We start from the raw sequence: 57,671 nt of genomic DNA on the forward strand, positions 1-57,671 counted from the left end.
AGCGTGATGGAAGCCTGGGGCTCCAACCACTGTGCGGTTAGTTATGGTCACATCGGGGCCGATCTGATTACCCTGTCAAGCATATTGCGTATTCCGGTTAACATGCACAATATTGATGCCAAGCGTATTTTCCGCCCTAGTGCCTGGTCCGCATTCGGAACCAAAGACTTGGAGAGTGCAGATTACCGAGCCTGCGCTGCGTACGGTCCGCTGTATCGCTGACTTGCTGTATGATTAGGTTAATATGAAAAGGACGAAGCAGGATATCATCGAAATGTGAGTTAGCATTTCATGATTGGCTTCGTCCTTTTACGTGTTTACAGTAATTCTAGCGTCCGCCGGTGTCGGAAGCCCAAACATAATTATATTTCCATTGAATTTTGTAGCTTTACGAATCGTTGGGATTTCCCTTCCATTGACAATGGAATACGTTCTAATTTATTTTTAAATATTGTTGACAACCTATTTTTCTAATAACTATAATTTATATTGTTTTGCCTATTTCATCCGTCAGTCACTTTTAAGGGGTTCCACCTGTGCGCGAAGCTCCTTCTCAAGAAACTGTCTACAGCGCCTCATATGTTGCGCCCTTAAAACTTTATCAAGGAGACTGAGTAGAATCATGAAAGTATTAATTGTGGAAGATTCGATTTTTGTACAGAAAATGATGAGCAAGTTGATTAGCGATCATATTCCGGATTGCGAAATTCGAACGGCCACCAACGGAGAAGATGGTTTCCGTCTTTATCAGGATTACAAACCTGATTTGATAACGACAGATCTTTTGATGCCAGGACTCAATGGCCAGGATATGCTTCGTTTGATTCGAGAGAAAGATCAGAATGTCAAAATTATTATTTTGTCTGCCGATATTCAGAAGGCTACCCGTGAGGAAGTGGAGGAGCTGGGCATCTCAGGATTCCTGAATAAACCCTTAACTGCAGAAAGAGCAGGCACATTGCTCCAAATGATTCAGGCGGCCCGTCATGCTGAATGAGCTGCAGAAGGATCTGCTTACTGAACTTGTCAATGTTTACGTCGGACAAGCAGCGAACATGTTATCGGAAATTGTAGACAAACATATTGTACTTAATATCCCCGAGGTTGACTTAATCTCCATTACGGAAGTGGATCGGGAGGATCGAAGATACAACATTTTATTTGCCGAAGGTCATCTCTTTCGGTCATCTTTACAGTTCGGGTATCAATTTCAAGGCAAAGCTTTCCTGATGTTCCCTGCCGAGCAGGCAAAAGTGTTAGCTAACATGTGTCTCGGAGAATTGACAGAGAACGCGGATGCAAACGATTGTCGGCTGATGGATACGGATCTTGATGTGCTACAGGAAGTCAGCAATGTGTTGCTGAATGCCATTATCGGTGAATTCGGAAATTTCCTTGAAATGAAACTGGAGTATGTATTGCCGGATATTGAGCTGATTCATGTTACAGGTACTGACCCGCAAATCCTGCTTCAGAATGAAGTATACATATTGGTGCTACATACCTCCTTTTTGCTTGCAGATACAGATGTAAAAGGAATTATCGTGATTGCATTGAGCATGGATTCCATCTCCAGTCTGCTGGATAAGATAGATGCTCTGCTGGGAGGATAACCATGAATAATCTCATTGTACAAGCGCTGAACAAAACCAAAATGGGGATTATGATTGTCGACAGACAATTGAAAATTCTCGTGTGGAATGGCTGGTTGGAACGTTTAACAGGCATGCCCGCTGAAGACGTGCTCGGTAAAAATCTGCTCGAGATTTGCCCCAGATTCAAGGCTAATATGTATATGAATATCATACAAAATGCGCTGTATCACGGGCAGAGCAGGTTCTGCTCCAGCGCTCTACATAAATCTTTTATCCTTCCGAAGGAGGGAGGAGATGAGCGTTTTTACAGACAAAATCTACATGTTGAACCACTTTATGAAGATGATCACAGCTATGCACTGCTGCAGATTAGCGACACAACCAACACAAGCACTCGCGTGTACAAACTCAAGAACCTGATTAAAGAGCTGGAGACTGAATATACCAAAATCAAAGTTTCGGAGAAGATCAGTAAACATCTTTCTTTGCATGATTCCTTGACAGGTCTTCCTAATCGTTTAGCATTTAAGGATCGTCTTGCATGGTCCGTGAGCAACGCGCTAAGAAGTGAGTCACGCTTTGCGGTCATGTATATCGATACGGACGGGTTCAAGCAGATCAATGATACCTACGGTCATGATATAGGAGATCAAGTCTTAACGGAAGTGGCCCAACGTTTGAAGGCAAATGTTCGCAGTTCGGATTGCGTAGCAAGACTCGGAGGGGACGAATTCAGCATTATCCTGAACCAGCTTAAGGATGACAATGATGCGGAGGTCGTTGCCAAAAACCTGACGACTGCGTTTGGTGCTCCGATCCATGTGAATGCTATTGAGATCCATCTGTCTGCCAGCATTGGCATCAGTTTGTTTCCAAAGCACGGACAAGACCCGAACGAACTTTTAAAACTTGCTGATATGGCCATGTACAGAATCAAGAAAAACGGAAAGCAAGGCTACGCCTTCTTTCTTCCCGAGTTGGACCAAGTTTGGTGAGGTAATGTTAGCGAACAAGCACCTACTTCCAAACCTTATAAAATTTATGCTCAACCTCTAAAAGTTGCTATAATGGCAACTTTTTTTTGTTATGTCTTTGATTTACTGGCTTGTTAGCAGGAGTCTTTATGTAACTGACGAAGTGAAATAAAAGGTCAATGAATGGATAGATTCACGAAATAACTGACAGAGAGGATGAGAATGATTGATGCCGAAGCTAGAGATGGAGGAACTGTTTACGGTACACGTTAAAATTGAAAATTCAATCGAGCTAAAAAATTCGGATGGAGACTCCGTAGTGATGATTACATTTACAGGACAGGTCACAGGAACCTTTTTCCAAGGATTCGTTCGTGAGGGAGGCGTGGATACACAAATTATCGGAAAAGCGGGAGGACGTCACAGCTTGTCAGCCAGGTATATGTTACAGGGACAGGATTATACAGGGCAAGCATGTGAGATATACATCGAAAATAATGGGTATATCGGGGAAGTAAAGGGCGACATGCTGTTCCGCACCTCGCCTCGGATTATAACCAACAGTCAGGCTCTATCCGATCTTAACGTGGATGCGCTTATTGGTGAGGGTTATCCGGCGGAGGGCGGTGTAGATATTAAGATTTTCAAGGTGAAGTCATAAGTTACTTAAGTAGCCCATGTAACAAGGGCTACTTTTCTCATCTTTTTAATATTCTACGAATCAGCATAATCACAAGAATCAGAAAAACGATGGCAAATAACATACCTGTAAATCCTACACTGCTCATCACGTTTAAAACCTCCTAAAATAAACCATTAATATAACGTTTATAGTATAACATATTAAATTGGAAGCAACATACAATTTAAAATATTTAAAATATATATTGACTGTTCGAGCAAACAGTTTTATGATAAGGACATAAATTGACTGTTCGAGCAAACAGTATTGGAGTTGAAATGAAATGTCTAAACAACAATCGGGGAATCAAGATGAGCGCCGAAACGCCATTTTACAAGCGGCCTTTACGTTATTCGGCCAGGTAGGTTATACCAAGGCCACGATGAAAGAAATTGCGGCTAAAGCGGGCGTAGCCCAAGGACTGATCGGTTACCATTTTAATACCAAGGAAACACTTCTGGTGGAGGTTGTGCGGGAATGGATGATTAACCGGGGGATGAAGGAAGGACTGCAACAATTGGATATGACAGCACAACCCGCCGATTTGCTCCAGCAAGCGTTACAACACGTCGTTGAATTCCGTAGTACCAATCCGGAGTGGTTCACACTGCTCATTAGTCTTTGGACGGAGAGCGTGAGTAATGAAAAGTTGGCTCAGGAATTAGTGAAACTGTACCAAGAGATGAAATCGGGTATCCGACTAATCATTGATCGACTGGAACTGCCGCTGGACGAAGCCGAAAAAGAGACCTTCGCCGCCTTGATTCAAGCTGTGTTCGACGGGTTAACATTACAATCCCCTGTATTGCTATCCTCCCAGCCGCTCTCACACGAACAAGTATCTCAGGGCATCGGGTGGATGCTGAGTGGAATGAAATCTGCCGATTAATTACATCGACATCAAAGTAAATTACATGCAAAGGAGATCAAATAACATGACTAGATTATGGATTCGATTAGAAGGTTTGCTGGTGCTCGCAACAGCGACAACGATTTACTTTTACAATGATTATTCCTGGTGGCTCTTCCTGCTGTTGCTTCTCTTCCCGGATGTCTTCATGATTGGCTATGCAGCTAACAATAAACTGGGCGCAATGATCTACAATGTGGGGCATACGTACATGATTCCTATGGTATTTTTGGCGGCAGGTTACGTGTTGAAAATAGACGTGCTCATGCTGATCAGCTTCATCTGGATCGCTCACATTGGTATGGATCGCATGTTTGGCTTTGGTTTGAAGTATGAAACGGAGTTTAAGGATACTCATCTCCAGCGTGTATAATCTCATAAGGATTCTTTGATAGCTTGGTAGTTTCACTTTTAAAATGAACCACAAAAAAGGCTGTACCCAAATCATCGAGATGTTAGGGTACAGCCCTTTTTTAATGAAACACGAACAGCTTCGGCACACGCAGCACACCTCACACTGAACGGTTAAAGAAAATCACATCCATAATATGGATGCTCCAATCATCGGTGTCACGACCATACTCACTTTCAGCCAGATTGCTGGCACCCGTTTCGTGAATTTCGCTCCAACGTATGAACCGGACATTGTACCGATTACAACCAGCAATAACAACTGCAAGTCCAGATAACCGATCCTCATATATCCTGCTCCGCCAGCTAAAGCTATGGGAATGATGACTAACATCGTTGTTCCGGCAGCATATCTCATAGGCATGTTCAACAAAAGCATAAGTCCTAATTGGATAAAGGGCGTGGAGCCGATACCGAATAGTCCGGATAACATTCCTGTAACGACTCCAATCAGTAACGCATATACCCAGTAACGCAGACCTTCTCCGAGTATGACAGTCTGTATCTCAGAACCAGCAGGGCGCCGCGAAACAAGAATCAAGCGAAGCCACAGCGCGAGTCCTGATGCAAAAAGCATAAAAGAAGTCAGCATACCAAGCCGATCCTCCGGAATATAAGATGACCATCCTGAGCTGATCCAGGCTCCTGCTGCCCCGGCTAGACCTACGATCAAACCGGTTTTGAGCATTGCATTACCCTCCCGGTAATGACTGATTGAACCCGAGAGCGAGGAGAAGAACATCGCAGCAAGCGCCGTCCCGAGAGCAACATGAATAGGATATCCGAACGCAACCGTCAGGATCGAGATAATAAAGCCGGAGCCGCCTGCGCCAACAAAACCAAGAAGCAGACCTAGCAGAAACATAACAAAAACAATATTTAACATTAACATTAGACTTCTCCAAACTCGTATTCCGCCGAAAACCATGTCAGACGTTTTCTTGACGAATAGTGATATGAATTCGATTATATCATGCATGATCAGGGCTCTCTACTTGAGAGAAGTTATACGAGCAACAAAAAGGGGGGAGGACGCGTCTAACCCTTCATGAACTATTGAATTAAACAGGGAGTGAAATGCAGTGCGTTTAACGTATAAAACCATTATGGCCGCAGCTTTCGGTTCCATGCTGATCTGGGCGGGAAGTGCCAATGCGGAAACCAGCTTTGTCGACCTCCAGCATACGCAATGGGCCAAGGACGGTATTCAGTATATGGCCGAAAGAGGCACAGTCGCAGGTTATGGCAATGGCAAGTTCCAGCCGCAGACATCCGTAACCCGAGGACAGGCCATTACCTTCTTGGTGCGTGAGCTTTATCCGGATCAGCTTAAAGAGCCGGTGGAAAAGTTGAAATATACCGATGTGCCGATAAATCATCCTTTTTACCGTGAGATTGCCATCGCTGAGCATCATGGGCTGGCCGGCGGGTTTCCAGATGGCTCCTTTCGACCCAATATACCGATTAGTCGGGCCGAAACAGCAGCTTTTTTGACGCGTGCATATCCGCTTGAACAAGGGACTCTGACCGCTCAATGGAGCGATACGACGAAACATTGGGGTGCGGCGCCGATCCAGATTATGAGTTCAAACGGACTCGTTGGAGGTTATCCCGATGGGAAGTACCAACCGGATCGGACGGTAACACGAGCGGAATATGCCGTATTTATGGCGCGTGTCATTCAATTCGAACGTGAGACGGCGATTCAGGCAAAGGATTGGGACAAGCTCATTTCATATATGACGGTTAGCGAGCAGGTAGGCCAGATGCTTATGCCTGATATCAGGCAATGGAACGGCAAAGCGACAACGACTGTAAACGAAGGCTTGAAACGTAATCTCCAAGATCAGCATGTGGGCGGACTTATCCTTTTTGAAAAAAATATCGTAGATGCACAGCAGGTTACAACGTTTACGCATCAAATCCAAAACCAGACTGGCGATATTCCGCTGTTTCTCGGCATCGATCAGGAGGGAGGGGTGATTCGCCGCATTCCGGGCGGCACCAATCTCCCTGGACAAATGGCGCTAGGCGCAACGGGTGATCTGGCACTAGCAGAAGCAGCCGGACGACTGACCGGAGAAGAGTTAAAAGCGCTTGGTATCCAGGTTAATTTTGCGCCTGTGCTTGATGTGAACAGCAATCCGGACAATCCCATTATCGGTATGCGATCCTTTAGCTCGAATGCGGAGCTGGTCACCCGGCTCGGCCTGGCCATGATCAAGGGACTGCATCAGTCGAATGTTGTTGCAGGCGTGAAGCATTTTCCAGGGCATGGGGATACATCCGTTGACTCTCACTTGGGATTGCCAGTGCTTACACAGGGACGTGAGCGACTTGACGCGGTGGAGTTGAAACCGTTCAAGGCGGCAATTAACGAAGGTGTCGATATGATCATGACGGCACATATTGCCTTTCCGGCGATAGATAACGAGCAAGTAACCTCACGCAAGGACGGTACACCGGTTCCGCTTCCAGCTACACTGTCTCGTAAGGTGTTAACCGGCTTGCTTCGTGAAGAGTTGCAGTATAAAGGTCTGATTATTTCCGATGCTTTCACGATGAAGGGGATTAGCGAGCATTTTGGTGAAACGGAAGCCGTTAGACGTGCCGTTGCCGCAGGTGTAGACATCATTCTAATGCCACAAGATGTGTCCACTGCACACGAGGCACTCATTCAGGCTGTGAATAACGGCACACTTTCCAGGGAACGGGTGCATGAGTCGGTAAAACGTATTTTGTCAGTGAAATCTAAATATCATCTGTTTGAGTCCGGTCCATCCCTGACACAAAAGTTAAGCAAATTGAAAAGCATTATTGGGACCGATGCTCACCTTCAGGTGGAGCGTAGCATTGCGGAGCGGGCAGTTACTGCGTTGGCTGGGGCGGAAGGCAACAGCGTAGAGACAATTCGAGCCAGTGATCGAGTCGCCATTGTGGCATCCGATGCCGATCAGGCTGAGCAGCTACAACAACAGCTCAAGCAAATCTCAGGTAAAACTTCCATTGAAACGATGACGGTTGTCTTGAACTCGAATAATATGAAAACGGTGCTTCAGACCGTAAACAAGGCTGACTATGTTCTTATGGCTTCGTATCAATTCCGTAACGTGGCGAGTCAGTTCCGTTGGGATGAGATCCAGTTATTCATCAACGAACTGAACCAGCGCCAGGTACGCTATACGTTGCTCTCTCTTGGCAATCCGTATGAAATGCTTCATTTGCATAATGTACGCTCAGCCCTTGCTGTGTATGGTAAACAGGAGCCCAACACGCTTGCTGCTATCAAGGTACTGCTTGGACAACTTGAAGCAAAAGGCAAACTTCCAATCGATTCCGGACAGTCGGGCGAATAAACCGAATCGGATCACATTAGGAAAGATCAGGTTTCAAGTTTGCATGATGTTTGTACACACCGATACGAAATGAAAAATGAAGTTTTGCGTTGTACTCATCCTCAATACGTCGAAAAACCTTGCTGTCTAATTAGAATTAGATCGCAAGGTTTTTCGCGTTTTAAAGCGTGGGTAATACTTAGTTATTCATACGCTTGTTTTATTCATATCTTTGTTCTCGCAGACGCCATTTCCTAAGCTTGATCCAACTATTCCGAACCACGAACGATTGGATTCTCCAAGTCCACATGGCCCATTAGGCTCTCGCTTTCTTTCCCATCTACCAGCAACTGAATGCTCTGGATTTCTTGAAACTGAAACATGGTTTGTTTCAACGTATCTAGGAATAGAAGTTCGCCGCCAGAACCGAGTCTGGCTTCGTCAGGAATGTGAATGTTTAACGTAAGTCCGCCGTCGGCTTTGTGAAATTCAAGTGATTCAAGTCCGATATCACTCCATAACGAGATATAATCCGGATCATCCGAACGTTGCATTGCATCAAACGCTTGTGTATATTTCTCGTTACTGTCGGAAAATTCAATTTCGGCTTTATTGGTTTTGACTTGCGTGAGTTCCGAGTCCACATAGCCCACTTCAATTTCCTGTGTCTCTTTTTTCTCAGCATCGGGTGCGGAGGGGGAAGAGCCGTTAGATGGAGTCGGGTTAGGTGCGGATTCCGCATTTCCAGGGTCTGTAGCCGGTTTATTGCCGCAACCGGCAAGTATGAGCAATACAGCGGTAAGGTAGAGCAGGAGCATAATATTTGCCTTTTTTTTCATCAAAGCACATCCTTATCTTCACATTCAATTCTCTATTACATCAACTGTTCATTGCGATTGGTGTAAAAACTCCTTGATTCCATCCACGATAGCGTGAGCTGCTTTATTCTGCACACTGTCGGAAAGCATTGCTTGTTCTTCAACGAGATTACTTAGAAATCCAATTTCAAGCAATACAGCGGGCATCGTTGTATTGCGAAGTACTTCCAAATTGCCGTTCTTGACCTTGCGATCCTTAAAACCCAACGCTTCTATGAGATGTCTGTGTACGATATCTGCCAGTTCTTTACTGCTGCTTCGTTTGTAATAGTACGTCTCAGTGCCGGTAGTCTGTGGCGAGGCTTTCACACTGTTTCCATGGATGGATACAAACACATCCGCGTTTAACGTGTTAGCCAGCTGTACCCGCTCTGGGCGAGTGGGGTAAACGTCAGTCTCACGTGTCATTACAACTTCAATATCGGGCTCCTGCAACAGAAGAGCTTGAACTTTGAGAGCTAGCGGCAACGTGAAATCTTTTTCTTGTGTATTGGAGATGCCGATGGTGCCCGGGTCTTTGCCACCATGCCCGGGATCAATGACAACTATGCTTTTACCACCGTCATTGCCGACAGGGCTAACTGGAATGCCAATCGCGGCGGTCATAGCCAAATCGACGATCAGCTTACCACTTATATATTGAGAACTGACCTGCACATCGCTTAGATTATTCATCTCAATAACAACTCTGACTTGAGCCGGATCATTTTTGAATAGGGCATATCGAACCTCGGTTACATTTGCAATACCGCTGACATCAAGCTTACCCATCGTGCCTTGCTGCAAAGTTGAACCGATATCTCCAAAGGTCGTATTCGGCAGATCAACCACGATACGATCGGGATTGGATAGTCGGGTGATCTGTGGCGTAACTAGTGTATCAACAGATACAACAAGCTGTTGATTCGCAAAACTGATGTCATTCACTTTGTTCCACCCGGCGTTGTCTACGTCAGGAACAGCCGGAGCAGGAGTTGGATCAACAAGAGGAGGAACTTCAGTGCTCGTCAGGCCGACAATCTTCTCTTTATTATTCCAGCTTACCGCCAGTCCCATTTCTTCACTGACAAAACGAAGGGGAACAACGACCGTATTTTTGATTAGTTTCGGTGCCGTGTTCAGTGTTACTTTTTCATTCTGAACCCGAGCTTCTTTTTTACCTACGTTGAGAGAAAGGACCTTGGCATTTTGTTCAATGCTCACATTCTGACTCTTCTGATCCCATTTCACGTTGAATTTCAAATTCTCAGCAACGACACGAATGGGAATCATCACATTGTTGTTCAAATTGACAACTTCGACATCTGAAGGTAGCACAAGCTCCTGACCATCCAAAATAATTTTGGTTTGCGGGGTGGCTGTGGCAGCATGTCCCGAATGGGGCAGAGCAATCAGTAAAAATAAACTGAACAAGAGTGCACATACAATTTTTTTCATTTCACACCTCAATTTAATTATGCTTGTGACAATATTCTACATTTATGCGAATTGTTCCTGCCACCTAATTTATTATTTTATAATAAACTACATCCTATTTTGATGTAGCAAAGGAAGACGTTAAGACCAGGCCCTGACTGGAATTACGAGTTAACTAAAGATTTATTAGGATTCGGATATTAATTAATTTGGATGAAAATGACATTGACAGTTAACCATTTTTCCAAAATAATAGAATGTAATTGAATACTGGTACCTTTAATTCAGTCCAGAGAGGCTGGCAAGGGCAGCGGATTTTGTAATCACGCGAGAATCAGAGCATTTCCTGCAGAGGGATGTTCTGTGTCTTCGCGCGGGTTATGATGCACAAAGAGGCTACTTGTCAGCGTAAAAGCGTGACAAGTGGCCTCTTTTTCTGCTTTTTTTATGGTATCAGAACACTTTAATTTGGGGGTATTCTGATGAGCAAACAAGATCAAGAATTTTCATGGCAAGAGGTGCCGAAGGCACAGCGCAATCATTTCTGGAAGACGTTATCCGTCATGCTTGGATTCACGTTTTTCTCTGCCAGTATGCTGGCTGGTGGCACACTCGGTGTCAGTCTCACCTTTATGGAATTTATGGCGATCGTGCTGACAGGTAATCTGGTACTTGGCATCTACACCGGAGCGCTGGCGCATATCGCCGCCAAGACGGGATTGTCCACGCATTTGCTCGCGAAATATTCGTTTGGTGAAAAAGGTTCTTATCTGCCCTCGTTCCTGCTGGGCTTCACACAGGTTGGGTGGTTCGGGGTTGGCGTGGCGATGTTCGCCATTCCAGTTGCCAAAGCGATGGACTGGAACGTGTACCTGTTGATCCTTGTATTTGGTCTGGCGATGACTGCATCCGCGATCTTCGGTATGAAATCTCTTGTTATTCTTGGTTATATCGCTGTTCCGGCTATTGCCATTCTCGGAGGATATTCCATGTTTGAGGGAGCTACCTCATTAGGCGGTCTGCAAGGACTGCTGGATTACACGCCAACACAGACGCTTACCGCTGCTGCGGCTCTGACCATCTGTATCGGTTCTTTCATAAGCGGCGGGACGCTTACGCCAGACTTTGCACGTTTCTCCCGGACGTCGCGGCAGGCGGTTACGGCGACGGTGATTGCATTTTTCCTCGGTAACTCGCTCATGTTTTTGTTCGGGGCAGTCGGTGCGATGGCGTACAATCTCGCTGACATATCCGAAGTTATGTTCCTGCAAGGATTGCTCATTCCTGCAATTATCGTACTGGGCCTCAACATCTGGACAACCAATGACAATGCTTTATATGCTTCGGGTCTTGGTTTTGCCAACATTACGAAGATATCGAAAAAGTTCTTTGTTATTGTGAACGGGATCATCGGGACCATATTCGCGATGTGGATGTACAACAACTTCGTAGGTTTCCTGAACGTGCTCGGCGCAGCCATTCCTTCCATCGGGGCCATCATCATTGCCGACTATTTTATTGTGAAACGCAGATCATATGCGCCTTTTGCCGACATGAATTTCAAAAAAGTAAACTGGGTTGCTATGGTTGCATGGGCTATCGGCGTAGCATTTGCACAGCTGGCTCCCGGTGTAACACCGCTCAATGCGCTGATCGGTACAGCCGTAGCGTATGTAGTCCTCATGACCATTGTGTCCATCACATCATCCAAAGAAAAGGGGAAAACACATGATTATACAGAACGCAAAATTGCGGGGTAAAGAAGGCCTCTGGAATATCGTCGTTAGAGACGGGAAGTTTGAGCAGATTACGCAAGATCCACAGCCAGCTTCGGGTACAAGTGAAGAGACACTGGATGCTGGCGGAGCACTGGTGCTACCACCATTCATTGAACCGCATATTCACCTGGATACAACACTGACAGCAGGGGAACCGGAGTGGAATTTGAGCGGTACGTTGTTCGAAGGTATCCAGCGCTGGTCGGAGCGTAAAGCATTTCTGACCCATGAGGATGTGAAAACACGTTCCAAAACAGCTTTGAAATGGCAGATGGCCCAGGGCATTCAGCATGTGAGAACACATGTGGACGTTACAGATCCAAGCCTGATCGCCGTTAAAGCGATGCTTGAAGTGAAGGAAGAACTGGCACCGTACATCGACATTCAACTGGTTGCTTTTCCGCAAGAAGGTATTCATTCGTATCCTAACGGCGCAGCATTGCTGGAAGAATCTCTGAAAATGGGCGTTGACGTTGTAGGTGGCATCCCGCACTTCGAGTTTACTCGTGAGTATGGCGTTGATTCCATGAGAGTGGCCTTTGACCTGGCTGAAAAATACGACCGTCTCATCGATATTCACTGTGATGAAATTGATGATGAACAATCCCGTTTCATCGAAGTTGTTGCCAAGGAAGCGTATGAACGCGGGCTGGGCTCACGCACGACGGCAAGTCATACAACAGCGATGGGATCTTACAACGATGCGTACACATACAAGCTGTTCCGTCTGTTGAAGATGGCCAATCTGAACTTTGTGTCCAATCCGCTGGTGAACATCCACCTGCAGGGACGTTTTGACACGTATCCGAAGAGAAGAGGACTGACTCGGGTGAAGGAGCTGCAGGAAGCGGGTCTGAACGTCTGCTTCGGACATGATGATATCTTCGATCCATGGTATCCGCTCGGTACGGGCAATATGATGCAAGTACTGCACATGGGCATTCATGCTTCACAGTTGCTGGGATACGACCAGATTGTGAATTCCATCGACCTGATTACGAAAAATAGCGCCAAAACACTGCACATTGAAGATCGTTACGGTGTTGAAGAAGGCAAGCCGGCTAACTTCATCATTATGGAAGCGGAGAATGAATACGAAGCGGTGCGCAAACAGGCAGCGGTTCTGTACTCCTTCAGAAAAGGACGTAAAATCGCGGAAACAAAACCCCGCGATACATCCATTATTCTGGATGGTAGCGTAGAAAAGGTTACTTTCAATAAATAGTAATAGGGCGAACTTTCCGTTCCTTGATACAGGATCAAACCATCTATAGTCTGTGTGGTGTTGACTCTGTATCAAGGTTTTTCTTTTTCGGGATACAACATTAGGAAATGGATATGGTGAGATGCGATGAGAACATATCGAAAAATAAATAGGATATATTGTAATAATATGAATTTACTTCAATTAAATCATCGTTTATACTAGATTCAATCCGACAAAGTGCTAGAAACAGCAGAAAAGAAAAGTTTAATCTATATTTTTATGTAAGCGCTTTTATCGGAAATGGTGTGGCTCAGTGAGAGGAGGCGTAGCGAAATACAGCAGTAAGGATGCCGATTGAATCAGAATAAGTATGATGTTAACCAATTCACTGGAGGTGTGTTCATGTTTAAATCCAAGCTTGTTAAAGCCGCAATGTCTGTTGCTCTTTTAGGTTCGTTATTTTCTATCCCGCCGTTGCCTTCCGCCAGTGCGGCCGATGCGAGTTGTCCCAACGGTTATGTAGGGCTGACTTTTGACGACGGTCCTTCCAACAATACGAATAATATTCTTAACGCATTGAAACAGTCCGGACTGCGCGCGACCATGTTTAATACGGGACAAAACGCCCAAAATAACCAGGCTTTGGTTCGTGCCCAAGTATCCGCCGGGATGTGGATTGGCAACCACTCCTATACTCACGCAGATATGACGAAGCTGAATACTTCTCAGATGGCATCTGAGATTACACGTACACAGCAGACGATTCGTTCAATTACAGGCTCGTCGCCTTCGCTATTCAGGCCGCCATATGGTGCCACCAACGCAACGGTGAAATCGGTCATTAGCCAGAACGGTTTGAGAGAAGTATTGTGGAATGTCGATTCTCAGGATTGGAACGGGGCAAGTACTTCCCAGATCGTCGCAGCAGTCAATCGCATGGCAAGCGGTGACGTCATTTTGATGCATGATCAGTACCAGACAACACTTCAGGCTATTCCTCAGATTGCTCAAAATCTGAAAAATCGCGGCTTGTGTGCCGGCATGATCTCTCCATCCACCGGGCGAGCGGTTGCACCGGACGGGGGAACGAACAATCCGCCAGCAACGACGGTAAGAATCGAAACAGAGAATATGACGAAAAGCGGACAGTATACCGGCAACATCAGCTCTCCGTTCAACGGTGTTGTTCTCTACGCCAATAATGACGCTGTGCGCACGACACATAATTTTTCAAGCGGAACGCATTCATTCGCTTTGCGAGGTGCGTCGAACAATGCCAATATGGCCAGAGTGGATCTGAAAATCGGCGGACAGACGAAAGGCACGTTTTATTTTGGGGGTAGCAGTCCTGCCGTGTATACCCTAAATAATATCAGTCATGGCACTGGAAATCAGGTAATTGAGCTGATCGTAACAGCAGATGACGGTACATGGGACGCATATCTCGATTATTTGGAAATAAGTTAGTTTGTGAATCAACTAATTTAAAGCAAAGTATTTTAACGTTAATGTTACTATGAAATGGGCTATTTCAATGACACGCACTTGGTAGTGTGCCGTCAGCGAAATAGCCTTTTTTGCATGTTTTGCAAATGAAGATAAAAAAAGTGAAAACAAAATGTGACCAAATGTCGTCCGTAAGAGTGTTTAGGGTATAAAGGAGGGCACAACAACCATGCAGCAAACCATATCCCAACCAAGTGATGAAGTCACGAACATCTATGATACATACGCGGATACGCTATTCCGGATTGCAATGGTTCACCTCGGCAAGCGGGAAGACGCGGAAGAAGCTACTCAGGACACATTCATTAAATGGATGGAAAAAGCGCCTGTGTTCAACGATGCGGAACATCAAAAAGCATGGTTGATTCGGGTGATTACCAATCATTGCAAATCCCTGCTCCGTAAAGGCTGGCGTAAACGGGAAGTCAAGCTGGAAGCCGTGGAACCCGTCATGATGGATAATCCTGAAGATCAGGCTTTGATTGAACTGGTGTTGTCTCTGCCCGTGAAATATAGATCGGTAGTTCATCTCTATTATTACGAAGACTATGGTATCCGCGACATTAGCAAGATTTTAGAGATTAGTGAATCAGCTGCGAAGATGAGATTGCAACGGGGGAGACAACTTTTAAAACTGGAGCTTGAGGGGGAGGAACAGCTATGAACGAACAACAATTCAAACAACGATATAAGAAAGCGGTGGATCAGATGAAGCCAGATGACCAGATGAAAAAAAGAATCGAACAAAAGGTGAATTTCCAGCGTCAGTCAACGAAACGTCCTCGTAAATCGCTGTATATCGCAGCGAGTGTTGTGGTTGCAGCAGGCATCGGACTGTCAGCACCAACGGTATGGCAACAATGGGGTGGAACGACTGCACCTGCAAAAGAGACTGCGTTAAATAACGGAGAGGTTAACCCAGTTAAGGTTACCAAAGGAGAGACTGCGATCAAAACTGAAGACTCAAACATTGTGCCCGTAGAGATTCCGAAAATGGAGTTACCCAGTGATGATAAGAATGTTAAAGCAAGTATGATCGGATTAGTTGTTTATCAGGGCAACGTCTACACCGAATCTGCGACAACAGTGGATGCTGCAGATGCCTTGTCGCTTCGCGGAGAGGAACTGGGCAAAACGACTGGTGGCATCCATGAGCGAAGTGGTAAGGATGACTACAAAGAGCTAGCCTCGACGATTGGTACAGCAGATATTTACACCGTAAAAGGATATGATTCCGATTTTCGGATTATGTCTTATACGGAAATAGACGGTCAGATTTATGCGCAATTTTTTGATAAAACCAATGGGATATCAGTCAGCGGGCTATCGGATCTCCTCGGTAAACTTAACATGAAGGATCATGTGACTGCGGCACAGTGGGAGAGCTTTGATAGCTGGAATAACGGGCTCCAGCAGCTTCAGCAGCTTCCGGTAGACGGCTCCCTCAAGAGCTTTACTGAGGCACTGTCTTTAGCGGCTCCGGTTGCAGCCAGTCCTGAACTGGATGAACGTCTCTATGGCAAAGAAGATCGTAAAATGATTTATTTGACTCTTGAGGATAAAACAAAGGTTAAACTTGTCCTGTTCGGAGAGGAAGGCATGGTACGTTACGGCTTTGCGCCTGTATTTTTTAAAGTAGAGCAGGGTGCATTCCAGCAATTTTGGAACAGTCTTAAGTAACTAAATGATCTGTTTTTGGTGAGCAGAATGAACTATTGGGTAAGTAGAACGAAGCTACAATATACAAAGAGAACAGCCATCTGGCTGCTCTTTTTTTGGATGCATAAATGGTCGAATAGTCAAAAAAAGGTTCGCAATGAAGACCTAGAAGGTCATGGACTTTTCATTTAGCAACCTCATGAACTGATGTAGCGCACGACTGACATATCGATTTTCACCCCGTACAAATGTGGTGGTAGTCGGTGTGAGTACATCGGATAGATTATGCAGTGTGTAGGCTTCAGGCTTGTTGTGTACAACGCTGCAAGGCATGATCGTAACAGCGATTCCGGAGTCTACACAACTGAGTAGGTTTTCCATTGTACTGACTTCAATCAATTTTTTGGCTGAAAGTCCTTCTTCGGCCAAAAACTTTTCTGTAATCTCACGATACGGGCACCCTTGCGGAAAGACAACCCACGAAAGCCGACAAAACGATTCCAGAAGCGTATCCGTTCGTTTCGAGATGATGTGAACCGTATCCTGCATCTCATATTCGACCTTTAATCCTTCCTTCACGCAGGCTCCGCTAATGAAAGCACCATCCAGTTCAGAAGACTGAATTTTCTGCCTTAGTACCTTGGGGGAGGTGGCGTTCACCAGCGAAATGGATACGTCTGGATACTTCATCTGATACTCATTCAAAATCTCGATGAAACGACGTGAAGCAGCGGTTTCGACGATTCCGATTCTCAACGTACCCGAAGGTTCCTCCGGATCTGCCATCTCTTGTTGCAAATCATGTAGCAGACCTCGAATCCGTGACGCATAAGCAAGGAACTGCGTTCCTTTTTCCGTAGGTATCACCCCTTTGGAAGAGCGATTAAACAATTGTACCTGGTATTCTTCCTCCAATTTTTTGATCCGTGTCGTGACATTGGACTGGGCGTAGTTTAGTTCCTTGGCTGCTTGTGAAATTTTGCCCGAGCGTCCAACGGCCAGCATAATATCAATATCAGATAGTTCCATGACAGCCTCCCGAACAGCAATTTTTTAGGCGAAAAAAGAACGATTGTTCTTCGTTATTCCTTTAAGGAAAGGTATCACTCTCAGTGATGGACCTATATATTCTAATCATTTTACGATATGTCTGATCCGTTCTACAATAGCTTTAATTCAAACAGAGAAGAGGAAATGACATGTCTGAATCCAATTTATATATGTTTCAACCCGTAACGATCAACCAATGGAAGCTTCGCAATCGTATCGTCATGGCACCACTGACCAGGGGGTTTGCACGGGATCAGGACGGGACGGTAACTGATGAGATGGTTGCTTATTACGAACAACGAGCTAAAGATGGCGTGGGTTTAATCATTACGGAAGGGATTAATCCAATGCTTTCAGGCAAAGGGACATACGGGGTACCTGGATTATATACGGAGGCACAGATCGCTTCATGGAAAAAGGTAACAGAGGCTGTTCATCGACACGGCGGTACGATCATCGCACAATTATGGCATGTAGGACGCCTCTCGCATTCCGACTTGATCGGAAGGAAGCCCCAGGCGCCTTCACCCATCCAAGCGGAGGGAAAGGTGCATAAGCTTCACAAGCCCTATGAATGCCCTCAAGCCATGACTCCGTTGGAGATCGGGGATGTCATCTATCGTTTTCAGATGGCTGCACGCAATGCTGTTTTGTCAGGGTTTGACGGAGTTGAGCTCCATGCAGCGCATGGGTATCTGATTGATCAATTCATCAATGAGCGTACGAACAAACGAACAGACCAATATGGTGGCGGTCTTCAGGAGAGACTCCGTTTTTTGAGAGAGGTTATTGAGGCGGTAAAAAAAGAAATCAGCGTGGAACGCATAAGCATCCGGTTTTCCGAAAAAAAGGATGACGATCCTTCTTATTCATGGGCCTCTAGAGTCGGGACTCTCCACGCCTATCTGGAGCTGTTTCGTGAAACGGGCATCACCATTCTGCACCCTTCAACCGAAAGTTTTGCAAGTGTCTGGTTAAACGGACTCAACTTCCATCAGGCCATTCGGACACAATGGGAACACATCATGATCGGCGTAGGAAATCTTAGTCTGGATACAGCAGAAGAGGCAGTTATGGACAGTGTAATTGATCTGGCAGCTTTTGGCCGACCATTCATTGCCAACCCCGATCTGGTACACAAGTGGAAGTCGGGAATTCCGCTAACAGAGTACAATGGCACCAGACAATTATCCGTTTTAATATGAATCCGTAGCTTGCTGCATATTTTTTTGACCCCATAACACCATCGATTCGATTAAAGGAACCAATTCTTTGCCGGATGGCGTGAGTGAATATTCGACTCTTGGCGGAATTTCGTTATATTGCTCCCGATGCACGATTCCGTATTGAATTAAATCTTTCAAGCAATTTGTTAACATCGTTGGTGTTATGCCGGGGAGCCTTCTTTTTAATTCGTTATATCGAATACTGTCATCTTCACTCAGAATGGCCAGGATCGGCAGATTCCACTTGCCGCCAATTACCTGAAAAGCATAGGTTGCCGGGCAGAGTTGATCAAAATTAAAATCATATTTCACACAAAAACCTCCAAGCCAAAGTTGTTGTTCCGGTCCAATAGTATACTTTTTGATACTTAGTCAGAAAAAGAATCGTACTTGTTCTGTAGATTGTAGATATTATAATCATACTAACACAAAGTTAATTCAATAGATAAGATCAAAAAGGGCGGGATAATGATGAATAATGAATCCATGATGTGTGATTTGGAAACGGGCGTATGCGGTGTGACAGATGAAGAAGAGTTGCAAGTAATTAATCTTAAACAGGAAGAGAAGAAAATAACACTTTATTATGCTACAGACCCCATTTGCTCACACTGCTGGGCACTGGAACCTGTGTTGAATCGTTTTATAGAAGAGTACGGTCATTATTTTAATGTGGAGACCAAAATGGGTGGTTTATTAGCGAGCTGGGAAGGATTCTCTGATGGGGCAAACGGCATTCAGAAACCTGCGGATGTGGCAGGCCACTGGAGAGAAGTAGGCGAGCACTCACGGATGCCGATTGACGGTTCTGTATGGCTTGAGAACCCGATCCAGTCATCCTATCCGCCTTCCCGTGTGTATAAAGTCATTGAGCGAATGTATCCCGGGAAAGAACAAGCCTATCTAAGAGTTGCGCGTGAAGCCGTATTTGCGATGAATCAAAATATTGGGGAAGATGGCGTACTCCTTGAGCTTGTGAATGGGCTAGGGCTGAATGGAAAAGAAATCGTAGACAGTGCTGCTCAGCAATCTGCACAAGACTTGTTGGAAGAAGACATTGAGATGACTGCCCGTCTAGGCGTTCGAGGTTTTCCATCCATTATTATTGTCAACAAGGAGCAGCAAGGCATCAAAGTGGTTGGAGCTCGCCCTCTGGAAACCTACGTTCAAGCACTGCAACAGATTCTGGGTGAAGCGCCGAAGCCCAAGAAGATTGCTACATTGTCTAACAAAATCAAAGAAGGACATCTGCTGTTCTCCAAAGAAATTGAAGTGTTGTATGATGTGGAAAAGGATGAGGTAGAGTCATTCATACAATCCGAATTAGAAGATGGTACCTATCAGGTAAGGCATATCTTAAATGAAATGGCTGTCCAGCGGGTTTAATTGATTCAGGAAAAAGATAGAAATAAAATTAGTACATTTATCCATTCGTTATTGCAAAATCTTCGGGGGCTGTATTCTAAAAAAGTCACATTAATACATGTGAATATGAGTTGATAATATATGAAGTGTATCTCTGATCTGAATCCACATCGTGAAGTAAATGGTTTTTGTTAGTTCACTTGGTCCGATCTGATATTGAAGTAAAGCAGCTACCTTGGATGGTAGCTGCTTTTTTAAATGATATGTTTTATGCGGTAAACTTCTTAAAACAGATTCTTAAAATAAACAAGATGATCCGTCCATTCCTCATGTTCGTAGATAAAACCTTTGCGAACACATTCGAATTCCAAACCTGCACTTTCAGCAAGCTTGATCGAGGGAACATTGTCCAGGTTGATGTGTGCTTCCATACGGTGGAATTTCAATGAGTCAGCTGCAATACGAAGTACTTCGCTTACTGCTTCTTTGCCGTAACCTTTTTTCCAGTGCTGATTGTGAATCGTGTACCCAAAGCTCGCCCACTGAAAAGGTTCTCTCGCCAAGGTGGCAATATCGATCATGCCAAGATGTGTACCATCTTCTTTTCGGAAAACCCCGAAGATATATACTTTATCGTTAAACGCCAGTTCCTGATGTCTTGCAACCAGACGCTCGAACCATTCTAATGTGCATTCGCTCATATCCATTTTTCCAGGATCGTGTCGATGTTGGGAGGGAAAACGGCTCTCGAATCCGTGAAGCCAGTTCTCGTAATCTTTATCTTGTAGTGGGCGGATCACGAGTCTTTCGGTCTCTGACATATAATCAAATTTATTTTTCATATTACTCAATAGAACATCTCCTTACACTATGTATCGTTATTAATCGTTATGAATTGCATGTCTCTCTGTTGGAGGACAGAAGTAACTCTAGTGTAACACAGATTATTTCTAATATTGGTTGGATAATCTCCCAAGGATTCAAACTCAATCAATGAGCAATCACCTCATATCATTATCACTCAATATCACGGCTAAGCTGAATAATGCAATAGCCCTAAAGGGTGATTGTGCCTATTTTCACGAAGTTGTCAGAAAGAGTTGAGCCTTTCTTGAACGTTTATGAACAAGGGGGTATCAGCAATTGAATTGCTTAAAATTAAGGATATAATAATTTTGATTATTAAGTCTAAGCCAATGATTACGGCGTAGCTGGATCAGAGGAGAAGAGACATCCAACCTTGGATAGCGTTTAACGTCGTTTGCAGGATTAAATGCACGGGACATGTGGCAACCTATCCTTGTATTTTGGTTTGTGATTTTTTTCTCATAAGTTGTTGGGCTAGTTTGCCTATAGCGAATTTGCGATTCACTTGAAAGCTAACAACTAACTAATTTACACAAAAACGGAGAGGACAGAAAAAACCTGAAAAAGCGGAGCTAAAAGCTTTCTGAAAGAAAGCTGCATCGGAAGCATACGCTTCGCCTTTATCACCGGATTTTCCCTTTGAAAAGGGAATCAAAAAATCTGGGGATAACAGCGATTGTAAGGTTATTCTGTCATCGGAGTGGATGTGTAAAACAGAAGAAGCAATGAATGGAATTTGAGAGGAGGCAATACAAAATGGCAGTCGATACTGTGTTATGGAGCAGACTCGTAACGGGTCTGACACTTGGATTTCACGTTATTTTTGCAACACTTGGTGTAGGTATACCTCTGATGATTGCGATTGCTGAATTTATCGGTATTCGGAAGAAAGACCCCCACTACATACTTATGGCGAAAAGATGGTCACGAGGTTTTGTCATTTCGGTGGCTGTGGGGGTGGTGACAGGTACAGCGATATCGCTACAGCTGGCCCTGGTGTGGCCGAATTTTATGAAGCTGGCTGGTAATGTCATTGCATTGCCGCTATTTATGGAAGTGTTTGCTTTCTTTTTTGAAGCCATATTCCTGGGCATTTATCTCTATACATGGGATCGGTTCAAAAACCCGTATATTCACTGGCTACTTACAATTCCGGTTGTTGCCGGGGCAGGCATGTCTGCCGTTTTCATCACAACCGTGAACGGATTCATGAACCAGCCGGAAGGATTTGTGATGCAGGCTGGCCAATTTACAGCGGTCAATCCCGTGCAAGCCATGCTGAATACAGCAACGTTCTCTAAAGTGTTCCATGTCTTAAGCTCGGCTTATCTGACAGGAGCAGCTTTGCTCGCCGGGATCGCGGCTCTGGCGATGTTGAAGAGAGGTGCATCTGCATACCACAGAAAAGGCTTAAATCTCATGATGGCTGTGGTTTTGGTATTCAGCTTGCTTAATACACTCGCCGGAGACGTATCTGCTAAGTTTTTGGCTGAACACCAACCGGAGAAGTTGGCAGCAGCAGAATGGCATTTCGAGACAGAGAGCGGCGCGGATTTGATCCTGCTCGGCTGGCTGAATGCAGAACATGAGATTATAGGCGCGTTACATCTGCCCAAGTTGCTCAGCTTTCTGGCCTTTGGAGACTTCAATGCAGAAGTCACCGGGCTGAACGAATTTCCGCCCGATGAACAACCGCCACTGCTAGTGCATTATCTATTCGATTTGATGGCCGGCATCGGATTTGCTCTACTGGCCATCTCCAGCCTATATTTTCTGTTTGTGTTATGGAAGAAGCGTAATCCGCTGAACAAGTGGATGCTTGGTCTCGTTGCACTGAGCGCGCCGCTTGCTTTCCTCGCTGTGGAGATGGGCTGGTTCTATGCCGAAATCGGGCGACAGCCATGGATTATTCGGGGGTACATGCGTGTCGAAGAAGCCGCCACATCTTCTCCGAGTGTGCGAATTTTATTTTTTGTTTTCTTGCTTTTGTATATCGTGCTTGGCGTGATCTGTGTTCTCGTGTTGAAACGATTGTTCAATAATAATCCTGCCGAGGTTGAAATGGAACGGTGGTTGCAGGCCAAACAAGATAAGACGGCAACAGTTGCGGAGAAAGGAGAGGCATCCCCATGAGTTATGAGTTAATTGGTATTTCAGTACTCTGGCTGTTCCTGTACGGTTATTTGATTGTTGCATCAATCGATTTCGGGGCTGGATTTTTTGCCTTCTATGCACGGCTGACCAAACAGGATCATCTAATCAATCGATTAATTTCTCGCTATCTATCGCCCGTATGGGAGATTACGAATGTATTTTTTGTTTTTTTCTATATTGGTATCGTTGGATTTTTCCCGGATACGGCCTCATATTATGGCGCAGCTTTGATTGTTCCCGGAAGTATCGCCGTTATACTTTTAGCCATTCGTGGCTCGTTCTATGCTTTTGAAAATTACGGTTCCAAGAACAACATCGTGTACCTTTTTCTATATGGGGCAACGGGTTTGTTGATTCCGGCATCTCTCTCCGTAGCCCTGACCTTGTCCGAAGGTGGTTTCATCCTGAAGCAGGGAGAGACGGTTTCGCTAGATTACTGGGCTTTGTTCACTAATCCGTTATCCTGGAGCATCGTTGGGCTGGCCATTGTCTCTGTATTATTTATCAGTGGAACCTTTCTGACCTTCTACGCCTCACGGGCCGAAGATCAGGGTGCATTGAAGCTCATGCGGAATTATTCATTATTTTGGAGCACTCCTACGATTATTCTGGCGCTGACTGCATTTATATATTTGGGTCAGCACAATGAACGCCATTTTCAAAATATGATGGATCTCTGGTGGCTGCTCGCTTTATCCGTCGCTTTCTTCATGGTTGCCATGTGGCTGCTGTATAACGAACGCCGCTACGGACTTGCTTTTATTTGCGTCATGCTCCAGTTTTTCTGTGCCTTTTTTGCATACGGTATCGGTCAGTATCCATACATCCTTGATCCGTACATCACGATTCAGAGCAGTGCCACCCCGCCGGCTATGGGTTTCGCACTGGTTGTCGTCTTTATCGGGGGACTATGCCTGCTCATTCCATCTCTGATTCTGGTGTTCAAACTATTCCTGTTTGATGCGGATTATGTCAAAGGCAACAAATAAAAAGGAGGATCGCCCTGTGAAAAGGCAAAGGAAAGAGCGAACCAAACAGCAAGGAAAGCAATCTAGTCGGCAAAAATCGATTCTGATCCAACAGCAGATGTCTTTACTTCGAAAAAGCAGACTTCTCCTTATGGCCTTTTCACTGGCCCTTGGTGCAGCGATCATAAGCCAGGCTGTATTTATGGCAGAAGCCGTACAGCGTATTTTTGTAGAAAAGGCACCCCTATCATCGATCATGCCGCTTCTCGGGTTATTACTCACCGTTATGGCTCTACGTACGCTGTTAACATACGGTAACGGGAAAGTTGGTTTGCATATGGCTACACGGGCCAAAACCAATATGCGTGCCAAGGTGCTGCGGAATCTGACTCAAGCCTCCATGTTCTCTTCATTGCAGGGACAGACGGGAGGCAAGGTCAGCGTTGCCCTGGACGCCGTCGATGAGGCGGACAGCTATTTCAGTCAGTACATGCCACGTATGATGGAAGCATCGATTATTCCGATTGTAATTCTGGTTGTTGCCTTCACACTACATGCCAACACAGGCTGGATTCTGTTGTGTACAGCACCGTTTATTCCATTGTTCATGATTCTCGTTGGCTTGCAGACCAAAAATAAATCCGAGGAAAAGTATGCACAGCTGGCGGAGTTTTCCGGTACGTTCCTCGATTCGCTTCAAGGTCTGGTGACATTGAAAATATTCGGACGGGTGAATCGCCAGCAACAGGAGATCGAACGCAGCAGTCTGGGTTATCGGGATAGCACGATGAGCATTTTGAAGATTGCTTTTACGAATACGTTTATGCTTGAAGCGATTGTCATGTTGAGTATCGGTATCGTTGCGTTAGAGCTTGCCATTCAGCTACTCGTGTATAAATCGATGACTTTTCATACCGCTTTTCTGTTGTTGTTGCTCGTTCCGGAGTTCTACAGTCTGTTAAAAAATACAGGTACTGCCTTTCACAGCGGTCGAACAAGCATGGGCGCTATCCGTAAGGTGGAGCAAATGCTTGGGGACAGTGAACAACGAAGTGAAAATTCACAGACCAAGGAAGATGTCGCGAAGACGTCACCTCTACAATTTTTGGCCGGGCCGTCGTCATCGAAGCCAGATATGGCGCCACTCATTGAATTAGAAAATGTCCGGTTTCACTATGCCCCGGGTTCCTTTGTACTTGAAGCAGGACATGTATCTGTAAAACCAGGAGAAAAGATCGCGATTGTTGGTCCAAGCGGCTCAGGTAAAACAACGTTATTGAACCTGATCTCCGGTTTGTTACGTACGACCTCGGGAGAAGTTTGGATTAACGGAAGACCGCTTGTACAAATAAACGAGGCCGACTGGTTTAAACAGATCAGTTATATTACACAGCATCCCTATATTTTTGCAGGCACATTGGCTGAGAATATAGCTATAGGTGCAGGAGGCGATGAACCCCGTGCAGATATCGAAAAAGCGGCCGATCGCGCAGGACTCACATCCCTTATTGCCCAACTGGATAAAGGATTGGATACCCCTGTTGGGGAAGGAGGACGTGGGCTTTCAGGGGGAGAAAAACAACGCTTAGCTCTGGCTCGCGCTTTTTTGAAGAAACCTGCCCTCATTTTGTTTGATGAACCTACAGTTGGACTCGACCTGCGTACAGAACAGATTCTGCAACGTTCTATCGCAGCATTGTCAGAGCAGGCCACGATCATTACGGTGGCACACCGATTGTATACGATTCAGCAAGCGGACCAGATTTGGTTCATGTCGGGTGGTGTACTTGCAGATTCGGGAACACATCAGGAGTTGTTAGAACGAGTGCCTGTATATGCCGAGATGGTACAAATTCAGAGAACAGGAGGGATCGCATGAAAGAGTTAGCTGTTCTGTCCAAAGCGATGATGCAGGAACGTAAAGACATTTTGCTTTCTATATTATGCGGATTTATTGCCGGTACCGCAGGTGTAGCCCTTTTCTCCGCAAGTGGGTACCTCATCTCGCAGACGGTATTTGCACCGCCGCTGTATACCTTGATTGTTCTAACGTCGATGGTCAAACTTCTCGGATTCGTGCGCGCGGCTAGCCGTTATGGGGAGAGACTTGCTTCTCACCGGGCAACCTTTTCCATCCTCAGCCGTTTACGAACCTCATTTTTTGCCAAGCTTATTCCGGTTACGCCTGGAATTTTGAACAAAAACCGAAGTGGGGATCTACTGGCACGTATTGTAGGGGATGTAGAGAGTTTGCAACATTATTTTCTGCGTGTGGCTTATCCGCCTATTATGGTGGTGATGGTGTTCCTGAGCACCGTCCTGTTTACAGCCGTTTTTTCATTCTGGATTGCGTCTTTACTCATCGTTGGTATGCTGATTACCGCCTTTGTTGTTCCAAACCTGGTGCTGATCGGTCAGCGTAAAATCAACGAACATGTGCGCGAGCAACGGGCAAAACTATCTACGGAGGTAACCGAAGTGTTGTATGCTTTCCGTGATTTGAAAGTATATGGGCAATTGGCAGGGCGGGAAGAGCAGCTTCGGCAGGAATCTGCTGAACTCGCAACGCAACAACAAAGAGCTGCTACACAATTGGTGCTGGGACAATCCATGCATGTTTTTGTCACCTATTTAGTCACATGGGGTGTCCTGGTAATCAGTGCTTTTCTCATTGCGGACGGAGTCTTTGCCGGGGTTTATCTTGCGATGTTGATTCTGGCAACACAAACGATGTTTGAAGAATCCGCAGCAATGACTGTACTGCCCGCGTACAGGTTGGACAGCGAGCATGCCGCGAAACGTTTGGCTGAGACTGTGCCTGAACCGCAGACCAAAGGACATAATGGTCAAGTTCATTCACCTAAAACCCATTTATCACAGGAGGTCGATGCAGAAGCAGAGGCGCTAACCATTGAACTGTCCCATGTTTCATTTCAATATGAAGGGGAATGGAGATCTGCGCTAGATGACGTCTCACTCTACCTTGCACCTGGGTCCAAAACGGCGATTGTTGGACCGAGCGGCTCTGGAAAATCTACGATTTTGGATTTAATTCTCAAGTTACGGACACCTGCTACTGGCAAAATAAAATTCAATGGCATCTCTGTGAATGAGTTGAATGAAACAGGCATATGGCAAAATACCCGTGCCACGTTGCAACAGAGCCACTTTTTCCGGGGAACGATTCGGGATAATCTGCTACTCAGTGGTGAGTCTCACTCCGATGAATATGTGCATGATATACTCCATCAAGTTCAACTGTTCAACACATCTTTGGACGACACCGTATACGAAAAAGGAGAAAACCTGTCTGATGGGGAGAAGCAACGGCTGGCTCTGGCCCGCGCTATGTTACGCAAGGGAAGGTTATGGTTGCTGGACGAACCAACCTCTTCGCTGGACTACGCTACGGAAGCACGCGTGTTACAGAATTTGCTGACACAAGCGGCAGAGGACACGCTATTACTCGTCTGTCACCGTTTGACAGGACTTGAACGGATGGATCAGATTGTGGTCATGGATCAAGGCCGGATTGTAGAAACAGGCTCGTTCGAGGAATTGATGGAGCGTAAAGGTTATTTTTACGAGATGAAGAAGATTGAACTGCAGATGATTGGAGAGCATGGAGCTTAACTCTATGAAGCACTTATGAAGCAAAGCCGCATATAAGCGGCTTTTTTGCGTTAGATTCAGAACAGACGAACGGCGGAATCGTTATATTGCTCCAAAGTATTATAAATAAGACGATCGACCTGCGAAGCGTTGCTTGAAAGCAACATTCATGTCATACATATATACTAAGGGTAACTAGTCCAATCATGTGAGGAGGTTCGGTTGAGGTGAGAAAAATAACGCAGTTTCCGCTCGTATGGATGTTTACAGGTGTTATTCTTGTGGGCCTATCCGGGTTCATGACCCAAAAGTTGTTCGTTGATTCGCAAGGCATTCTGTCGATTCTACTGGCACTTGCAGGAGGTGTCGTCTCCATTGCGATCTACTGGTTTGTAATGAAATTCATGGAAGGGCGCAGGGTACAAGAATTGCAACTTCGACATGCAGGAATTGAATTAATCTTAGGCTCAGGAGTCGGTCTGATCTTGATTGGTTTTTCTGTCGGGATCATCACGTTGCTTGGCGGATACAGCTTTACATGGTCAGCGACGAACGCGGTTGGTTCTATTTTGGCTTTGGCGATCGGTGCGGCCATTGTGGAGGAATTGATCTTTCGCGGCTTGTTCCTGCAAGCGATTGAAAAGCGACTTGGAAGCTGGTTCGCTTTGGCTATAACTTCGCTTTTTTTCGGTTTGGCTCATCTGCCCAATCCCGGAGCAACACTCTGGAGTTCAGTTGCTATTGTCATTGAGGCAGGCATTTTGCTCGGAGCGGGATTTCTGTGGCGGCGTAATCTGTGGTTTGTCATGGGACTTCATTTTGCATGGAATGCACTGGAGGGAATGCTGGGCATACCGGTGTCGGGCATAGCGACTCAAGGCTTTTTTGATGTACAGCTAACCGGATCACCATGGTTGACAGGGGGAAGCTTCGGACTGGAGGCATCCATTGTACCCATCATCGTCAGTTTACTGATTGCCATTCCTATGCTGATGAGCGCGCATCACAAAGGAAATATGAAGTTCAAAAGATAGGCAAGCATACCGCACTTTTTTTTCGGGACTTTAGCAAGATACGTACTGATCATAAAGGGCAAACCGTTAAATGGTTTTCCCTTCTTTTTGATGTTTCCGTACATTCATATATTCCAGACATACATAAAGGATCATAAGAAATTGAAAATCAATCTTGACCTTAGGTATGACCTAAGGTTTAAGCTAACTATCGATAAGACAACAAACGTGGAGCTATCTTCATCGTGTTTATTTCTTTCAATCACCTAAAATTATACAAAAAGACCTGGTACTTCTGGTATAATAGTAATTTAAATAAAGGTAACTTGATGATCCATTGTATAAGTAATCCATCAGGAAAGGAATGAAGGCCGCGAGTGAGTAGGTGGGAAATTGTTTCTTATGTTGCTATATTTGTTTACACGCTTGTGATGTTGTTGAATGACCAATCGATTTTGTTAGTGTTAGGTACAGTGCTGGTCGCTGGACTCATGGTGTTTAGTATTTTCGTCATTTATCCTATGGTCTGGGAAACCCGTATGGATCGATTAGAGGTTTTTTTACGAAGAAGGCAACATGCACCTTATATTTATATTAATTATGCGACAGCTAACAGGTTGGACGATGAAGTTGAGCTCACGATGGAAAAGCTAATGAGCAATACATCGGCCAGCAAGTCGACGAAAGCCAACTATCAGGCAGCATACGGTGCGTATCGCAAGGATCTGTTTACCGTGAGAAAAGCGGTACGCGAGATGCGTAATTCGGTTTATCGTACATACTATGAAACGTTTGTCCTCATCGAAGAAGGACAGACTGAACGAGCCAGAGAGCATTTAGGTTCCATCAAAAGAGAGTGGATGCGATTGGCCCTTCTGGCCGAAATTGAGCGTAAGCTGAATCATTACAAGGAAGCCGAGGAGCTTGCTGCGCAAGCCGTACAAGCTAGTAAAGGAGTTAATCGATACGCGATGACGAAAGAATATGAAAGATATTACTCTAAAGAACAGCAGGCACAATGATAGAAGCTGCTTTCAAGGAGAGAGTAAATTCACATCACAGTGTCGAGGGACAAGAACATGTTCCCATTGAAGTCGCTATTATAGCGGCTTTTTTATTTATCGGTACAAGTCCATGTCCCGAGCCAAGGACTTGTACCGATTGCTGAAATAGAAAGCGGCGAATTTAGCTATATCATGCAGATAGATGTGAATCCCGTGCTTTGGATGCAGAAAAGTCGATTTGGCTACAAGAACGGAGGGTCATATCTACGTGATCGGCTAATTTTGTTTAACTAGCGGGCAGGTTAAAAGATATTCCATTCAAGGCAACTCTCTGTCCGAGATTGTAAAGTGTGTGTAATGTCAGAGAATTTAGTTGATAATCATTATCATTCGTGTTATATTGTTCACCAGTAAACAAAATTTAATTAATTATCTCAAAAACCCACACTATTAATGCGATATTTTTGTTTACAAGTAAATAAGGAGAGAGTAAAGGATGACTTCAAAAGATCAAACAAAACAGTTGCTTTATGATCAGTTTATCCGTTTTTTACATGTATATGAGAACTACAAGGATACGGAAATCGAGCATTTTTTAAGTGTTGCACAGCGAGAAAGCATCGAGAAAATTCCTCAGCATTTGACCGCGGTTCATATGATTGATTGCATAGGCAAACATGAACCTATTAATAACACGGGTATTGCCGAGGCGATGAATTTGTCCAAAGCAAGCATCACCAAAATTGGAAATAAACTGCTGGAGGAAGGATTCGTCAAACGTACAAAAATGAATGACAACAAGAAAGAGAGTTATTTCCGGTTGTCACCGCAAGGCAAAAAGATCTTCGAACTGCATGAACGTCTGCATGTACAAGAAACTGAACGCTTCTATCGTACTCTCGACAAATATTCAGAGACAGAGCTAAAAGTAATCCATCAATTTCTTCAAGACAGCAGTATAAATATTGAATCCAGATCGAACGAAGGAGAGTGAAGCATTTGAGTCTGGCGGAATTGATCAGGGCGCGCAGGAGCATTCGTAAATATAACTCTACGCCGGTGGACCATGATTTAGTTGTTGAATTACTACGCAAGGCTAATCGTCTTCAACCATTTGCTGAAGCTGGCTCGTGGCGTGTGGTCTATGCCGGAACTCCAGAAGCACGCAAACGGTTGGTAGACTGCATGCTTGAGCAGATGTCACAAAGCAGGTTCGGCAAACTGATTCCTGGGAAACTTCTGGATATTTTCAAAAAGAGATTTACCGATATTCCTGCGCACGTCATTGTTATGTCGACTGTAGGACCGGATCGGCTGACTAATGACCGCAATTATGCGGCCGCCTGCGGGATGATGCAGAGCTTCCAACTGATAGGTTGGGAACATGGATTAGGAATGCTATGGGATACAGAGTCCATGATGCTGCATGAAGGTTTTTTCAAAGGAATTGGCTTGCACGAGGATGAAAGATTTGTTGGCATTCTTCATATAGGATATTACGATAAAGCGCCAAAAAGTCGGAAAAGAACGCCAGCCGAGCAGAAGTGGACCGTCTTGCGAGGACAGTCTACCTAAGAGGAGGATGTAAAAATGAAATTGTCAGAGCTGGAAGGAGACATGCACACTCCAAGTGAATTTTTGGATCGGCCGGTATCGCAGGAGCTAATCCTTGAATTGCTCAATCATGCCGTATGGGCGCCAAATGATGAGCTGCGAGAGCCGTGGCGATTTATATTTGCTGATAACCGGTATGGGGACTTCATGCAGGGATTGCAGGAGCAGGCCCCTGCGTACCTTCTGGTTTTAATGAAGGAAGAGGCGGATCAACATAAGCGGGAAGAAGACTTTGCAGCTGTCTGTTGCCTAATTCAAAATTTCCGTTTTCTGGCTCATGAGCAGGGTCTAGGTGTACGCTGTACCTTGCATGACTGGATGTACGACCCGAGTCGTACTGAAATGTTTGGTGTACTGAGTAACGAGCGCATTGTTGCGGTTCTAGAATTGGGATACGGTGCAAGTCAGCCGAAAGAGAATACTGAGTTACCAGAGGATGAGCTTCATTTTGAACTTCTCTAGGATGGAGAGTTTTCCTGATAAATGCTTTGTACAGCAAGAGCAAAAAAGAAATATTTACTTTTTTCGATTATATCGACAAAGAGGAGTGAATGAATTGAAAGATAAAGAAAGATTGTTTAACGAGGTATCGGAGGTTCTATATAAACTTCGCCCTTTCTTACAACGTGATGGTGGAGATGCAGAATTGATAGATGTTGAGGACGGCATTGCTAGACTTAAATTTCTAGGTGCTTGTAATGGTTGTCCAAGTTCAACCATCACCTTAAAAGCGGGAATAGAACGTGCAATACTCGAAGAAATTGATGAGATTTATGAAGTTGTGCAAGTTTTCTAAACTCTAAAGTATTGACTACTTCTATGGATACGATCAATAGATCATAAATATGATGGAAGGGAATGGGTTACTCATGACAACATCACTACAGATAAATGATTTTAAAGCAACAATTGAAGGTAAAGAAATCCTGAAAGGGATCAACCTGCAAATGAAAGGTGGAGAAATCCACGCAATCATGGGGCCAAATGGAACAGGTAAATCTACATTGGCTTCCGCATTGATGGGACATCCTAAATATGAAGTAACCGGCGGAACGGTAACATTAGACGGTGAAGACCTGTTGGAGATGGCAGTGGATGAGCGTGCGCGTGCTGGTCTGTTCTTGGCTATGCAGTATCCAAGTGAAATCGCGGGCGTAACCAACTCCGACTTTCTGCGTAGCGCGATCAACGCACGCCGCGGCGAAGGCAACGAGATCTCCCTGATCAAGTTTATTCGTCAAATGGAAGGGAAAATGAAAGAGCTGGACATGAATCCCGAATTTGCACATCGTTACCTGAACGAAGGTTTCTCCGGCGGTGAGAAAAAACGTAACGAGATTCTGCAAATGATGTTGCTTGATCCAAAAATCGTTGTGCTGGACGAAATTGACTCCGGTCTCGATATTGATGCTTTGAAAATCGTTGCTAACGGCGTTAACGCAATGAAGAGCGAGGATCGCGGTTTCTTGATCATCACGCACTACCAGCGCTTGCTTAACTACATTACTCCGGATTATGTACACGTCATGATGCAAGGTCGTATCGTAAAATCCGGAGGGCCTGAACTAGCTCACCGTCTGGAAGCTGAAGGTTATGACTGGGTTAAAGAAGAACTGGGAATTACAGACGAAACTGTAGGTCAAGAAGCGTAAAGACAAAACGGAGGAGGATAATAAATGACTACACAAACCATTCTTCCGGTTGAATCTGAAGCGCTTCGCGCCTTGTCGGAGAGTAACCAAGAACCCGGCTGGCTGACTGAGCAGCGTCTTGGAGCATTAAAGCTTGCAGGCGAGCTCGCGCTTCCCAAACTGGAAAAGCAAAAAATCGAACGCTGGAATGTCAGCGAATATGGAACATATCAGACTAGCAAGGCCTTGGTTTCCCTGAAAGATGCTCCTGAGAGCATCAAAAAACTGGTACAAGATCAAAATGAAGGCGGTTTGGTCATTCAGCGAAATTCCTGCAACATATACGCAAAACTATCGGAAGAGCTTGCTTCCAAAGGGGTTATTTTTACGGACCTCGCTACTGCGGCTCGTGAACACGAAAACTTGGTTAAATCGTACCTGAATACGGCTGTCAGAGCCGATGAGCATTCGATTGCTGCTCTTCATGCAGCGCTTTGGAATGGAGGAGTATTCCTTTATGTTCCTAAAAACGTGGAAATCGAAGTGCCGCTGCAAGCCGTTCTGCTGACAGATGATGCGTCTGCCACATTTGCGCCACACGTGCTTGTTATTGCTGATACAAACAGCTCAGTTACTTACGTGGATAACTATGTTTCTAGCGAACTTTCTGCACCTGTATTCCATAATGGTGTGGTTGAAGTCATTGCGAAAGCTGGGGCGAAAGTGCATTACGCGACAGTCCATCAGATGGATACTCTAGTGACGGACGTATCGTTCCGCCGCGCTGTTCTGGAGAATGATGCAACCATCGAATGGATCGTTGGCGAGATGAATGATGGGGATACAGCGAGCAACACGATGAGCGTGCTCAAAGGTAACGGTTCAAAATCCGATTCCAAAGTAATCGCGGTAGGTTCCGGTTCTCAAAAAATGAATTATACCACTGAAGCTTGTCACTTCGGTAAAAATACACCCTCTCAAATGATCACTCGCGCAGTTATGCGTGAAGAAGCATCGGCAATTATTAACGGAATTACGAAGATCGAAAAAGGCGCAACCAAGGCAGACGGACAACAAACAGAGAAAGTGTTGATGTTGAGCCCGAAAGCACGGGGGGACGCTAACCCGATTCTTCTGATTGATGAGGATGATGTAACGGCAGGTCATGCAGCTTCGGTAGGGCAAGTGAATCCAGAGCAGGTTCATTACTTGATGTCCCGCGGAATTAACCGTACAGATGCGGAACGCCTGATTATCATCGGTTTCCTAGCTCCGGTGGTGTCGGATATTCCTTTGGATGCATTGCGCAACCAATTACAATCCTTGATCGAACGGAAGCTGGGTCAATGAACGGATTCCTTCACAAGGGGACTTAGGAGGTAGAACAAGATGGCTAAAAAAGCACCAGAAATGGAAGAGTACAAATATGGTTTTCGCGACGAGCACAAGTCCATCTTTCAAACCGGGAAAGGTCTGACGGCGGAAGTCGTAACCGAAATTTCCCGAATCAAGAACGAACCGGAGTGGATGTTGGAGTTTCGTCTGAAATCTCTGAAACAATTCGAAAAGATGGCAATGCCAAAATGGGGCGGCGATCTCGATGAGCTGGATTTCAATGACATTCAATACTATGTTCGACCTTCGGAGAAACAAGGGAAAACATGGGAAGAGGTTCCTTCCGAAATCAAGGAAACATTCGACAAGCTGGGTATTCCTGAAGCAGAGCAAAAGTTCCTGGCGGGGGTATCGGCTCAGTATGAGTCCGAGGTTGTATACCACAATATGCAAAAGGAACTGGAGGACCAAGGCGTAATCTTTATGGATACCGACACCGCGCTCAGAGAGCATCCGGAAATTTTACGCGAATATTTCGCAACCATCATTCCACCAGCAGACAACAAATTTGCTGCATTGAACAGTGCGGTATGGTCCGGAGGAAGCTTCATCTACGTTCCAAAAGGCGTAAAATGCGAAGTGCCTTTGCAAGCTTATTTCCGGATTAACTCCGAAAATATGGGACAATTCGAGCGTACGCTGATTATTGCAGACGAAGACAGCTTTGTTCACTATGTAGAGGGCTGTACGGCTCCGATCTACAGTACAAACTCCCTGCACAGTGCGGTGGTTGAGATCATCTGTAAGAAAAATGCCCGCGTTCGTTATACTACGATCCAAAACTGGGCTCCAAACATTTATAACCTCGTTACTAAACGGGCGGTTGCTGAAGAGAATGCAACGATGGAATGGGTCGATGGCAACATCGGTTCCAAACTGACGATGAAATATCCAGCGGTTGTGCTGAAAGGCCGTGGAGCGAAAGGTTCCGTTCTGTCCATCGCTGTTGCAGGTAAAAACCAGCATCAGGATGCAGGCGCAAAAATGATTCACCTTGCTCCGGATACAACATCGACAATCGTATCCAAATCTATCAGTAAGCATGGAGGTAAAGTAACGTACCGTGGTTTGGCTTCCTTCGGACGCCAGGCAGAGGGCGCGAAATCCAACATCAAATGTGATACGCTCATCCTCGACAATGAGTCCACTTCCGATACGATCCCATATAACGAAATCATGAACGATAACATTGTATTGGAGCACGAAGCAACGGTATCTAAAGTATCCGAGGATCAACTCTTTTACTTGATGAGCCGTGGACTGACCGAGGCCGAAGCAACTCAAATGATTATCATGGGCTTCATAGAGCCGTTCACAAAGGAATTACCAATGGAATACGCGGTAGAGATGAACAGATTGATCAAATTCGAGATGGAAGGCAGTATCGGTTAAATAAGCCATTGACTGGTTTTAAAGGGACAAGCAATGACCCAGAGCATCTCAATCAAATGTCGTCAATGGGGGAGTAGAAATTGACAGACAGCAAGGACGATGTCAGCATCGTCTTTTTTGCGTTTGTATTGTGCAGTAGTTATTTCTCTAAGATTTTGGGGCTTTACCCTAACGTATACGTTAGGGTTTATAATGTTTTCAGGAAGGGGAGGTAAGCATGATCCTGATTGGAGAATTAGCGAAAAAAACAAATATCAGCAAGAGAACACTTCATTACTATGAACAAATTGAATTGTTACAACCCACAGTTATTACGGAAAATGGGTATCGCTACTATGATGAAACTGCTATTCTTCGCCTGCAAAAAATTCTTCTGTTGAAGTCCATCGGCTATACCTTAGAACAGATTAAAGAACTGTTTCAGAACCAGGAAAATCAGGGAGAAGATGAAAACTGGATCATTTCTTTAAACGAACAAATAGAACTGATTGAACAGAAAAAAGAAGAGTTAAGCCGGATGCAATATTATCTCAGATCAACGATTCATACATTGCAGATGAACGGAATGAACAATCTGGAAAAGTTATTGCAGATTATAGCCAAAATGAAAGATCGCCCACTCACTGAAGGGATAATTCGCCCCGAATTCAGCGATCATTTACAGTTAACATCAAGGGAAATGGATGTACTTAATCAACTGCCTATACTCGGGAGTAACGATCCGCGAATGGAGGAACTTTTAACTATTTTCCAACGTGTACGATCCTTGATGCCTTCATCTCCTTATTCTGAAGAGGTTCAAGTCATTGCGAGGCAATTGTATGAAACAGCATTGGAGCTGTTTGATCATGATGAAAAACTACTGGGCAAGTATTGGGAACTTATCAATCCAGGAGATGCGTCTGAGCCTGTGGTGATGGGCATGGATGATGAGTTCATGTCCTATGTTGACGAGATGATCGGCTATTTTCTAAAACAAAGAGTGGACAATGCTGATGAAGGAGATTAAACAAAACAGGATTCAAGGTAAACATATGTGTCTTCTATTTTTGCTCTCCGGTTTACTCATGTTATTTACAGCTTGTGGAATGACAGGGGATACAGTAAATGAACTGGATCGTGAAGATTCAAGTCAAAACACAGCACATAGCTCGGATGGAATCGTCGTTGAGGTGCTTGTTGAAAGTGATGTTAATTCGGTATCTGATCTGGGGGTAGAGATTAATGGGCGAAAAAATCCGGAGAGTGTGTATTGGGATACAGTTGAAGTTCCATACAAAGAGAGATTTGTGATTCCAAAAGATACGTTTATTCCTTTACTCTCCACTCATGTCAGGGCAGAAGCAAATGACGGTGCCAGTTGGGTAAGCTGTTCCATTTGGTATGATGGAGAGTTAGTTGCATCTCACAAGTCCCGAGGGAGCGGTGCGAAGGCTGTATGTGAGAAGAAGTTCCAGCTGGGTCCGGGATAACTTCACGACAGGGAGCGAGGAACATAATGACATTGACGGCACTGTTATCTACCCTTGTACTACTGGCATTAATTGATTCAACAAGTGTGGGTACTCTTTTGATTCCGATCTGGTTGCTGATGACACCCGGGCGTGTTCGAGCGGGTCGGTTTTTGATCTACGTATTCACAGTGTCTGGTTGTTACTTTGTTATAGGGCTCAGCATCATGTTTGGAGCGGATTCATTGCTGCACGAATATGCACCCCTAATGGAATCTCAGCCCTTCCTGTTAGGACAACTGGCGATAGGTATATTGTTAATGATCATAAGCCAGCTCATGGATACCAAAAAATCTCGGGCTCGGGCTGCGGAACGTGCAGAAAGTGGGGAAGGTACTATTTTAAAATGGAGAGCTCGTGTTACAGGAGAAACGGTTTCCAGCAGAACCTCTATTACTATACTTATCGGGCTTGCCCTGACCGCGGTCGCGCTTGAACTGGCAACCATGTTGCCCTATCTAGCTGCCATAGGCTTGTTAGTTAGCGAAGGCCCCCCCTGGCCTATGTCGGGGATTCTGTTACTGGGATATTGCTTTGTTATGATATTACCTTCGCTCATTTTGCTGGCAGGGAGACTGCTCGCTTACCCTGTTTTAAAACAACCTCTAGCTAAAATGGATAAGTGGCTGGTGAACAATGCACAGAATGCTACGGCCTGGATTGTCGGTATCGTTGGTTTTTTGCTGACGGTTAATGCGGTTTATGATTTAGGCTGGTTTCAGTGAGAAGTGGGTATGAGCCGTGTTGACAGTACCCGTATCTTGCTCTTTTCGGCACAAGCATGTGTTATTCGCACAGGCAAGTCGTCCACCCATCGCGTAGACTAAAGTAGATCAAGTCGAGTGAGGTGAATTCCATGGCTAAGACCAATGAAATACACGTGAAGGCAAAACGATTCAAGGATCGTCCGGTCTGCGTGACTCTTTACAATGGTGAGACGTACATCGGGTACATCTCTGGCGTGAGCAACGAGGGTGTAGAGCTGACCGGGGGCGGGAAATTAGCACAAACTTCAACAACCACGGCACAGGCAACGGGGACGGCACGAAGTCGTGTTCGCCAAATGAACGCCAAGTCAACCAACTCAAAGAGGTCTGTATCTTCTTCGAGCCGGAAAAAGGTGAATTGTTCCCGCAAATCCTCCGTGCGATCCCAGGTAACATCACGTAGATCCTCCCGTCAGGCACATGTATCATCCTTCATGCCGATGATGGGCTCTTTATTAGGTGGACTGGGCGGGGCAGGATCATTTGGAGGCATGCTCGGAGGCGGCATGCGTTTGTTCGGTATGATTCAACGTTTTGTGCCTGTCGTCAAAATGGGCTACGGCATGATTAAACAAATCCAGCCGTTTATGGGAGCTGTGCAAGGTTTGATGTCACCAGCAAGTCAGGCATCCCAGGCCGAGGGTGAAGCTGAAGCGGAAACCCCAAGGGGGTAGAGTAGTGAGGAGAACTTGTGGATGTGCTAAGAAAGAGTGGAGAAAAGATTAGTGAGCACTCTTAAGTCGCTATTATAGCGGCTTTTTTATCATTTAAGTTTTTCGGAATAGGATAAGGATTCAATGGGGCTCCAATACTTACTCCATTTCTATAATTAAGAGTTGGAAACAACAGAGCAGTTGAGAGCTTATCGAGCCAAAAGCGCTAACGATCACCAGGAACCTTATTTGGCCGAATATTGAGCTTTGAAAATTCTAACGATCCTGAGAGAGCTTATTTTGCTGAAAACACAAGATTTCACCTTGAAAACAGCCGAATTGTCTAAAATAGCGTCTGCTGTGATCGTTAGAAAAAATCATGAGCTAAAAAGAGCAACATAAGCTCCGCTGAGATCGTTGGAATATAGTTACATACTTGGCGCCATTCAAGCACCTCAATATCCCATTACCATACGTCCGTCAGTAAAGGCAAAAGTTAAAGCTAAATCCAAGATTAAAGCCCAGAGCGGGTATGCTCTGGGCTTTTTAATCTTGCGCGATTTGCAGGATTACGCTTGTTTTGTTTTCAAACGGATTACGTTCCAGGACGCTTTGTTCAGCACAGCTTGTACTTTACCTTGGTCCACGGTTGTATGTCCGCCGTTGTGAGGCAACACGTTACGTGGGTTTTCTTTGGTATTGCTTGCTTTGAGGTCATTGTTTTCCAGAACAATGTGTTCTACGAATGTTGTTTCCCCGAAGGAGCGCAGGTCCACATTCAGCTCCATGGCCTCATCGAGATGTCTGTTCACCGCAAAGATGGTGATGGTGCCATTTTCTTCATCATGTACACTGATGGATTCGAGATAAGGTACATCCGTGAAGTCTTTGGAATCGTACTTCGGTGAAGATGTGATGGAACGCAATACTGTGCCCCGTCCGAAGTTGGAAGCGTGCAGGAACGGGAAATACGTCGTTTGTAACCAGATTGCGCCGTTATTTTCCGTCATGATTGGTGCAATCGTGTTAATCAGCTGCGCAAGGCAAGCCATTTTTACACGGTCAGCATGTTTGAGAATGGTGATCAGGTAACAACCTACAGCCAGCGCATCTTCATGCGTGTACACATCTTCGAACTCTGGAGGAGCAATCTGCCAGCGTTCTTCCATACGGCTTGTACCAATCGATTTCCACACATTCCATTCATCCAGGGAGAGCATCAATTTCTTTTTGCTCCGTTTTTTGGCTTGTACAAAATCACAGATCGAAGCCACACTATCAATAAATTGATCCAGATCCAGCGAGGTTGCAAGGAAATCATACGTGTTGTCTTTGTTGTTATTGTAATACTGATGCAGAGACAAGTAGTCTACGTTTTCATAAGTGAGATCCAGTACGGTTGCTTCCCAATCTGCAAATGTCTTCATGTCGCGGCTGGAGCTTCCGCATGCAACGAGTTCGATCTCCGGATCAACCCATTTCATCGCTTTGGCTGTTTCATTGGCAATACGGCCATATTCATATGCGGTCATGGCACCAATCTGCCAAGGACCGTCCATTTCATTACCGAGGCACCATGTTTTGAATTTATGTGGATCTTTATATCCGTGAGAGATACGCAGATCGCTCCAGTATGTGCCGGAAGGGTGGTTGCAATATTCAACCAGATTTCGGGCTGCATCGATACCGCGAGTTCCCAAGTTAACAGCCATCATCACTTCCGTACCTGCCAGCTTGGCCCAATCTGCAAATTCGTTCGTACCTACCGCATTGGTTTCAATCGTCCACCAAGCCAGCTCCAGTCTGCGTTTACGGTCAGCTACTGGACCAACGCCATCTTCCCAGTTGTAACCGGATACGAAATTGCCGCCCGGATAACGAACGATGGGTACATTCAGCGCTTTAATCGCTTCAATCGCATCCTGACGGAAGCCTTGTGCATCCGCGGTTGGATGGCCTGGATCATAAATACCGCCATACACGGCACGTCCCAGATGTTCTATAAATGAACCGTAAACACGCGGGTCTACTTCAGCAATCTGAAAGTCTTTATCGATCAGCATTTTGGATTTAAGCATAGTGAAAACCTCCATAAGATTAATTTTATAGTGCATGTGATTGATTTTGTAATACATATCATCGTTTGTAATATCATATGTTGTCACTAATCTATATTGAATTCGCCTAAAAGCAAAATCAATACATTGATTTGTTATCTAATATGTATCATAATGCAGATATACAGAGCAAGTTCATTTTACACAGTTCGCTAAATAGCGAATTCTAAGATGTGAGAAATGAGATACCCAATGTACAAGTTGATATACAAGCTGAATATACAAAAGGAAGTGAAGTCGATGATGCTTGGAACAGATGCATCTTCATTGCTTGTCTACGAGGCGCTGGCAAGTGAACCTCGTTTAAATATTGTACGTTTGTTACTGGAGAATAGGGAAATGCATATCAATGCGCTCGCCCAAGAGCTCTATCTGAGCAAAGCCATTGTCAGTACACATGTTAGCAAACTGCAGAAGGCTGGTATCGTAGGTAGCCGCATGAAACGAGAGAACGGGGGGACCTACAAATATTGTTTTATTGTAAAAGAGTTCATGACGATTAATTTATCACCGTCAGAGCCTGTTGATGCATCGTATTATGAAGTGTCTATACCCGTTGGTCATTATACGGATTACGAGGCATGGCCAACCTGCGGGCTGGCGACGACAACTCAGATGATCGGCCAATACGACACACCCGCTTGTTTTATGGACCCTGATCGGGTTAACGCGGCAATTTTGTGGATGGCACGAGGTTTTCTTGAATATAAGATTCCTAATTATCTTCACAAGGATCAGTATCTTCGCGAGATTGAACTTTCACTCGAACTTAGCTCGGAAGCGCCCAAGGTCAATGAAAACTGGCCATCCGATATTCGTTTTACGCTTAACGGCAATGATCTCGGTACATGGACAAGTCCTGGCGATTTCGGAGACCGAAAGGGCAAGCATACTCCGCTATGGTGGAAACTGGATGTCAATCAATACGGCGTGTTAAAAGTGCTACGCATCAACGAGGAAGGTACGTTTATAGACGGTCAATCAATTTCGGATGTCACAATCTCGGATTTGGATCTCCGAGCAGCTCCTTATTGGACGTTTGGCTTAAAACCCGAGGAGAGCGCAGCAGGTCGAGGTGGTCTGACCCTATTTGGGAAAGGGTTTGGCAACTATGATCAGGACATTCTGATTCGGTATTATTATGACAATAATGCTCTAGATAACAACACTTCAGAAGAATAGAATGTGCAATTTGGAATTAAACTACTATAAGGCGAGTGCAAAAGCCAACTTAAATGAAGCATGTACCCATTCCAGCGTTATGGTATTGACAACGATTACATGGCTGGTATAGAATACAGCTAAATAAGGAGTGTCACTGATTCGATCAGGCACCACCACAGTCTGGATCTCACAAGTTTATTTTCTTGTGTACCTGGCCATGGTGGTGCTTTTTGCATATATGGGGGTGAAAACATCATGAGGTTCAAGAAATCGTTAAACAACAATATCGCCCTGGCGGAGGATGCCGAAGGCTGTGAAGTCATTGTCATCGGAACGGGTGTAGGCTTCAAAAAAGTAAAGGGACAGCCGATCGAGCAAAGCCAGATTCAGAAAACGTTCCGGATCGGCTCGAATGATAAATATCAGCGAGTCGAACAATTTCTCAGCGATATCCCTCTGCAAGTCATTGATATCACGGATCAGATTATAGAAGAGGGCAGGGAGATCATTGGGAAAAAGCTGAATGATTCTATCCTATTAACGCTTGCGGATCATATCCATTTTGCTCTGGATCGTTACAGAAAAGGTGTGGACATGCAGAATCCGCTTCACTGGGATATTCGCCATCTGTATCCTGCAGAATACCGCGCTGGTGAGGTGGCGGTACGAAAGATCAATGAAGCTTTTCTGGTCGCACTGCCTGCGGGTGAAGCCAGCTCCATTGCCCTTCATTTTGTAAATTCACAATTTGATTCGGGTAGCATGAACCAGACGATCAAGATTACACAGATGATCAATGACATTCTCGGGATCATGACCGATCATTTTGGCAGGGCGCTGAATCAGGAGTCTGCTGATTTCTCCAGGTTCATCACCCATCTGAGATACTTCATCGTTCGGCAAATGAACCGGGAAGTGCTCTCATTCAAGGATCAGCAGTTTTTATATGATGTTTTGTCGGAACGATATCCAGACAGCTTCCAATGCGCACTCAAAATCAAGGAGACGATGGAACAGCAACGCGGATTTGTAATTACTCCCGATGAGATGGTATACCTCATGATTCACATCGAAAGAGTAACATCCCGTACCGACACGGGTTGACCTCAGCACAACTGTTAGAAGATATACCATCACCATATTAGTTGAATATGGAGTGTTACTGATACGATCAGGCACCACCAAATGTTTCCGATTCCGCTGCTGTAGCGGAGCGGGCTTACATTTGGTTTTTTTTTCGCCAAAAAAGGAGGAAGCAACATGAATCACCGGGAGTTGTCCAAAGAGATCATCCGATTAACAGGAGGGCAGGAAAATATTACGCAAGCCTGGCATTGCATCACTCGATTGCGCTTTAATGTTCGTGAAGAAAAGAAAGTGCAGCTTGAACAGATTCGCGCACTGGATGGTGTTCTTGGGGCACAGTTCCAAAACGATCAGTTCCAGGTTGTGATTGGCAACAAAGTTGCAGCTGTGTATGAAGAGCTGGAGGAGCAATTGAAACAAGCTGGTGCAACGGAGACAAAAGCAGAACCGCCGCGTTCAAGAGGTCTTAATGCCGTATTGGACACGATCTCCGGTATTTTTACCCCGATTCTTCCAGCCATTGTAGGTACCGGGATGCTGAAGGGGATTCTCGCATTACTTGTTACCCTGGGAGCTCTACATGAGACTAGCGGTGAGTATCAGATTTTGGCGTCCATAGCCAATGCGGCCTTTTATTTCTTGCCTTTCCTGCTCGCTGTATCGTCTGCACGGAAGTTTAAAGTCAATGAATATATCGCCTTGACCCTTGCAGGCACATTGTTATATCCAACCATTTTGAATGCTTACCTGGAAAATCATCTGGAGCCGATTCGTTTTCTATCTCTGCCAGTGTCGATTGTGAATTATACCCAGTCCGTGATCCCGATCATTCTTGGGGTATGGCTCCTTAGTTATGTACATCGCTGGGTGGATCGGTTCATTCCTGGTCCGGTTAAAGTGATATTCACTTCAATGATCGTGCTAGTTATTACCGTTCCGATTCTGTTAATCGCCATCGGGCCGCTTGGCAATTACATCGGCATCTATCTGGAAATCGGTACATCCTGGCTCTTTGCTCACTCGGGCCCATTAACAGGAATCGTGCTGGGCGGACTTATGCCAGTGATTGTTATGACAGGTATGCATTATGCATTTTTCCCGGGAACATTACAGAATTTGAGCAAACTCGGTTATGACGTGCTGTTACTGCCGCTTAACCTTGTAGCCAATATGAGTCAAGCTGGTGCCGTAATGGCGGTATTCCTCAAAACTAGAAACAAATCAATGAAATCGATTGCTTTATCCAGCGGGATATCTGCTTTTCTGGGCATCACAGAGCCTGCAATCTATGGAGTAACGTTGAAACTGAAAAAACCGTTCTACGCTTCGATCATTGGTGGAGCAGCCGGCGGTGGATTTATTACAGCGGTAGGGCTAAAATGTTTTGGTTTTGCCGTTCCGGGTCTGCTGTCATTGCCTTTATACATTGGTCCAAACGGGGGTATGGCGAATTTCTGGTACGCGCTCATCGGTGTGGGCATCAGCTTCGTAGTTTCGTTTACAGTGACCTTATTGCTTAAGTGGGATGAACCGATTACGCAGCAAACTGCTGTGCCAAGTTCCCCCGAGCAGGGAAGCGTAGCCCAGTTAATAGAAGAAAAAGCAACTATAGCTCCAACAACAGCATCGGAATCAGCAGAACGATCAGGAACAACAAATCGGTCTAAACAAGAACCTGCACCACCGCCTGTAACCGTTCATTCGATTGAGGAAAAGAAAGGTGAGATATTCAGTCCGCTTACCGGCGAACTGGTTGCACTCAAAGAATTGCCTGATCCTACGTTTGCCGAGGAAATGACGGGAAAAGGAATTGCAATTTATCCGCAGGAAGGGCGTGTAACGGCACCATTTGACGGAACGGTCACAATGATCGCAAAAAGCAAACATGCCATCATGCTGTCTTCCTCCAGCGGAATCGACATTCTCATTCATGTCGGACTTAACACGGTGTCCCTGAAAGGTGAGTTTTTTGAAGAGAAGGTTGTTATCGGACAACGAGTGAACAAGGGAGATTTACTGCTGGAGTTCGATATCGAGAGCATTCAAGCTGCCGGCATTAATCTGATCACCCCGGTCATTGTAGCCAACACGCCAGACTATCTTGACATAGTACCCGTTCAGGTGAAGGGGGTGATTCCAATGAATGAATTACTGCTGCTCACCGTTCGCTAAAAGCTTATTACAAAACGAATGAAGGCATTCTATTTTAACCGAGTTATAAAATTTAACGATATATTTACACAAAAACGGAGAGGACAGAAATAACCTGAAAAAGCAACGCGATCGCCTTTATCACCATATTTCTCAACTAAAAAATAATTCAAAAAAATCTGGGGATAACAGCGATTGGAAGGTTAATCTGTCATTGAAGTGACATGTGTAAATAATAAAAAGGAGAGAAACCATCATGACACAAACGACAAAACTTACATTCCCTAAAGGATTCCTATGGGGAGGGGCTACCGCAGCCAATCAGCTGGAGGGCGCATTTGACGCAGACGGCAAAGGACTTTCCACCTCTGATATGGCACCTTATGTGCCGCATGAGGAGCGAAATGGTAAAGATTTTACCTTTGACGTTAATTCCTTAGAACTGGAACAATATTTGAGTGGTAACACCGATGTGTATTTCCCGAAACGTAATGGCGTAGATTTCTACCACCGTTACAAAGAAGATATCGCCTTGTTTGCCGAAATGGGCTTTAAGGTTTTCCGTCTTTCCATCGCTTGGCCGCGAATTTTCCCGACAGGAGAAGAAACGGTTCCCAACGAAGCGGGGCTTGCTTTCTATGATAAAGTGTTTGACGAACTGCTGAAATACGGCATTGAGCCACTGGTTACGATTTCACACTATGAAATGCCCATTGAGTTAACACGCAAATACAATGGCTGGGAAAGCCGTGAGATGATTGATCTGTACTTAAAATTTGCTAACACATTGTTTGACCGTTACAAAGACAAAGTGAAATACTGGATCACGTTTAATGAGATGAATATGATGTTGACCAGCTTGTATACAGGTGGCGGCATTTTGGAAGATAAAATCAAAGGCACACCGGAACAGGTAGCCTATCAAGCGACACACCATCAGTTTGTGGCAAGTGCACTTGCTGTGAAAAGCGGTAAAGAGAAAATGCCTAATGCTCAGATTGGCTGCATGATCTGTCGATTGGAAACCTACGCTGCATCCAGCAAACCGGAAGATGTGCTGCAGACGATGAAGGAAGATCAGATGAACCTGTTCTATCCGGAAGTTCAGGCGCGTGGGGAGTACCCGTCCTACATGCAAAGATATTTTGAAGAGCAAGGCATTGAACTGGTGAAGGAACCTGAAGATGATGCGATTATCCGTGACAACACAGTGGACTTTATTGCATTCAGTTATTATATGACGTATATCGGAAAATACGACCCGAATGACAACAGCAACTCCGGTATGCTGGTAAGTCAGATCAAAAACCCGCATCTGAAAGCCACTGAATGGGGATGGCCAATCGATCCAATCGGTCTTCGCATCGCGCTGAACCGGTTGTATGACCGCTATCGTATGCCGCTCTTTATTGTAGAGAACGGACTCGGCGCTACCGATAAGCTCGAAGAAGACGGATCAGTGCATGACCCGTATCGCATCGATTACCTGCGCAGCCATATCGAGCAGATGAAGGAAGCTGTAGCTGACGGAGTGGAACTGATGGGCTTCACCAGCTGGGGACCCATTGATATCATTAGCTGCTCCACGTCGGAGATGGGTAAACGTTATGGCTTTATCTATGTCGATCAAGACAATGCAGGTCATGGTTCCCTGGATAGAACCCGTAAAGATTCATTCCACTGGTACAAACAAGTGATTGAGTCCAATGGAGAGATACTTTAAACGTTCGAAATCCGAATGTATACCCTTAACCTAGTAAACGAATAGATACGGATTCATTTAAATGTTGTCATCTCAAAGCAAAAGAAGGAGGGCCTATAACAGGCTACTCCTTTTTTATTATCTGCTTGTTCATACATTAATCATAGATCACATTTTTACCTTCATCACTTAACTTTTTCAGAGATGAAGTCATATGATCAATTTCTTCATCCGTGTGTCGTTCCCATGAACCTAATTCAGCGACAATCTTTAGCGGGGATTTGGATCGATAGGAGCGGGTCGGGTTTCCAGGGAATCTTTTATCCGTTACGTTAGGGTCATTCTCAAAATCTCCTAATGGTTCTATGACGTAAATTCTTTCCTTTGCACTCGATCTGGCAAGTTCAGCACCCCATTTAGCAGCGTTTAAGGTTCCGGTGAAGTAGATGTGATTCGACTTTTTGTCTTGATAATTGGATAAATATTGGGGCTCCAATACATCGCCAATCTTTAGTTCTGCTTTGGTACCGTGAAAAAAAGGACCCGGATCTAGGACTATTTTATTGTCATCCATATGGACACACCTCAACTTTTTAGATTTGTATTTAGGAGTATAGTGCAGGCACTGGTAAAAAAACAGTCTGTTATCCAATGTTTTAAAACGTTATAATTAGAGTAGAGAGAAGAGGATCGGGCAGATCAGACCATGAATTGTTATATTGAAATTCGTAAGCCGCTAACGTAGCGGCTTTTTTGTTTTTAATATGAAGCGGTAGAAGCTGGTTACTACTTCATGTTCAAGTAGCTTCTTTATTCAAACTTGAACATCGAACGATTGGATACATAATACGAGGTAATAAAGTCACGGAATTTCGCGAGGGATGGCGAGAGCTTACGATGTTTTAGCCATGACAAGCTGATTGGATAGACCGCGGCTACATCAGCAATGGAGACATAGTGCAATCCAAGATTACGGCAGACGGAGATTGGCAGTAATGCCACACCTCGATCCAGCCTAATAATCTCAACTAATGTATGGGAATCTACCTCAAATGCCAGATGCGGATAAAAACCAGCTTTTTCACATAACATGGTGGTAAAACGGCGATATTCTTCGTTATTCGCGAGCGCGAGAAAAGGTTCGTCGGCAACGACATCTAATGTAATTTGTTTTTCTCTACCGTAAACGTGGGTGGAAGGAAGGACAAGCACAATCTGCTCCTCAACCAGCACCACGCTTTCAATCTCCTCATCCAGAATGGGGTGGCCCGTGATGCCCAGATCAATATCTCCTTTTTTCAGCTGCGTAATAATTTCGACACGACTTGCAATCCCTTGATGAAGCTGAGCGCTTGGACATACTTCGATATATTCACTAATTAGCCCCGATAGAAACCTCGAATTCGAGATCGCAATACGGATTAACTTGGACAGCTCGTCATCTTTTTCGTGGATGGCCAGCTTTGCATTTTCCAGTTCGATAAAAATCCGATTGACGTGCTTCAGCAAAATTTTTCCCGCCGCGTTCAATTCAATATTTCTGCCTTTTCGGTGAAAGAGAGAAGTACCCATTTCGTCCTCCAGCCGTTTGATCGTAAGACTTAACGAAGGCTGAGCGATATTTAATTGAGCAGCGGCTTTGGAGATATGCTCCGTATAGGCGACGGTTTGAAAATATTTCAATTGGAGAAGTTCCATTTATATTGCACTCCTTATTTATTTCAATAAATATCTATAGTACTTATTATGTATTATATTAAATTTAAAGAAAGATGTAGACTTTATTTATAGCAAATAAGTAAATAAACAAACAGCGCAATGACATAACCAATCAATCATTAATGTAAGGGCAGGTGTCTTTTTTATGAAAATCGATGTGCAAAATATTGCTAAAAACCTGAACACGCCTTTAACAGCCCCGGCATACCCAATGCCACCTTATAAATTCGTGAATCGCGAGTATCTAAACATTATCTACCGAACGGATGAGCAAGCTTTACGCGCAGCTGTTCCTGAGCCATTGCAAATCACCGAACCCTTGGTGAAATTCGAAGTGATGTGGATGCCGGATGTTTCCGGACTTGGCGCATATACGGAAGCTGGACAGGTCATTCCCGTGCAGTTCAATGGGGAAGACGGGGATTATGTGCATTCGATGTACGTGGATAACTTCCCCGCCATTGCAAGCGGCCGAGAGTTAACGGCTTATCCGAAAAAGCTCGGTGCCCCCAAACTGTACACGGACTCCGATACCCTCGTGGGCACGCTGGACTATGGATCACTGCGCGTAGCCACAGCAACGATGGGTTTCAAACATGTGGAGATGGACAAAGAGCTTGCCAAAAAAGAAATCTGCCGTCCCAACTTTATGATCAAAATCGCCACGGATTATACCGGTAACCTTCGCATCTGTGATCTGATCCGTACGCAAATTACCGATATCGAGGTAAAGGAAGCCTGGACAGGCCCGGCGCGGCTTCAGCTGTTCGAGCATGCACTTGCGCCTCTGGCAGATTTACCGGTGCTTGAAGTGGTGTCCGCTTCCCACATCCTGACGAACTTAACTTTGAATGCAGCACAGCCTGTATATAACTATCTGGAACAAAAATAAGGAGGCAACACTTATGAGAATTGCGATTGTAGGTGCAGGTTCACTAGGAACTATCGTTGGTGCTTATCTGGCAGATGGCGGAATGGACGTGGAGTTAATTGATGCGTATCAGGAGCATGTTGACACACTGAATCAGACAGGAGCGAAAGTCACCGGAACGACCGAATTTCAGGCCAAAGTAAAAGCAATCACCCCTGAACAAAAGTCAGGGCAATATGATCTTGTGCTATTGTTAACGAAACAACTGTTCAATGAATCCGTGCTGAAAGAATTGCTTCCATACCTGCATGAAGATAGCATCGTATGCTCCCTCCAGAACGGGATTCCTGAAGACAGCGTGGCATCTATTGTCGGGGCACATCGAGTTATCGCTGGTTCCGTTGAATTTGGCGCTACGTTCATGGGACCTGGCGTATCCAGCCTGACCACGGCGTATCCTCAATTCAAACAGTACGCATTCCAGATCGGGGAATTGAACGGAGAGACGACCGAGCGAATTCAGCGTGTAAAAGAAGTGCTGGATCTGGTTGGCGGTACACATATCTCGGATAACCTGGTAGGAACCAAATGGTCAAAACTTTTAATTAACAACGCCTTTAGCGGATTGTCCGCCGCACTGAATGGTACGTATGGAGATATTCTGGATCATGAAGCAGCCATTCGAAGTGCAGTTCATATTATTGACGAAACGATCAAGGTCGGACATGGGAACGGTGTTTCTTTTGTCACCATGAACGGATTTGATATGGCCTCACTGGAACTACAGAGCGAAAAGGAGATTCCTGCACGTATTCAAACGCTGCGCCAGGTGATGGAACCTTCCAGACTGCTTAAAGCAAGCATGCTGCAGGATTTGGAGAAACAACGTAAAACGGAAATCCACTACATTAACGGTGTAGTTTCGGATAAGGCAAAAGGTACGGGGATTGCAACACCGTATAACGATATGGTGGTTCAGCTGGTCGAAGCCGCAGAAGAAGCACGGAACATACCAGAGTTTGCAACCAATATTCATGCTTTTGAACAGCTTTTGAATGTGTCACAGGTCTAAAGCTGAAGCTTGTTGAAATCTCAAATTCATAATACAAAACGCAAATAAAGAAGCCTTTCCTTCCACATGAGACAAATTGTAAACATGAGAAGAAAGGCTTCTTCTTATTTTCAAACTCTAACTTTGCGATCGTTGCTCCCTCTGTCTAATCTTGCTCCACGAATTCAAGCTATCCTTTGTCCTCATTGCCCGCATAATGCAACAGCATATCGACCAACTGCTTTGTCATCTGATCATCCAATTGATGAAGTTCATGTGAGCGGTGTGTAAACATCTTCTGTAACATGCCCATCATCACCGTAAATATGAACTGCGCCAGCTTAAGCGGAGGAGTAGCATTACGGATGCTACCGTCGGCAACTCCTGAGTTCAATGCTTCAAGCAGGAAGTGGTTCTCTTTACCGTTTTGGATAAACCGTTCATAGGTATCTTTCAGTTCTTGCTGAAAATGGACTACCTCATAATTGATATCGAATAGTTGAATAAAACGAATATGGTCGGGATTCATCCTGGCAAAAGAAACCCATGCGTTCAGCATCGCAGCAAGCTGTTCACGGCCACTGCCACTTGGGCCTGCAGCCTGTTTCACATGATCCGTCATCGATTCAACCAACTGCATCTGAATGGTGAGCAGCAGCTCATCGATCGATTGAAAATGTTTATAGAAGGTCACCCGGCTTAGATTCGCCTCGGCACAAATGTCTTTGATTTTCACTTGGAGCAGACCGTGTTTTAGAAAAAGGTGCTTACCCGCTTCGATCAGTTCATCCCGATTCTGATTTTTTAACTGCTGATGCCAATTCTCATTCGCTTGCATATCGGTTTCCTTTCCTGGAACGTTGTGCGCTCATTGTAAGTGATAACGCTGCTAGTAACATAAAAGCACCAAAAATATACGGAAAGTTTACGTTTTTGTCAAACAATATACCTGCGACAAGCGGGCCGAAGACGGTACCTAAGCTGGAATACGTTGTATTCAGGCCAGATGCATAACCTTGTCGATCTCCGGCACTTTTGGATATCAGGGAGCTGACGGTTGGTCGCAGGAATGCATTAAATGCAAAATAAAGCGCCGATGCAAATAAAAGAAATACCAGATTAACCTTGATTAACATGAGCAAAAGGGCAATCGGGGTCATGATTAAGGACAGACGGATGAGCTTGATTTCGCCTAACCGTTTCACAAAAAAGTCCAGCAGCCAAATCTGCACTACGATACCTATAATCGCTCCCATGGTGATGATAATGGAGATCGTTGAAGCATTAAAACCGTACTTATACTCTGCAAACAGCGAGAAGACCGTCTCGTAACTCATCAAACCAAAGGTCATAACCAGAATAATCAACAAGTATCCGAAATAGGGAACCTTGAACGAACTCCAGATTTGTGTGCCGATGTTGAACCCTTTTTTCTTCTCCGTAGAGATCGTTCTTTTTTCAGGTGGAAGAGTCTCGGGCAAAAGCAGGGTAAGCAGTGCCGCAACCAGACCCAGGCCGGAAGCGACGAAATAAGGCATACGCACACCCATCTCGGCAATAAAACCGCCAAGACCTGGCCCAAGCACCATACCAAGGTTCATCGACGCACCGAAATAACCCATACCCTTGGCACGCGTCTCAGGAGTCGTAATATCAGCAACATAAGCCAGATTGGCTGGAACCATCAGACCTAAACTGATTCCCCCGATGAAACGAGCAATGTAGAGCAGAGGCAGAGATGTGGATACGGCAAAAATAAGATCAGACACAACGACCAGAAACATGCCGGCCATAATCAGCTTTTTACGTCCAAAGCGGTCAGCCCATTGTCCTCCGATGGGCGAAAATAGAAATTGAGCTGCGCCAAAGGCCGCTACCAAAAATCCGGCAACGGTCCCCCCTGCATGAAACAGCTTGAGATACTCCGGTAAGATCGGAATCAGCATCCCTTGTCCGAGCAAAGCAATAAACAGATTTAACATCAGAATGAACATCGGAAAGCGGGTAGATTGTGTCATCGAACTCATACGTTTACATTTCTCCTTATCCATCACTTACAGATTTGTATGGTTAACACATCGTTAACCTTTACTCAATGTAAACCATTATAGTGTGTTATAATCTTAGTTGTAAATACATTTTTGATGGAAAAAGGGTGAGACGTATTGATTGATCACAACAATCAGGAAGAGTATCGGGACCCGAGGAATTATGATCTGGAATTTGGCGGCGAGACGGACAAATACGAATTTTTTCTCGAACTGGCGAGGAAACATCCAGGGCATGTGCTGGAATTGGCTTGTGGTACAGGACTAGCCACTCTTTATTTAGCCGAAAGAGGAGTTCGAATTAGCGGTGTAGATATCGTAGAGCCTATGCTCGCGTACGCGAGGGTCAAAGCGAAGGATCTGCCGGTTGATTTTATCGAAGCGGATGCACGTACGTTTGAATCCGATCAGCGCTTTTCCATGATTTTTTTGACGGGAAATGCATTTCAGGCTTTTCTGAGCAACGAGGATCAGCACGCGTTGTTGCAAACGGCGTATAATCATTTGGAGCCTGGTGGCATATTCGCATTTGAAATGCGCAATCCGGAAGGTAATGATTTATCGGATGAGAAAGAAGAGCACTGGGGCACATTCATCGATGTGGATGGCGTGACCGTCAACGTATCTGGTAGCCAGATGTATGATGACGAGAATCAGATTATGCACTGGACGACCATCCGTGACTGGGGGCATCGTCAAACCACGTCACGCATTGCTTGTCGATTCACAGATGTACAGACATTGCAGCAGTTGCTGGAAAAACAAGGGTTCACCATAGAGAGACAGTATGCGAACTGGGATCAAATACCGTTTCAACCTTCAAGCCCAATGGTAATTAGTGTATGTAAGAAAGGCTAAGCATGCATTAAAATGATTGAAATGAAGGGTTGAAATTACATAAGTAGAAAGGGGAATATTGATATGACAACAACGTCTAGAACTTGTAACGATTGCGGAGGTACATCCTTTGTGGAGGCAACCGACTTTATTAATTTGCGGCCTTTGGATAAAAAAATGTCACTTGGTTCTGAACGTGTATATACGATCTGTCTGAACTGTGGTGAAGTTGTTTCCATTAAGGTGAAGAATCCGGAGAAGTTAATGAAATAAAGTAGTTCTCGGGAGTGATTACAAAAGGAATTCCAGCACCGTTAGCACGTCACGTCTTAACCGTTGTATCATTTTTCATCACAGGCAACCGATATATCGGTTGTCTTTTTTTATTTTGCATGCCAGCACAGAATACCTTCATACAACAAACGGGAAACGACTCCCTCCTTGTATTTCAAATGTTACATTTAGTAGAATGATGAAGCACATACACTTGGGTTTAAGAGGTAACGCTAGAATAGGGGTGCAGTAATGAATCGCATTTTGCTTGTTGAAGATGATGAAAATTTTGTATTTGGAATAGAATATACGTTAACCAATGAAGGGTATGAGGTCACTCATGCGGGAACCTTGAAGGAAGCTCGCAATGCTCTTGCACAGAACGAGATCGAACTTATTTTGCTGGACATTAATTTGCCTGACGGAACGGGATATGAATTATGCAAGGAGATTCGTGCGGAATCACAGGTACCGATCATTTTTCTCACCGCGCTGGATGAAGAGATGAATGTGGTCGCGGGACTTGATCTGGGTGCGGATGATTATATGACCAAGCCGATTCGTACCAAGGAGCTGCTTTCCAGAATCAAGGCTGTTTTACGGCGTCATTCCCGCCCTGAACAGCATTCGAACATTTGGAAATCCGAAGAGTTTGAAGTGCGCGTGCTGGAAGGTGTTGTTTTCAAAAATAAAAAGGAAGTTTCGCTGACAACGCTGGAGTTCAGGCTACTTCTCATGTTAATGTCCCATCCCAAACAAATATGCAGCAGGACATCGATCCTGGAGAAGTTATGGGATGTCTCAGGTGAATTCATTGATGATAATACGCTGTCCGTACATATACGCAGATTAAGGGAAAAGGTGGAGGAAACGCCAGCCGTTCCTCAGTATATTGTTACGATTCGTGGGGTTGGGTACAAATGGAACGCCGAAACGACAGGAGCATACCGCTGATGAACGAAGTCATCCGTAATCCGGAGTGGAAATCTGTTTTCATCAAATTCATCCTTGTTCAATTAGGTTTGACTGCAATCATTTACGTTGCGATGAATCTGCAGATCCAAAGCATCAACGAAACGGTTGTGAACCAGCATGCGGCCTTTGTCGGACAAGTGTTAAGTAAACAGCCACAGCTCGAAGATCAGCTCATTCAACATATTACTCAAGTTTCAGACCAACAGGATATTACGTTAGGGAAACAAATCTTGTCTCAATACGGGTATACAGAGCATATGAGCATTCAGGATCAGCCTGTCCTGTCGGGAACAGCATTACCCGGGAATACGGCGTTGATCTTTTTTTTGTGCGGTATTCCGGTTTTGATGCTTATATTTTGGGAGTACCGCAAGCTGTTTTCCAGAATTCGCCGTGTTACACATGCAGCGGAGCAGGTGGTGGAGGGTCAATTCAATACCTCACTGCCTGAGAGTAAAGAAGGAGATTTTAGTGCGCTTGGCCATAGCTTTAACATGATGGCAGGCAGACTAAGTCATAGTGTAGGTCAGCTGAAGCATGAGAAAACATTTTTAAGCCATCTGCTTACGGATATATCACATCAACTCAAAACACCGCTCGCATCCCTGCTTGTGTTTAATGAAAATATGCGGGATGACCCACATATGAAAGAAGAAATCCGAACCACTTTTCTGGAACGAAGCAGACAGCAGATTGAACGCATGGAATGGCTGATTATCAGCCTGTTGAAGCTGGCGAGAGTGGAAGCTGGAGCTATCGTTTTTCAACTGCAAAGCATTAGACCCAAAGACATTATTGAATCCACTGTACAGACCTTGCAACCTTTGGCGGAGCAGAAGAAACAGACGATTATCGTTCAAGGCGGCGAGGGCATGCTGCTGCATGCAGATGAGGAATGGTTAACCGAGGCGGTTATTAATCTGACGAAAAATGCACTGGAGCACTCTCCCGTATCAGGCAATGTGTACATTACGATGGAGGACGAGGGCTTGTTTCACTCGATTATCATCCGGGATGAAGGGGAAGGGATCAGGCCGGAACAGATTCCCCATGTATTCACGCGATTTTACCTGGGGAGGAGTAATGCTAAACCCCACAGTACCGGGGTGGGTCTGTCTCTGACAAAGTCCATTATTGAAGGTTTGGGTGGAACGATCTCGGTATCAAGCGAACCTGGAGAGGGAGCCGAATTCCGAATTACTTTCATGAAAACAGTGTATTGAGAGGAAGCTTACAATAACGTAAGCTTCCTCTTCACTTTAACGTAAGCTTCCGAGCCTATAATAACCTATATGAATACAACAATTGTTCACAGCTCATGAAGGAGGCACATGCTTTGGAAATTTTAAAAACACATGATTTATGTAAAACATACGGAAGTAACGACGCGAAGGTCGACGCACTGAAAGATATTAACTTAACGGTTCAACAAGGTGAATTTGTCGCTATCGTTGGTGCCAGCGGTTCGGGGAAAAGTTCGTTATTGCATCTGCTTGGAGGCGTGGATCGCCCAACCAGTGGACAAGTCCATATTGATGGGACAGATTTATACGCTATGAACGAAGCGAATTTAGCAATCTTCAGAAGACGAAAGATCGGATTCATTTTCCAGGCCTATAACCTGATTCCGGTCCTAAGCGCAGAGGAAAATATTAAACTGCCTATGCTGCTCGACCATCGTCAAGCCGATGAAGACTATGCAGACGAACTAATGAACGTACTCGGGCTAAAAGACAGAAAACATCATCTCCCTAACCAGCTGTCGGGTGGACAGCAGCAGCGCACAGCCATTGGACGAGCGTTGATTAACAAACCTTCGATCATTCTGGCTGACGAACCGACGGGGAATCTGGATAGCAAAAACAGCAAGGAAATTGTAGATTTGCTCACTTATTCGGTTCGAAAATACAACCAAACCTTGATTATGATTACACATGATTCCGATGTAGCCCGGAGAGCAGATCGCATTGTGAACATTAAAGACGGGGTTCTTTTTGACCAGCAATCTGGGGGCGAGCACCATGCGTAAATACACAGGGCTCACAGAGAAATATTTGCTTGGTCAGAAAAAAAGATCCATTCTCACCATTGTTGGTATCATTCTATCGGTAACGCTTCTTACGGCTGTCGGCACACTTGCGATGAGTTATCAGGACAAACTGGTACGTCAGACCATTCAAGATTACGGGGATTATGAGGTGTCCTTCAATGGGATTCCAGGCAAAGACGTACCCCGTATCGTGAATCAGGCTGCCATAGGCAGTGCAGGAGTCATTCATCGTATTGGTTATGCGACCATAAGTCCTACGAGTGAAAAGGAGCAAAACGAAAACCCGTTTGCTGCGCCATATCGTTATTTAAATGTAAAAGGCTACGATTCGCAAGCGATGGCCAAGCTTCAGGTTCAGTTAGAGAGTGGACGTCTGCCTCAAAAGCCTAATGAAATCATCCTGTCATCCTGGAGTCTGAATAATTTCACATCAAAACCAGCGATTGGTGATAAGATTACGCTTAACCTGGGAGATCGGCTCGAAGCTTCCACAGGAAAAGTGAAGAGTGCGAAATCCATTGGTGATTATGGGTGGGATCTGGACGAGAAATTCAAACCGCGCATGAAACAGCAATATACCGTTGTCGGGGTAATGAAACCAGCCAAAAATGTAACGTGGTCATCCACCTTTATCTATTCAGCGATTACGTATGACGATCATCAAAAAATCGATCCATCTCAGACTTTTTTTATCTATGCCACGATGAAATCAATGGACAACATAAAGGATAAAACGGAAGCCATCCTGTCGTCCTTGGGTTGGGAAAGTGTAGATCAGGGTTCAGCTCACGAGTTGAACCGGGAATCGGTAATTAAAGATATTCGGATCGAATATAACAATGAATTGCTCGAATTGTTTGGCAAAAGTACCTTTACCAATGTTAACCAAAGTTCAATGTATGCATTTGCAGCCCTTGTTCTAATCATTATGGGATGCACAAGCGCAGTGATTTACAATACGTTTCATATTTCAGTGCTTGAACGCATCTCTCAGTTTGGCATGCTGCGCTGTATCGGTGCAACACCCGCCCAGATTCGCAAGATTGTATTTAAG

At 44.9% G+C, this 57,671-nt stretch carries 55 protein-coding genes (2 of these 55 cut by a window edge); 44 read left to right on the forward strand and 11 right to left on the reverse strand.

All coding sequences use genetic code 11. The features are described 5' to 3' along the window. From FS818_RS06845 to FS818_RS06875, 7 genes are all read left to right on the forward strand, one after another. Window positions 1-222 carry the final stretch of an L-fucose isomerase gene (locus FS818_RS06845; protein WP_145330792.1) on the forward strand. Its footprint begins 1,569 nt before the window's first position, so 222 of the gene's 1,791 nt are visible here — the last part of the coding sequence; its start codon lies beyond the left edge, outside the window; the stop codon is at window positions 220-222. Window positions 223-622: 400 nt separating this feature from the next. Next, complete coding sequence (locus FS818_RS06850) at window positions 623-997, forward strand: response regulator transcription factor (protein ID WP_145330794.1); 375 nt, start codon at window positions 623-625, stop codon at window positions 995-997. Then, complete coding sequence (locus FS818_RS06855; protein ID WP_145330796.1) at window positions 987-1,613, forward strand: chemotaxis protein CheC; 627 nt, start codon at window positions 987-989, stop codon at window positions 1,611-1,613. The genes FS818_RS06850 and FS818_RS06855 overlap by 11 nt, the downstream gene beginning before the upstream one ends. Before the next feature lie 2 nt (window positions 1,614-1,615). Continuing rightward, entirely contained in the window at window positions 1,616-2,590 is a 975-nt protein-coding gene (locus FS818_RS06860; protein WP_145330798.1) for a sensor domain-containing diguanylate cyclase, read from the forward strand. A gap of 208 nt (window positions 2,591-2,798) precedes the next feature. Continuing rightward, a complete protein-coding gene (locus tag FS818_RS06865; RefSeq protein ID WP_145330800.1) occupies window positions 2,799-3,230 on the forward strand; it encodes a DUF3237 family protein in 432 nt (143 codons plus the stop codon). Between the two features lie 304 nt (window positions 3,231-3,534). Then, the gene (locus tag FS818_RS06870; protein WP_145330802.1) at window positions 3,535-4,140 is read left to right on the forward strand and encodes a TetR/AcrR family transcriptional regulator; all 606 of its coding nucleotides are present in this window, start codon (window positions 3,535-3,537) and stop codon (window positions 4,138-4,140) included. Window positions 4,141-4,186: 46 nt separating this feature from the next. Next, window positions 4,187-4,534 carry a DUF4260 domain-containing protein gene (locus tag FS818_RS06875; RefSeq protein ID WP_145330804.1) on the forward strand — a complete coding sequence of 116 codons (348 nt, stop codon included), beginning with the start codon at window positions 4,187-4,189 and terminating at the stop codon, window positions 4,532-4,534. 162 nt (window positions 4,535-4,696) lie between these two features. Here FS818_RS06875 and FS818_RS06880 read toward each other — a convergent pair whose 3' ends face one another. Next, window positions 4,697-5,464, reverse strand: coding sequence for a sulfite exporter TauE/SafE family protein (locus FS818_RS06880; protein ID WP_145330806.1), 768 nt, complete (start codon window positions 5,462-5,464; stop codon window positions 4,697-4,699). A gap of 190 nt (window positions 5,465-5,654) precedes the next feature. On the opposite strand from FS818_RS06880, the gene FS818_RS06885 reads away from it, so the two are divergent. Then, entirely contained in the window at window positions 5,655-7,928 is a 2,274-nt protein-coding gene (locus tag FS818_RS06885) for a glycoside hydrolase family 3 N-terminal domain-containing protein (protein WP_145330808.1), read from the forward strand. Window positions 7,929-8,176: 248 nt separating this feature from the next. Here the strand turns inward: FS818_RS06885 and FS818_RS06890 are convergent, their stop codons facing one another. Together FS818_RS06890 and FS818_RS06895 are read right to left on the reverse strand one after the other, a co-directional pair. Next, window positions 8,177-8,746 carry a GerMN domain-containing protein gene (locus FS818_RS06890; protein ID WP_145330810.1) on the reverse strand — a complete coding sequence of 190 codons (570 nt, stop codon included), beginning with the start codon at window positions 8,744-8,746 and terminating at the stop codon, window positions 8,177-8,179. Window positions 8,747-8,794: 48 nt separating this feature from the next. After that, window positions 8,795-10,222 (reverse strand): N-acetylmuramoyl-L-alanine amidase family protein, encoded by a 1,428-nt coding sequence (locus FS818_RS06895; RefSeq protein WP_145330812.1) that lies wholly within the window; start codon window positions 10,220-10,222, stop codon window positions 8,795-8,797. Window positions 10,223-10,683: 461 nt separating this feature from the next. Between FS818_RS06895 and codB the strand changes: the two genes are divergently transcribed. From codB to FS818_RS06920, 5 genes are all read left to right on the forward strand, one after another. Then, complete coding sequence (codB, locus tag FS818_RS06900) at window positions 10,684-11,961, forward strand: cytosine permease (protein ID WP_145330814.1); 1,278 nt, start codon at window positions 10,684-10,686, stop codon at window positions 11,959-11,961. Next, a complete protein-coding gene (locus FS818_RS06905) occupies window positions 11,930-13,204 on the forward strand; it encodes a cytosine deaminase (RefSeq protein WP_145330816.1) in 1,275 nt (424 codons plus the stop codon). The genes codB and FS818_RS06905 overlap by 32 nt, the downstream gene beginning before the upstream one ends. A 384-nt stretch (window positions 13,205-13,588) precedes the next feature. After that, window positions 13,589-14,653, forward strand: coding sequence for a polysaccharide deacetylase family protein (locus tag FS818_RS06910; RefSeq protein WP_145330818.1), 1,065 nt, complete (start codon window positions 13,589-13,591; stop codon window positions 14,651-14,653). Window positions 14,654-14,861: 208 nt separating this feature from the next. Continuing rightward, a complete protein-coding gene (locus tag FS818_RS06915) occupies window positions 14,862-15,356 on the forward strand; it encodes an RNA polymerase sigma factor (protein ID WP_145330820.1) in 495 nt (164 codons plus the stop codon). Then, window positions 15,353-16,372 (forward strand): hypothetical protein, encoded by a 1,020-nt coding sequence (locus FS818_RS06920; protein ID WP_145330822.1) that lies wholly within the window; start codon window positions 15,353-15,355, stop codon window positions 16,370-16,372. Before FS818_RS06915 ends, FS818_RS06920 begins: the two co-directional genes overlap by 4 nt. A gap of 144 nt (window positions 16,373-16,516) precedes the next feature. Here the strand turns inward: FS818_RS06920 and FS818_RS06925 are convergent, their stop codons facing one another. Further along, window positions 16,517-17,380 carry a LysR family transcriptional regulator gene (locus tag FS818_RS06925; RefSeq protein ID WP_145330824.1) on the reverse strand — a complete coding sequence of 288 codons (864 nt, stop codon included), beginning with the start codon at window positions 17,378-17,380 and terminating at the stop codon, window positions 16,517-16,519. Window positions 17,381-17,550: 170 nt separating this feature from the next. Between FS818_RS06925 and FS818_RS06930 the strand changes: the two genes are divergently transcribed. Continuing rightward, a complete protein-coding gene (locus FS818_RS06930) occupies window positions 17,551-18,606 on the forward strand; it encodes an alkene reductase (protein ID WP_260989800.1) in 1,056 nt (351 codons plus the stop codon). Here the strand turns inward: FS818_RS06930 and FS818_RS06935 are convergent. Beyond that, complete coding sequence (locus FS818_RS06935) at window positions 18,598-18,939, reverse strand: winged helix-turn-helix transcriptional regulator (protein WP_145330826.1); 342 nt, start codon at window positions 18,937-18,939, stop codon at window positions 18,598-18,600. The genes FS818_RS06930 and FS818_RS06935 overlap by 9 nt on opposite strands. 159 nt (window positions 18,940-19,098) lie before the next feature. Between FS818_RS06935 and FS818_RS06940 the strand changes: the two genes are divergently transcribed. After that, complete coding sequence (locus FS818_RS06940; protein ID WP_145330828.1) at window positions 19,099-20,013, forward strand: DsbA family oxidoreductase; 915 nt, start codon at window positions 19,099-19,101, stop codon at window positions 20,011-20,013. 263 nt (window positions 20,014-20,276) lie between these two features. On the opposite strand, the gene FS818_RS06945 is transcribed toward FS818_RS06940, so the two are convergent. Beyond that, window positions 20,277-20,834 carry a GNAT family N-acetyltransferase gene (locus FS818_RS06945; RefSeq protein WP_145332790.1) on the reverse strand — a complete coding sequence of 186 codons (558 nt, stop codon included), beginning with the start codon at window positions 20,832-20,834 and terminating at the stop codon, window positions 20,277-20,279. Between the two features lie 781 nt (window positions 20,835-21,615). Between FS818_RS06945 and FS818_RS06950 the strand changes: the two genes are divergently transcribed. The 17 genes from FS818_RS06950 (at window position 21,616) to FS818_RS07030 (ending at window position 38,594) form a co-directional block, all read left to right on the forward strand. Further along, on the forward strand, window positions 21,616-22,992 hold the full coding sequence (locus FS818_RS06950) for a cytochrome ubiquinol oxidase subunit I (RefSeq protein WP_145330829.1): 1,377 nt from the start codon (window positions 21,616-21,618) through the stop codon (window positions 22,990-22,992). Continuing rightward, window positions 22,989-24,002, forward strand: coding sequence for a cytochrome d ubiquinol oxidase subunit II (locus tag FS818_RS06955; protein WP_145330831.1), 1,014 nt, complete (start codon window positions 22,989-22,991; stop codon window positions 24,000-24,002). The genes FS818_RS06950 and FS818_RS06955 overlap by 4 nt, the downstream gene beginning before the upstream one ends. Window positions 24,003-24,099: 97 nt before the next feature. Then, window positions 24,100-25,860 carry a thiol reductant ABC exporter subunit CydD gene (gene cydD, locus FS818_RS06960; protein WP_260989865.1) on the forward strand — a complete coding sequence of 587 codons (1,761 nt, stop codon included), beginning with the start codon at window positions 24,100-24,102 and terminating at the stop codon, window positions 25,858-25,860. Further along, window positions 25,857-27,614 carry a thiol reductant ABC exporter subunit CydC gene (gene cydC, locus FS818_RS06965; protein WP_145330836.1) on the forward strand — a complete coding sequence of 586 codons (1,758 nt, stop codon included), beginning with the start codon at window positions 25,857-25,859 and terminating at the stop codon, window positions 27,612-27,614. The genes cydD and cydC overlap by 4 nt, the downstream gene beginning before the upstream one ends. 206 nt (window positions 27,615-27,820) lie before the next feature. Next, window positions 27,821-28,627 carry a CPBP family intramembrane glutamic endopeptidase gene (locus FS818_RS06970; protein WP_260989801.1) on the forward strand — a complete coding sequence of 269 codons (807 nt, stop codon included), beginning with the start codon at window positions 27,821-27,823 and terminating at the stop codon, window positions 28,625-28,627. A 356-nt stretch (window positions 28,628-28,983) separates the two neighbouring features. After that, window positions 28,984-29,628, forward strand: coding sequence for a hypothetical protein (locus FS818_RS06975; protein WP_145330838.1), 645 nt, complete (start codon window positions 28,984-28,986; stop codon window positions 29,626-29,628). 478 nt (window positions 29,629-30,106) lie between these two features. Next, window positions 30,107-30,604: a MarR family transcriptional regulator gene (locus tag FS818_RS06980; RefSeq protein ID WP_145330840.1), complete on the forward strand. Its 498-nt coding sequence runs from the start codon at window positions 30,107-30,109 to the stop codon at window positions 30,602-30,604. After that, window positions 30,601-31,185, forward strand: a complete 585-nt coding sequence (locus tag FS818_RS06985) for a nitroreductase family protein (RefSeq protein WP_260989802.1) — start codon at window positions 30,601-30,603, stop codon at window positions 31,183-31,185. The genes FS818_RS06980 and FS818_RS06985 overlap by 4 nt, the downstream gene beginning before the upstream one ends. 15 nt (window positions 31,186-31,200) lie before the next feature. After that, complete coding sequence (locus tag FS818_RS06990) at window positions 31,201-31,686, forward strand: nitroreductase family protein (protein ID WP_145330843.1); 486 nt, start codon at window positions 31,201-31,203, stop codon at window positions 31,684-31,686. Between the two features lie 94 nt (window positions 31,687-31,780). After that, complete coding sequence (locus tag FS818_RS06995) at window positions 31,781-32,020, forward strand: NifU family protein (protein ID WP_397351722.1); 240 nt, start codon at window positions 31,781-31,783, stop codon at window positions 32,018-32,020. A 73-nt stretch (window positions 32,021-32,093) separates the two neighbouring features. Continuing rightward, window positions 32,094-32,876 (forward strand): Fe-S cluster assembly ATPase SufC, encoded by a 783-nt coding sequence (gene sufC, locus FS818_RS07000; protein WP_145330845.1) that lies wholly within the window; start codon window positions 32,094-32,096, stop codon window positions 32,874-32,876. A 24-nt stretch (window positions 32,877-32,900) separates the two neighbouring features. Next, the gene (gene sufD, locus FS818_RS07005; RefSeq protein ID WP_145330847.1) at window positions 32,901-34,205 is read left to right on the forward strand and encodes a Fe-S cluster assembly protein SufD; all 1,305 of its coding nucleotides are present in this window, start codon (window positions 32,901-32,903) and stop codon (window positions 34,203-34,205) included. A 39-nt stretch (window positions 34,206-34,244) separates the two neighbouring features. Further along, on the forward strand, window positions 34,245-35,642 hold the full coding sequence (gene sufB / locus FS818_RS07010; protein ID WP_145330849.1) for a Fe-S cluster assembly protein SufB: 1,398 nt from the start codon (window positions 34,245-34,247) through the stop codon (window positions 35,640-35,642). 217 nt (window positions 35,643-35,859) lie between these two features. Next, complete coding sequence (locus FS818_RS07015) at window positions 35,860-36,651, forward strand: MerR family transcriptional regulator (RefSeq protein WP_145330851.1); 792 nt, start codon at window positions 35,860-35,862, stop codon at window positions 36,649-36,651. Beyond that, window positions 36,638-37,114: a hypothetical protein gene (locus FS818_RS07020; RefSeq protein WP_186375424.1), complete on the forward strand. Its 477-nt coding sequence runs from the start codon at window positions 36,638-36,640 to the stop codon at window positions 37,112-37,114. The genes FS818_RS07015 and FS818_RS07020 overlap by 14 nt, the downstream gene beginning before the upstream one ends. 26 nt (window positions 37,115-37,140) lie before the next feature. Further along, window positions 37,141-37,878: a GAP family protein gene (locus tag FS818_RS07025; RefSeq protein WP_145330855.1), complete on the forward strand. Its 738-nt coding sequence runs from the start codon at window positions 37,141-37,143 to the stop codon at window positions 37,876-37,878. A gap of 131 nt (window positions 37,879-38,009) precedes the next feature. Next, on the forward strand, window positions 38,010-38,594 hold the full coding sequence (locus FS818_RS07030; protein WP_145330857.1) for a hypothetical protein: 585 nt from the start codon (window positions 38,010-38,012) through the stop codon (window positions 38,592-38,594). Window positions 38,595-39,142: 548 nt separating this feature from the next. Here the strand turns inward: FS818_RS07030 and arfA are convergent. After that, entirely contained in the window at window positions 39,143-40,651 is a 1,509-nt protein-coding gene (arfA, locus tag FS818_RS07035) for an arabinosylfuranosidase ArfA (protein ID WP_123066555.1), read from the reverse strand. 279 nt (window positions 40,652-40,930) lie between these two features. On the opposite strand from arfA, the gene FS818_RS07040 reads away from it, so the two are divergent. The 4 genes from FS818_RS07040 (at window position 40,931) to FS818_RS07055 (ending at window position 46,814) form a co-directional block, all read left to right on the forward strand. Then, the gene (locus FS818_RS07040) at window positions 40,931-41,872 is read left to right on the forward strand and encodes an ArsR/SmtB family transcription factor (protein ID WP_145332794.1); all 942 of its coding nucleotides are present in this window, start codon (window positions 40,931-40,933) and stop codon (window positions 41,870-41,872) included. A gap of 237 nt (window positions 41,873-42,109) precedes the next feature. Further along, complete coding sequence (licT, locus tag FS818_RS07045; RefSeq protein ID WP_145330859.1) at window positions 42,110-42,958, forward strand: BglG family transcription antiterminator LicT; 849 nt, start codon at window positions 42,110-42,112, stop codon at window positions 42,956-42,958. 156 nt (window positions 42,959-43,114) lie between these two features. Further along, window positions 43,115-45,112, forward strand: a complete 1,998-nt coding sequence (locus tag FS818_RS07050) for a beta-glucoside-specific PTS transporter subunit IIABC (RefSeq protein WP_145330860.1) — start codon at window positions 43,115-43,117, stop codon at window positions 45,110-45,112. A 235-nt stretch (window positions 45,113-45,347) separates the two neighbouring features. Next, a complete protein-coding gene (locus FS818_RS07055; protein ID WP_145330862.1) occupies window positions 45,348-46,814 on the forward strand; it encodes a glycoside hydrolase family 1 protein in 1,467 nt (488 codons plus the stop codon). A 136-nt stretch (window positions 46,815-46,950) separates the two neighbouring features. Here the strand turns inward: FS818_RS07055 and arr are convergent, their stop codons facing one another. Both arr and FS818_RS07065 read right to left on the reverse strand, forming a co-directional pair. Continuing rightward, on the reverse strand, window positions 46,951-47,367 hold the full coding sequence (gene arr, locus FS818_RS07060; protein ID WP_145330864.1) for an NAD(+)--rifampin ADP-ribosyltransferase: 417 nt from the start codon (window positions 47,365-47,367) through the stop codon (window positions 46,951-46,953). Between the two features lie 236 nt (window positions 47,368-47,603). After that, complete coding sequence (locus FS818_RS07065) at window positions 47,604-48,491, reverse strand: LysR family transcriptional regulator (RefSeq protein WP_145330866.1); 888 nt, start codon at window positions 48,489-48,491, stop codon at window positions 47,604-47,606. A 166-nt stretch (window positions 48,492-48,657) separates the two neighbouring features. Here FS818_RS07065 and FS818_RS07070 point away from each other — a divergent pair, with 166 nt between their 5' ends. Both FS818_RS07070 and FS818_RS07075 read left to right on the forward strand, forming a co-directional pair. Then, window positions 48,658-49,404 carry an acetoacetate decarboxylase gene (locus FS818_RS07070; protein ID WP_145330868.1) on the forward strand — a complete coding sequence of 249 codons (747 nt, stop codon included), beginning with the start codon at window positions 48,658-48,660 and terminating at the stop codon, window positions 49,402-49,404. A 13-nt stretch (window positions 49,405-49,417) separates the two neighbouring features. Continuing rightward, a complete protein-coding gene (locus FS818_RS07075; RefSeq protein ID WP_145330870.1) occupies window positions 49,418-50,455 on the forward strand; it encodes a ketopantoate reductase family protein in 1,038 nt (345 codons plus the stop codon). A gap of 169 nt (window positions 50,456-50,624) precedes the next feature. Here the strand turns inward: FS818_RS07075 and FS818_RS07080 are convergent, their stop codons facing one another. Continuing rightward, window positions 50,625-51,272 carry a TetR/AcrR family transcriptional regulator gene (locus FS818_RS07080; RefSeq protein WP_145330872.1) on the reverse strand — a complete coding sequence of 216 codons (648 nt, stop codon included), beginning with the start codon at window positions 51,270-51,272 and terminating at the stop codon, window positions 50,625-50,627. Then, window positions 51,259-52,461 (reverse strand): MFS transporter, encoded by a 1,203-nt coding sequence (locus FS818_RS07085; protein WP_145330874.1) that lies wholly within the window; start codon window positions 52,459-52,461, stop codon window positions 51,259-51,261. Before FS818_RS07085 ends, FS818_RS07080 begins: the two co-directional genes overlap by 14 nt. A 138-nt stretch (window positions 52,462-52,599) precedes the next feature. On the opposite strand from FS818_RS07085, the gene FS818_RS07090 reads away from it, so the two are divergent. From FS818_RS07090 to FS818_RS07115, 6 genes are all read left to right on the forward strand, one after another. Continuing rightward, on the forward strand, window positions 52,600-53,340 hold the full coding sequence (locus FS818_RS07090) for a class I SAM-dependent methyltransferase (RefSeq protein ID WP_145330876.1): 741 nt from the start codon (window positions 52,600-52,602) through the stop codon (window positions 53,338-53,340). Between the two features lie 63 nt (window positions 53,341-53,403). Further along, complete coding sequence (locus FS818_RS07095; protein WP_145330878.1) at window positions 53,404-53,592, forward strand: hypothetical protein; 189 nt, start codon at window positions 53,404-53,406, stop codon at window positions 53,590-53,592. Window positions 53,593-53,844: 252 nt separating this feature from the next. Continuing rightward, the gene (locus tag FS818_RS07100; RefSeq protein ID WP_145330880.1) at window positions 53,845-54,546 is read left to right on the forward strand and encodes a response regulator transcription factor; all 702 of its coding nucleotides are present in this window, start codon (window positions 53,845-53,847) and stop codon (window positions 54,544-54,546) included. Further along, window positions 54,546-55,790, forward strand: a complete 1,245-nt coding sequence (locus tag FS818_RS07105; protein ID WP_186375425.1) for a HAMP domain-containing sensor histidine kinase — start codon at window positions 54,546-54,548, stop codon at window positions 55,788-55,790. The genes FS818_RS07100 and FS818_RS07105 overlap by 1 nt, the downstream gene beginning before the upstream one ends. A gap of 113 nt (window positions 55,791-55,903) precedes the next feature. Then, on the forward strand, window positions 55,904-56,596 hold the full coding sequence (locus FS818_RS07110) for an ABC transporter ATP-binding protein (RefSeq protein WP_145330884.1): 693 nt from the start codon (window positions 55,904-55,906) through the stop codon (window positions 56,594-56,596). Beyond that, on the forward strand, window positions 56,589-57,671 hold the 5' end (the start) of the coding sequence (locus FS818_RS07115; RefSeq protein ID WP_145330886.1) for an ABC transporter permease. Its footprint extends 1,569 nt past the window's final position; only the first 1,083 of its 2,652 coding nucleotides appear in the window; its start codon is at window positions 56,589-56,591; its stop codon lies beyond the right edge, outside the window. The genes FS818_RS07110 and FS818_RS07115 overlap by 8 nt, the downstream gene beginning before the upstream one ends.

The sequence above is a fragment of the Paenibacillus xylanexedens genome (assembly GCF_007680605.1).
Classification (GTDB): domain Bacteria; phylum Bacillota; class Bacilli; order Paenibacillales; family Paenibacillaceae; genus Paenibacillus; species Paenibacillus xylanexedens_B.

Bases quoted from the DNA above. Each gene is read 5' to 3' on its own strand.
- arfA (WP_123066555.1), bottom strand. From the start codon at position 40,651: ATGCTTAAATCCAAAATGCTGATCGATAAAGACTTTCAGATTGCTGAA.
- cydC (WP_145330836.1), top strand. From the start codon at position 25,857: ATGAAAGAGTTAGCTGTTCTGTCCAAAGCGATGATGCAGGAACGTAAA.
- FS818_RS06860 (WP_145330798.1), top strand. From the start codon at position 1,616: ATGAATAATCTCATTGTACAAGCGCTGAACAAAACCAAAATGGGGATT.
- FS818_RS06955 (WP_145330831.1), top strand. From the start codon at position 22,989: ATGAGTTATGAGTTAATTGGTATTTCAGTACTCTGGCTGTTCCTGTAC.
- FS818_RS07105 (WP_186375425.1), top strand. From the start codon at position 54,546: ATGAACGAAGTCATCCGTAATCCGGAGTGGAAATCTGTTTTCATCAAA.
- FS818_RS07075 (WP_145330870.1), top strand. From the start codon at position 49,418: ATGAGAATTGCGATTGTAGGTGCAGGTTCACTAGGAACTATCGTTGGT.
- FS818_RS07100 (WP_145330880.1), top strand. From the start codon at position 53,845: ATGAATCGCATTTTGCTTGTTGAAGATGATGAAAATTTTGTATTTGGA.
- FS818_RS07050 (WP_145330860.1), top strand. From the start codon at position 43,115: ATGAATCACCGGGAGTTGTCCAAAGAGATCATCCGATTAACAGGAGGG.
- sufC (WP_145330845.1), top strand. From the start codon at position 32,094: ATGACAACATCACTACAGATAAATGATTTTAAAGCAACAATTGAAGGT.
- FS818_RS07070 (WP_145330868.1), top strand. From the start codon at position 48,658: ATGAAAATCGATGTGCAAAATATTGCTAAAAACCTGAACACGCCTTTA.
- sufB (WP_145330849.1), top strand. From the start codon at position 34,245: ATGGCTAAAAAAGCACCAGAAATGGAAGAGTACAAATATGGTTTTCGC.
- sufD (WP_145330847.1), top strand. From the start codon at position 32,901: ATGACTACACAAACCATTCTTCCGGTTGAATCTGAAGCGCTTCGCGCC.
- FS818_RS07020 (WP_186375424.1), top strand. From the start codon at position 36,638: ATGAAGGAGATTAAACAAAACAGGATTCAAGGTAAACATATGTGTCTT.
- FS818_RS06855 (WP_145330796.1), top strand. From the start codon at position 987: ATGCTGAATGAGCTGCAGAAGGATCTGCTTACTGAACTTGTCAATGTT.
- FS818_RS06850 (WP_145330794.1), top strand. From the start codon at position 623: ATGAAAGTATTAATTGTGGAAGATTCGATTTTTGTACAGAAAATGATG.
- FS818_RS06990 (WP_145330843.1), top strand. From the start codon at position 31,201: ATGAAATTGTCAGAGCTGGAAGGAGACATGCACACTCCAAGTGAATTT.
- FS818_RS06880 (WP_145330806.1), bottom strand. From the start codon at position 5,464: ATGTTAATGTTAAATATTGTTTTTGTTATGTTTCTGCTAGGTCTGCTT.
- FS818_RS06870 (WP_145330802.1), top strand. From the start codon at position 3,535: ATGTCTAAACAACAATCGGGGAATCAAGATGAGCGCCGAAACGCCATT.
- codB (WP_145330814.1), top strand. From the start codon at position 10,684: ATGAGCAAACAAGATCAAGAATTTTCATGGCAAGAGGTGCCGAAGGCA.
- FS818_RS06915 (WP_145330820.1), top strand. From the start codon at position 14,862: ATGCAGCAAACCATATCCCAACCAAGTGATGAAGTCACGAACATCTAT.
- FS818_RS06950 (WP_145330829.1), top strand. From the start codon at position 21,616: ATGGCAGTCGATACTGTGTTATGGAGCAGACTCGTAACGGGTCTGACA.
- FS818_RS06905 (WP_145330816.1), top strand. From the start codon at position 11,930: ATGATTATACAGAACGCAAAATTGCGGGGTAAAGAAGGCCTCTGGAAT.
- FS818_RS07080 (WP_145330872.1), bottom strand. From the start codon at position 51,272: ATGCAAGCGAATGAGAATTGGCATCAGCAGTTAAAAAATCAGAATCGG.
- cydD (WP_260989865.1), top strand. From the start codon at position 24,100: ATGTCTTTACTTCGAAAAAGCAGACTTCTCCTTATGGCCTTTTCACTG.
- FS818_RS06925 (WP_145330824.1), bottom strand. From the start codon at position 17,380: ATGGAACTATCTGATATTGATATTATGCTGGCCGTTGGACGCTCGGGC.
- licT (WP_145330859.1), top strand. From the start codon at position 42,110: ATGAGGTTCAAGAAATCGTTAAACAACAATATCGCCCTGGCGGAGGAT.
- FS818_RS07055 (WP_145330862.1), top strand. From the start codon at position 45,348: ATGACACAAACGACAAAACTTACATTCCCTAAAGGATTCCTATGGGGA.
- FS818_RS07085 (WP_145330874.1), bottom strand. From the start codon at position 52,461: ATGAGTTCGATGACACAATCTACCCGCTTTCCGATGTTCATTCTGATG.
- FS818_RS06895 (WP_145330812.1), bottom strand. From the start codon at position 10,222: ATGAAAAAAATTGTATGTGCACTCTTGTTCAGTTTATTTTTACTGATT.
- FS818_RS06940 (WP_145330828.1), top strand. From the start codon at position 19,099: ATGAATAATGAATCCATGATGTGTGATTTGGAAACGGGCGTATGCGGT.
- FS818_RS06930 (WP_260989800.1), top strand. From the start codon at position 17,551: ATGTCTGAATCCAATTTATATATGTTTCAACCCGTAACGATCAACCAA.
- FS818_RS06875 (WP_145330804.1), top strand. From the start codon at position 4,187: ATGACTAGATTATGGATTCGATTAGAAGGTTTGCTGGTGCTCGCAACA.
- FS818_RS07065 (WP_145330866.1), bottom strand. From the start codon at position 48,491: ATGGAACTTCTCCAATTGAAATATTTTCAAACCGTCGCCTATACGGAG.
- FS818_RS06980 (WP_145330840.1), top strand. From the start codon at position 30,107: ATGACTTCAAAAGATCAAACAAAACAGTTGCTTTATGATCAGTTTATC.
- FS818_RS07015 (WP_145330851.1), top strand. From the start codon at position 35,860: ATGATCCTGATTGGAGAATTAGCGAAAAAAACAAATATCAGCAAGAGA.
- arr (WP_145330864.1), bottom strand. From the start codon at position 47,367: ATGGATGACAATAAAATAGTCCTAGATCCGGGTCCTTTTTTTCACGGT.
- FS818_RS07040 (WP_145332794.1), top strand. From the start codon at position 40,931: ATGATGCTTGGAACAGATGCATCTTCATTGCTTGTCTACGAGGCGCTG.
- FS818_RS06920 (WP_145330822.1), top strand. From the start codon at position 15,353: ATGAACGAACAACAATTCAAACAACGATATAAGAAAGCGGTGGATCAG.
- FS818_RS06890 (WP_145330810.1), bottom strand. From the start codon at position 8,746: ATGAAAAAAAAGGCAAATATTATGCTCCTGCTCTACCTTACCGCTGTA.
- FS818_RS06945 (WP_145332790.1), bottom strand. From the start codon at position 20,834: ATGAAAAATAAATTTGATTATATGTCAGAGACCGAAAGACTCGTGATC.
- FS818_RS07025 (WP_145330855.1), top strand. From the start codon at position 37,141: ATGACATTGACGGCACTGTTATCTACCCTTGTACTACTGGCATTAATT.
- FS818_RS06865 (WP_145330800.1), top strand. From the start codon at position 2,799: ATGCCGAAGCTAGAGATGGAGGAACTGTTTACGGTACACGTTAAAATT.
- FS818_RS07030 (WP_145330857.1), top strand. From the start codon at position 38,010: ATGGCTAAGACCAATGAAATACACGTGAAGGCAAAACGATTCAAGGAT.
- FS818_RS06910 (WP_145330818.1), top strand. From the start codon at position 13,589: ATGTTTAAATCCAAGCTTGTTAAAGCCGCAATGTCTGTTGCTCTTTTA.
- FS818_RS07095 (WP_145330878.1), top strand. From the start codon at position 53,404: ATGACAACAACGTCTAGAACTTGTAACGATTGCGGAGGTACATCCTTT.